Origin of the sequence: Vibrio sp. M250220 (assembly GCF_036533795.1) — a bacterium.
Lineage (GTDB): Bacteria > Pseudomonadota > Gammaproteobacteria > Enterobacterales > Vibrionaceae > Vibrio.
The window spans coordinates 1-45,969 of sequence record NZ_JATABI010000035.1; the positions used below are offsets into that span (position 1 = coordinate 1).

At 45.6% G+C, this 45,969-nt stretch carries 39 protein-coding genes, 4 pseudogenes and 2 riboswitches; of the genes and pseudogenes, 21 read left to right on the forward strand and 22 right to left on the reverse strand.

Going from position 1 to position 45,969, the window contains the following annotated elements; genetic code table 11:
* Positions 1-837, forward strand: an 837-nt coding sequence (locus QTN94_RS12780; protein ID WP_331427842.1) for a DUF3187 family protein, incomplete at its 5' end; no start/stop codon positions are given.
* Positions 838-842: 5 nt separating this feature from the next.
* Here QTN94_RS12780 and QTN94_RS12785 read toward each other — a convergent pair.
* Positions 843-1,310: pseudogene (locus QTN94_RS12785) on the reverse strand (sporulation protein); the annotation flags it as partial.
* Positions 1,311-1,411: 101 nt separating this feature from the next.
* Here QTN94_RS12785 and hutC point away from each other — a divergent pair.
* From hutC to hutH, 5 genes are all read left to right on the forward strand, one after another.
* Complete coding sequence (hutC, locus tag QTN94_RS12790) at positions 1,412-2,125, forward strand: histidine utilization repressor (protein ID WP_331427843.1); 714 nt, start codon at positions 1,412-1,414, stop codon at positions 2,123-2,125.
* A 155-nt stretch (positions 2,126-2,280) separates the two neighbouring features.
* Positions 2,281-3,447: an imidazolonepropionase gene (gene hutI, locus QTN94_RS12795; RefSeq protein ID WP_331427872.1), complete on the forward strand. Its 1,167-nt coding sequence runs from the start codon at positions 2,281-2,283 to the stop codon at positions 3,445-3,447.
* The gene (gene hutG / locus QTN94_RS12800; protein ID WP_331427844.1) at positions 3,440-4,438 is read left to right on the forward strand and encodes a formimidoylglutamase; all 999 of its coding nucleotides are present in this window, start codon (positions 3,440-3,442) and stop codon (positions 4,436-4,438) included. Before hutI ends, hutG begins: the two co-directional genes overlap by 8 nt.
* Before the next feature lie 90 nt (positions 4,439-4,528).
* A complete protein-coding gene (gene hutU, locus QTN94_RS12805) occupies positions 4,529-6,226 on the forward strand; it encodes a urocanate hydratase (protein WP_331427845.1) in 1,698 nt (565 codons plus the stop codon).
* Between the two features lie 11 nt (positions 6,227-6,237).
* A complete protein-coding gene (gene hutH / locus QTN94_RS12810) occupies positions 6,238-7,773 on the forward strand; it encodes a histidine ammonia-lyase (protein WP_331416987.1) in 1,536 nt (511 codons plus the stop codon).
* Positions 7,774-7,845: 72 nt separating this feature from the next.
* Here hutH and QTN94_RS12815 read toward each other — a convergent pair whose 3' ends face one another.
* Together QTN94_RS12815 and ydiJ are read right to left on the reverse strand one after the other, a co-directional pair.
* Positions 7,846-8,307: a methyltransferase family protein gene (locus QTN94_RS12815; RefSeq protein ID WP_331427846.1), complete on the reverse strand. Its 462-nt coding sequence runs from the start codon at positions 8,305-8,307 to the stop codon at positions 7,846-7,848.
* A gap of 68 nt (positions 8,308-8,375) precedes the next feature.
* Positions 8,376-11,408 (reverse strand): D-2-hydroxyglutarate dehydrogenase YdiJ, encoded by a 3,033-nt coding sequence (gene ydiJ / locus QTN94_RS12820; protein WP_331427847.1) that lies wholly within the window; start codon positions 11,406-11,408, stop codon positions 8,376-8,378.
* Positions 11,409-11,613: 205 nt separating this feature from the next.
* Between ydiJ and QTN94_RS12825 the strand changes: the two genes are divergently transcribed.
* From QTN94_RS12825 to QTN94_RS12845, 5 genes are all read left to right on the forward strand, one after another.
* On the forward strand, positions 11,614-12,300 hold the full coding sequence (locus QTN94_RS12825; RefSeq protein ID WP_331427848.1) for a DUF3334 family protein: 687 nt from the start codon (positions 11,614-11,616) through the stop codon (positions 12,298-12,300).
* Between the two features lie 155 nt (positions 12,301-12,455).
* Positions 12,456-13,139 carry a DUF2786 domain-containing protein gene (locus QTN94_RS12830; RefSeq protein ID WP_331427849.1) on the forward strand — a complete coding sequence of 228 codons (684 nt, stop codon included), beginning with the start codon at positions 12,456-12,458 and terminating at the stop codon, positions 13,137-13,139.
* 145 nt (positions 13,140-13,284) lie between these two features.
* Positions 13,285-13,953, forward strand: coding sequence for an OmpA family protein (locus QTN94_RS12835; RefSeq protein WP_331427850.1), 669 nt, complete (start codon positions 13,285-13,287; stop codon positions 13,951-13,953).
* Between the two features lie 154 nt (positions 13,954-14,107).
* A complete protein-coding gene (locus tag QTN94_RS12840) occupies positions 14,108-15,133 on the forward strand; it encodes a tetratricopeptide repeat protein (protein WP_331416982.1) in 1,026 nt (341 codons plus the stop codon).
* Between the two features lie 170 nt (positions 15,134-15,303).
* Positions 15,304-15,489, forward strand: a complete 186-nt coding sequence (locus QTN94_RS12845) for a hypothetical protein (protein ID WP_269376873.1) — start codon at positions 15,304-15,306, stop codon at positions 15,487-15,489.
* A gap of 81 nt (positions 15,490-15,570) precedes the next feature.
* On the opposite strand, the gene maiA is transcribed toward QTN94_RS12845, so the two are convergent.
* The 4 genes from maiA to hppD are packed head-to-tail and all read right to left on the reverse strand — an operon-like array spanning position 15,571 to position 19,435.
* Positions 15,571-16,218: a maleylacetoacetate isomerase gene (maiA, locus tag QTN94_RS12850; protein ID WP_331427851.1), complete on the reverse strand. Its 648-nt coding sequence runs from the start codon at positions 16,216-16,218 to the stop codon at positions 15,571-15,573.
* Positions 16,211-17,224: a fumarylacetoacetate hydrolase family protein gene (locus QTN94_RS12855; RefSeq protein ID WP_331427852.1), complete on the reverse strand. Its 1,014-nt coding sequence runs from the start codon at positions 17,222-17,224 to the stop codon at positions 16,211-16,213. Before QTN94_RS12855 ends, maiA begins: the two co-directional genes overlap by 8 nt.
* 11 nt (positions 17,225-17,235) lie before the next feature.
* Positions 17,236-18,369 (reverse strand): homogentisate 1,2-dioxygenase, encoded by a 1,134-nt coding sequence (locus QTN94_RS12860; protein ID WP_331427853.1) that lies wholly within the window; start codon positions 18,367-18,369, stop codon positions 17,236-17,238.
* Positions 18,362-19,435, reverse strand: coding sequence for a 4-hydroxyphenylpyruvate dioxygenase (gene hppD, locus QTN94_RS12865; protein ID WP_331427854.1), 1,074 nt, complete (start codon positions 19,433-19,435; stop codon positions 18,362-18,364). The genes QTN94_RS12860 and hppD overlap by 8 nt, the downstream gene beginning before the upstream one ends.
* Before the next feature lie 441 nt (positions 19,436-19,876).
* Between hppD and QTN94_RS12870 the strand changes: the two genes are divergently transcribed.
* Positions 19,877-20,983: a M20/M25/M40 family metallo-hydrolase gene (locus QTN94_RS12870; protein WP_331416976.1), complete on the forward strand. Its 1,107-nt coding sequence runs from the start codon at positions 19,877-19,879 to the stop codon at positions 20,981-20,983.
* A gap of 29 nt (positions 20,984-21,012) precedes the next feature.
* On the opposite strand, the gene QTN94_RS12875 is transcribed toward QTN94_RS12870, so the two are convergent.
* The 3 genes from QTN94_RS12875 to QTN94_RS12885 all read right to left on the reverse strand — a co-directional run bounded on the left by QTN94_RS12875 (position 21,013) and on the right by QTN94_RS12885 (position 23,864).
* Positions 21,013-22,803 (reverse strand): putative bifunctional diguanylate cyclase/phosphodiesterase, encoded by a 1,791-nt coding sequence (locus QTN94_RS12875; RefSeq protein WP_331427855.1) that lies wholly within the window; start codon positions 22,801-22,803, stop codon positions 21,013-21,015.
* Positions 22,804-22,954: 151 nt separating this feature from the next.
* The gene (locus QTN94_RS12880) at positions 22,955-23,689 is read right to left on the reverse strand and encodes a chromosome partitioning protein ParA (protein WP_331427856.1); all 735 of its coding nucleotides are present in this window, start codon (positions 23,687-23,689) and stop codon (positions 22,955-22,957) included.
* Positions 23,690-23,705: 16 nt separating this feature from the next.
* Entirely contained in the window at positions 23,706-23,864 is a 159-nt protein-coding gene (locus QTN94_RS12885) for a hypothetical protein (protein WP_171052208.1), read from the reverse strand.
* A gap of 243 nt (positions 23,865-24,107) precedes the next feature.
* Between QTN94_RS12885 and QTN94_RS12890 the strand changes: the two genes are divergently transcribed.
* From QTN94_RS12890 to QTN94_RS12905, 4 genes are all read left to right on the forward strand, one after another.
* Positions 24,108-24,446, forward strand: coding sequence for a 50S ribosome-binding protein YggL (locus tag QTN94_RS12890; protein ID WP_269376940.1), 339 nt, complete (start codon positions 24,108-24,110; stop codon positions 24,444-24,446).
* 317 nt (positions 24,447-24,763) lie between these two features.
* Positions 24,764-24,877, forward strand: a riboswitch (glycine riboswitch).
* Between the two features lie 2 nt (positions 24,878-24,879).
* A riboswitch (glycine riboswitch) is annotated at positions 24,880-24,963 on the forward strand.
* Between the two features lie 114 nt (positions 24,964-25,077).
* On the forward strand, positions 25,078-26,451 hold the full coding sequence (locus QTN94_RS12895) for an alanine/glycine:cation symporter family protein (protein ID WP_331427857.1): 1,374 nt from the start codon (positions 25,078-25,080) through the stop codon (positions 26,449-26,451).
* A gap of 382 nt (positions 26,452-26,833) precedes the next feature.
* Positions 26,834-26,977, forward strand: coding sequence for a hypothetical protein (locus tag QTN94_RS12900; protein WP_331427858.1), 144 nt, complete (start codon positions 26,834-26,836; stop codon positions 26,975-26,977).
* A gap of 13 nt (positions 26,978-26,990) precedes the next feature.
* Entirely contained in the window at positions 26,991-27,695 is a 705-nt protein-coding gene (locus QTN94_RS12905; protein ID WP_331427859.1) for an HD-GYP domain-containing protein, read from the forward strand.
* Here the strand turns inward: QTN94_RS12905 and QTN94_RS12910 are convergent.
* Positions 27,657-28,295, reverse strand: a complete 639-nt coding sequence (locus QTN94_RS12910; RefSeq protein ID WP_331427860.1) for a LysE family translocator — start codon at positions 28,293-28,295, stop codon at positions 27,657-27,659. The two genes, QTN94_RS12905 and QTN94_RS12910, sit on opposite strands and share 39 nt — an antisense overlap.
* A 164-nt stretch (positions 28,296-28,459) precedes the next feature.
* Here QTN94_RS12910 and QTN94_RS12915 point away from each other — a divergent pair, with 164 nt between their 5' ends.
* Positions 28,460-29,941, forward strand: coding sequence for a carboxypeptidase M32 (locus QTN94_RS12915; RefSeq protein WP_331416966.1), 1,482 nt, complete (start codon positions 28,460-28,462; stop codon positions 29,939-29,941).
* A 108-nt stretch (positions 29,942-30,049) separates the two neighbouring features.
* Here the strand turns inward: QTN94_RS12915 and QTN94_RS12920 are convergent, their stop codons facing one another.
* Genes QTN94_RS12920 through QTN94_RS12935 form a run of 4 tightly spaced genes read right to left on the reverse strand, consistent with a single transcriptional unit; the run spans position 30,050 to position 33,645 of the window.
* Complete coding sequence (locus QTN94_RS12920; protein WP_331427861.1) at positions 30,050-30,724, reverse strand: DUF6933 domain-containing protein; 675 nt, start codon at positions 30,722-30,724, stop codon at positions 30,050-30,052.
* 2 nt (positions 30,725-30,726) lie between these two features.
* Positions 30,727-31,260, reverse strand: a complete 534-nt coding sequence (locus tag QTN94_RS12925; RefSeq protein ID WP_331427862.1) for a hypothetical protein — start codon at positions 31,258-31,260, stop codon at positions 30,727-30,729.
* A 52-nt stretch (positions 31,261-31,312) separates the two neighbouring features.
* Positions 31,313-31,645, reverse strand: coding sequence for a hypothetical protein (locus QTN94_RS12930; RefSeq protein ID WP_331427863.1), 333 nt, complete (start codon positions 31,643-31,645; stop codon positions 31,313-31,315).
* Between the two features lie 38 nt (positions 31,646-31,683).
* Positions 31,684-33,645, reverse strand: coding sequence for a TOTE conflict system archaeo-eukaryotic primase domain-containing protein (locus tag QTN94_RS12935; RefSeq protein ID WP_331427864.1), 1,962 nt, complete (start codon positions 33,643-33,645; stop codon positions 31,684-31,686).
* A gap of 188 nt (positions 33,646-33,833) precedes the next feature.
* On the opposite strand from QTN94_RS12935, the pseudogene QTN94_RS12940 reads away from it, so the two are divergent.
* A pseudogene (locus tag QTN94_RS12940) lies at positions 33,834-34,103 on the forward strand (carboxypeptidase M32); the annotation flags it as partial.
* Positions 34,104-34,479: 376 nt separating this feature from the next.
* Here the strand turns inward: QTN94_RS12940 and QTN94_RS12945 are convergent.
* The 3 genes from QTN94_RS12945 to QTN94_RS12955 all read right to left on the reverse strand — a co-directional run bounded on the left by QTN94_RS12945 (position 34,480) and on the right by QTN94_RS12955 (position 36,044).
* Positions 34,480-34,710, reverse strand: a complete 231-nt coding sequence (locus tag QTN94_RS12945) for a VF530 family DNA-binding protein (protein WP_138970388.1) — start codon at positions 34,708-34,710, stop codon at positions 34,480-34,482.
* 50 nt (positions 34,711-34,760) lie between these two features.
* Positions 34,761-35,000, reverse strand: a complete 240-nt coding sequence (locus tag QTN94_RS12950; RefSeq protein WP_331427865.1) for a DUF1289 domain-containing protein — start codon at positions 34,998-35,000, stop codon at positions 34,761-34,763.
* Between the two features lie 96 nt (positions 35,001-35,096).
* Positions 35,097-36,044, reverse strand: coding sequence for a D-2-hydroxyacid dehydrogenase family protein (locus QTN94_RS12955; RefSeq protein ID WP_331427866.1), 948 nt, complete (start codon positions 36,042-36,044; stop codon positions 35,097-35,099).
* 193 nt (positions 36,045-36,237) lie between these two features.
* Here QTN94_RS12955 and rarD point away from each other — a divergent pair, with 193 nt between their 5' ends.
* A complete protein-coding gene (rarD, locus tag QTN94_RS12960) occupies positions 36,238-37,167 on the forward strand; it encodes an EamA family transporter RarD (protein ID WP_331427867.1) in 930 nt (309 codons plus the stop codon).
* Between the two features lie 89 nt (positions 37,168-37,256).
* On the opposite strand, the gene QTN94_RS12965 is transcribed toward rarD, so the two are convergent.
* Positions 37,257-40,046 (reverse strand): glycoside hydrolase family 3 protein, encoded by a 2,790-nt coding sequence (locus QTN94_RS12965; RefSeq protein WP_331427868.1) that lies wholly within the window; start codon positions 40,044-40,046, stop codon positions 37,257-37,259.
* A gap of 141 nt (positions 40,047-40,187) precedes the next feature.
* Here QTN94_RS12965 and QTN94_RS12970 point away from each other — a divergent pair, with 141 nt between their 5' ends.
* Positions 40,188-41,069: a helix-turn-helix domain-containing protein gene (locus QTN94_RS12970; protein ID WP_331427869.1), complete on the forward strand. Its 882-nt coding sequence runs from the start codon at positions 40,188-40,190 to the stop codon at positions 41,067-41,069.
* Between the two features lie 133 nt (positions 41,070-41,202).
* On the opposite strand, the gene QTN94_RS12975 is transcribed toward QTN94_RS12970, so the two are convergent.
* Together QTN94_RS12975 and QTN94_RS12980 are read right to left on the reverse strand one after the other, a co-directional pair.
* A complete protein-coding gene (locus QTN94_RS12975) occupies positions 41,203-42,531 on the reverse strand; it encodes a carbohydrate porin (protein WP_331418409.1) in 1,329 nt (442 codons plus the stop codon).
* Positions 42,532-42,844: 313 nt separating this feature from the next.
* Positions 42,845-44,431 (reverse strand): annotated as a pseudogene (locus tag QTN94_RS12980) (family 16 glycosylhydrolase).
* Between the two features lie 380 nt (positions 44,432-44,811).
* Here QTN94_RS12980 and QTN94_RS12985 point away from each other — a divergent pair.
* Positions 44,812-45,807: a LacI family DNA-binding transcriptional regulator gene (locus QTN94_RS12985; protein WP_331427870.1), complete on the forward strand. Its 996-nt coding sequence runs from the start codon at positions 44,812-44,814 to the stop codon at positions 45,805-45,807.
* 78 nt (positions 45,808-45,885) lie between these two features.
* On the opposite strand, the pseudogene QTN94_RS12990 reads toward QTN94_RS12985, so the two are convergent.
* Positions 45,886-45,969 (reverse strand): annotated as a pseudogene (locus tag QTN94_RS12990) (IS200/IS605 family transposase); the annotation flags it as partial.

Below are 45,969 nucleotides of genomic sequence, written 5' to 3' on the forward strand. Positions count from 1 at the left end.
CAGTTACGCTCTGGTTTCTCACTGCAAGACGATCAAAGCGAGATCTACACTTCCGGTACCATTTCCAGTATTTGGGCCGTTACCGCAAGCTACGAGCTCGATTACTATCAAAATCAACTCGCGTTTGGTGCTAAATGGCAACTCGATCCTCTCTGGCAACTCGACCTACATTACCGATGGAATTATGCTGGGAACAATCACCTTGACGGCCTAACCATCGCTTTTCATGACTGGTTTTCACTGGAACAGAACGGTAGAGAAGAGGTCAATAACAATCGCTTTGTTATCAACATGCCTGAGTATGGTATCGAACTGGAAGATTTTCGCGGCGAAACCCTCAGTCATGCAATCACTGGTTATTTGCAGTATCAGGTGTTTACCCAAGAGCATCACGGTTTATCGGTGGGAGTATCGCTTTATTACAACGATACCAAACACGGTATTTTTAGCTCTTCAGAGTTCGAACAAGCGATACAGGCCAACTACGGCTACCGAAGAGATAAACACGCTTTAGACACCACGTTAGCATTCACATTTCGCAATACGCCGACTGTCTTTGCACAATTGCCCTATCGCAGTACCACTTGGTCAATGGGCGGCAGTTATCAGTATCAGATGTTTGAACACCATGCTTTTATCGGCCAAATTAATGTCCATCAAGGGATCACTACAGACAATGGCGAGTTTTCAAAACCTTCAACCGAATTTACTATCGGCTATCGTTATACGCTAAAAAACACCGCAGTAGAGATCACTGCGGTAGAAAATATGTTTAACGCTGACAATAGCACTGACATCGCGTTTGGCGTTGCCTTCCGATATCGTTTCGGCGGGTAGGCCCGTTAGACGGCGAGAATACGGTTCACCGCCGCGGCAATTTCGTCATCAGAAGCTTGGCGCTGGAGAGAAAATGAGAGATATTGATCACCACGGACACTCAAAGAGCGATCCACTTCCGCTAAGCAATGCACTGTTGCACCTTCTAATACAAACGAAAGCTCAATCTCTTTGCTACTTATAAAGCCACTGTTACGAAACTCAATTTCCTGATAACAGCCCGATTTTGAGCTAAAGTTACCGCCACGTAACAAGCCTTTTTCTACGTCTGCTTTTACCATTGCAAAACCCGCCTGCTCGATTGCAGAAAGGATCTTTGCCACCACAGGTAAAGGTCTGACTTCGACAAAATCCCTATCTTTTGGATCGATGGCAAAATCAATATCCAACGTGGTTTCTAGCCAAACGTGGCACTGATTTTTTAATGCATTGAGCGCCGTGATTGGCGTTTCTTCACTAACGGTGTAAGAAAACGTACGCTCGAATTCAATTCATTGGCTTAAATTGGGGCGATACTTGCAATCTTGGCACAAATGTATAACCATTTGTATAGTCAATTATAAAGTTAAATATTATGAGTAATTCTCCCCTTTATCTCCAGATCAAACGGTATATTGTCGAGCAAATTGATCAAGGTTATTGGCCTGTCGGCCATCGTATTACCACCGAGCTTGAACTGACGAAACAGTTTGACGTCAGTCGTATGACGGTAAATAAAGCGATACGAGACCTTGTATCAGAAGGACGTTTAGTCAGACGCCCTCGCCTCGGTACGTTTGTTTGTGCCCCAGACGACAAAGCGGAATCACCATTACTCGATATTCGTAACATCGCTAAAGAAGTTGAACAGCGTGGTAGAGCATACAGCAGTAAAGTGGTTAAACAACTGGCATTAACCGCCGATGATGTGGTCGCCATGAAACTAGGTGTCATGTTAGGTAGTGACGTTTTCTACAGTGAAATCATTCACTTTGAAGATAAATCCCCCATACAACTCGAGTTGCGCTGGGTGAACGCAAGTTATGCTCCCAACTATTTAGAACAAGACTTTACGCAGATCACGCCCAACCAATATTTATCAGAAAACTGTCCTCTCAGCGCAATAGAGCATACGGTTGAAGCTATCGTTGCTGACGAAAGCGTGCGTGCGGCGCTTCGCCTTGCGATTAATGAGCCTTGTCTGCTGCTTAACCGCAGAACATGGAGCCAAGAAAAGCTCGTCAGCACTGCATTACTCTATCATCCTGGCACGAGATACAAATTAAGCTCTAAAGTTCTCCTTCCTTAGAGCATTTCATACTTTTTGACTGATCACATTTTTGCAACATTGCACTTGATCATTTAGCAAACTTGAATCAGTATTTGTATATACATTTGATTATGAGTATTACTATGAAGTCCTCTGTTGATGAAATCATCTTAACCAACGCTAGAGTAGTCACTATGACTCAGGGGAGCCGTGGCTATGCCATTTCGCCTCTGAGCAATATTCATATCAAACAAGGTCAAATCCTATCGTTAAGCGAATCGGCTATCTCTTCTGAGATCAATACATTTGATTGTGAAGGGAAACTGGTCACGCCGGGATTTATCGACTGTCACACTCATCTTGTTTTTGCCGGTAGCCGTGCAGACGAGTTCGAACAGCGTCTCAAAGGCGTTCCATACCAAGAAATCGCTCAACAAGGTGGCGGTATTCTGTCTACTGTGCGTGCAACCCGCGCAGCCAGTGTTGATCAACTGACGGAACTGGCATTGCCTCGTTTAGACGGGCTGATTGCTAGCGGCGTGACGTCTGTCGAAGTGAAGTCAGGCTATGGATTGACGATAGAAGATGAAATCAAAATGTTGCGTGCTGCGCGTGCTCTCGAAGCTCACCGAAAAATTCGTGTTACGACCACATTACTTGCCGCACATGCCTTGCCGCCTGAATTTAGTGGACGTGCGGACGACTATATCGAGTTCGTCTGCCAAGAGATCATTCCTCAAGTAGCCGAAGAAAAGTTGGCGACGAGTGTAGACGTATTTTGTGAGTCCATTGGGTTCAACCTAAAGCAGACTGAACGCGTGTTTGTCACAGCCATTGAGCATGGCCTAAAAATCAAAGGCCATACCGAACAGCTATCCAATCTTGGCGGTACAGAGTTAACTGCCAAGTATGGCGGCCTGTCTGCTGATCACATTGAATTTCTCGACTCGAAAGGTGTCGCCGCACTGGCACAATCAAACACGGTCGCAACCTTACTGCCGGGTGCTTTTTACTTCCTAAAAGAGACCCAACTACCGCCTATCGAGCTCCTTCGTCAACATAACGTGCCGATGGCGATTGCCACGGATTTGAATCCAGGTACGTCACCTTTTGCAGATTTGACTATGATGATGAATATGGGCTGTACACTATTTGGCCTAACACCAGAAGAAACCTTGCGTGGCGTCACTGCGAATGCTGCTCAAGCGCTGGGCTACGGTGAAAGCAGAGGTCAAGTTGTCCCAGGTTTTGATGCGGATTTGGCGATCTGGGATGTTGAACATCCTGCCGAGTTTAGCTATTTCCAAGGCGCTCCGAGATTGGCCGCGCGTCTTGTTGCCGGAGAGTTAGATCATGTCTAATCATGTCGTTACCAACCAAGATTTTCATTGGCAAGGCCGCCACGATGCGGAAGATGGCGCACTCGGTAAGCGTGTTCATCATGTGATTAAACAGCTCAGAGTTGATGAGCTCGAGCCGTATCACAATGCTGTAAGCTTGTTAGGCTTTTGTAGTGATGCTGGCGTCGCTCGCAACAAAGGGCGTATTGGCGCACGTAAAGCTCCAGATCTCATTCGTCGAGCCCTAGCAAATATGGCGTGGCACAAACAGAGTGCCTTAATCGACTTAGGCAATGTCATTTGTGATGACGACTTACTCGAGCAAAGTCAGGCTCAATGTGCTGACATCATTGCCACGGCTTTAAAATCAACGCCTGTGATCACTTTAGGCGGGGGGCACGAAGTCGCTTGGGCTTCATTTCAGGGGCTGGCGAAGTACTTTGAATTTCTAAACCCAGCCAAACCACCAAAAATCGGCATCATCAACTTCGACGCTCACTTTGATCTTCGCGCTTTCGAGAGTGAACACGCGGAAGTTAAGCCGAGTTCAGGAACCCCGTTTAATCAAATCCAGCGCTACTGTGCGACTCACGATTGGCCGTTTCATTACGCATGTTTAGGTGTTAGCCGCGCGAGCAACACCGAAGCACTATTTAATCGAGCAGATGAGTTGGATGTGTGGTACGTCGAGGATAAAGACCTCGCTCATTTAAACCACGTCTATCACCTAACTCAGTTACAGCATTTTATCGATAAGTGTGACTACATCTACCTGACCATAGATCTGGACGTCTTCCCTGCGGCGACGGCCCCTGGAGTGAGTGCGCCAGCAGCGCGTGGAGTCAGTATCGATATTCTCGCGCCATTTATTGAACGAATTCTGCATTACAAGCAAAAACTGGTCATAGCGGATATTGCCGAATACAACCCAACTTATGATGTCGACAGCCAGACAGCACGTCTAGCGGCTCGACTCTGCTGGGACATAGCAAACGCTTTTTCCGAAAAATAATAATCCATCAGGCAGAGGCTAGTGTTAACGGTGCATAAGCGCCCTAGCCCCCTTTTTGCCTGAACAACGTGAACCACAAGGAGTCTTACCATGACGGAACGCCAAGTAGAAGATAAGCGTCTCGATACGAATAGAACCATTCGCGCGCCACACGGCACGACATTGAGAGCAAAATCTTGGCTAACAGAAGCCCCGCTTCGCATGCTGATGAACAACTTAGATCCAGACGTTGCCGAGCATCCGCATTCTTTAGTCGTGTATGGTGGTATCGGTCGCGCTGCGCGCAACTGGGAGTGTTACGATAAAATCGTTGAAGTGCTAGAGCGCCTAGAAGAAGACCAAACTCTTGTCGTTCAGTCAGGCAAACCTGTCGGCGTGTTCCCGACTCATAAAAATGCACCGCGCGTGTTAATCGCAAACTCAAACTTAGTGCCTCATTGGGCGAACTGGGAGCATTTTAACGAGCTAGATAAACAAGGTCTGATGATGTACGGTCAGATGACCGCTGGCAGTTGGATCTACATCGGTTCACAAGGTATTGTTCAAGGTACTTATGAGACTTTTGTCGCCGTTGCGAAAAAGCACTTTGACGGTAACGCAAACGGTCGCTGGGTTCTGACTGGTGGTCTTGGCGGTATGGGTGGTGCTCAACCTCTAGCTGCGACTATGGCAGGTTTCTCAATGATTGCCGTGGAATGTGACGAGTCACGTATCGACTACCGTCTGCGTACTGGTTACGTTGATAAAAAGGCAACAAGTCTGGATGAAGCGCTTGCTATCATCTATGAGTCGGATACCCCTGTATCAGTCGGTCTACTAGGCAACGCTGCCGACATCTTCCCTGAGTTGGTTGAACGTAACATCACACCAGATGTTGTTACTGACCAAACCTCTGCTCACGATCCGTTGAATGGCTACTTGCCGATTGGTTGGTCTATGGAACATGCTGCTGTAATGCGTCTAAAAGATGAAGCCGCCGTGGTCAACGCAGCCAAAGAATCAATGGCGATTCAAGTTAAAGCGATGTTGACGCTTCAAGAACGCGGCGCCGCAACACTCGACTACGGCAACAATATCCGCCAAATGGCATTGGAAAAAGGTGTAGAGAATGCCTTTGATTTCCCTGGTTTCGTACCGGCATATATTCGCCCTCTATTCTGTGAAGGTATTGGTCCTTTCCGTTGGGCAGCGCTTTCTGGTGATCCAGACGATATCTACAAAACAGATCAAAAAGTAAAAGAGTTGATCCCAGATAATCCTCATCTTCACAACTGGCTCGATATGGCGAGAGAGCGTATTCAGTTCCAAGGTCTCCCGGCACGAATTTGTTGGGTAGGTCTGAAAGATCGTGAGCGTCTAGGTCAAGCATTCAATGAAATGGTTAAGAATGGCGAACTTAAAGCCCCTATCGTCATTGGCCGCGACCATCTAGACTCTGGTTCAGTAGCGAGTCCGAACCGTGAAACAGAAGGCATGATGGACGGTTCAGACGCGGTGTCGGATTGGCCACTGCTTAACGCTCTGCTAAACACTGCTGGGGGAGCCACTTGGGTTTCACTTCATCACGGTGGTGGGGTTGGTATGGGCTTCTCTCAACACTCAGGCATGGTGATCTGTTGTGACGGCAGTCAGGACGCATCAGAGCGTATCGCACGCGTATTGCACAACGACCCTGCAACGGGCGTAATGCGCCATGCAGACGCGGGTTACGAGATTGCAAAACAATGTGCCGCCGATCAAGGGCTTGATTTGCCAATGCTTAACGAAGAACTAAAGAAGCTTAAATAAGGATGATGAAGATGTTGAATCTAACGCTTAAGCCGGGACAACTTAGCCTACCAGTGCTACGTAAAATCAGCCGTTCACCAATCAACCTGACTCTTGACCCAGAGGCAATCCCTGCCATAGACGAGAGTACCAAAGTGGTAGAACAGGTGATTGCGGAAGATCGCACTGTTTACGGTATCAATACAGGTTTTGGCCTACTGGCGAACACACGCATCGCACCAGAGGATCTGGAAACACTACAAAAAAGTATCGTGCTTTCACATGCCGCTGGCATCGGTGAGTTTATGTCTGACGAAACCGTTCGTTTGATGATGGTTCTTAAGATCAACAGCCTTTCACGTGGCTACTCGGGTATCCGCCTTAAAGTCATCCAGGCGCTAATTGACTTGGTCAACTCTCAAGTCTATCCATGTGTACCGCAAAAAGGCTCGGTTGGTGCTTCTGGTGACCTTGCTCCCCTTGCGCACATGAGCACCGTCTTGTTAGGTGAAGGGCAAGCTCGTCACAACGGCAAGATCATCTCTGGTATCGAAGCATTGAAAATTGCAGGTCTAGAGCCGATTACTCTTGCACCGAAAGAAGGTCTTGCCCTGCTCAACGGCACTCAGGCATCAACAGCCTTTGCTCTTGAAGGCCTGTTTGCGGCAGAAGACCTTTTCGCCTCAGCCACTGTGTGTGGGGCTATGTCTGTTGAAGCGGCACTCGGAAGTCGTCGTCCATTTGATCCACGAATCCACCGCGTACGTGGTCATCGTGGCCAGATGGACGCCGCAACGGCATACCGCCATCTGCTTGACAACACGAGTGAGATAGGTGAATCGCATACTTGCTGCGAAAAGGTACAAGATCCCTACTCATTACGTTGTCAGCCACAAGTTATGGGCGCATGTTTACAGCAGATCCGTAATTCAGCAGATATTCTTCAGACTGAGGCGAACTCTGTATCGGATAACCCGTTGGTATTCGCAGATGACGGTGACATTATTTCGGGTGGTAACTTCCACGCAGAACCTGTCGCGATGGCAGCCGATAACCTCGCTCTAGCGATTGCAGAGATCGGCAGCCTATCTGAGCGTCGCATGGCGCTGCTCATCGACAGCGCTTTGAGTAAACTGCCACCATTCCTTGTTGACAATGGCGGGGTTAACTCTGGTTTTATGATTGCTCAAGTAACTTCTGCGGCGCTTGCAAGCGAAAACAAAACCTTGGCTCACCCAGCTTCAGTAGACAGTTTGCCGACATCAGCCAACCAAGAAGACCATGTTTCTATGGCGACATTTGCTGGTCGTCGCCTACGTGATATGGCCGAAAATACACGTGGCATCTTAGCGGTTGAATACTTATCAGCTGCGCAAGGATTAGACTTCCGCGCACCAAACAAGTCATCAGCGAGAATTGAGGAGGCGAAACAGATCCTACGTGAGAAAGTTAGCTTCTACGATAAAGATCGCTACTTCGCTCCAGATATTGAAGCGGCAAACTCACTGCTTATGATGGCGGTTCACAATCACCTAATGCCAGAAGCGATTCTACCAAGTATTGCTTAAGGACTAAGGGTTAAAAACAAAGCCCCTACTTGTATAAGTAGGGGCTTTATCGTTTTTAGGGCTAACAAACCTTTATATCCAACGCCTTACTCGTTGCTTGTAGTCCAGATACTGTGAACCAAACAGTGCTTCTAGCGCTCTCTCTTCGGGCAAGATTTGAAAGCGATTCATGTACACAATAAAGCCGAAGCTAAACACAATCGCTAGCAGATTTTGTTGCCAATATGCATAACCAAACAGCAGTACAAACAACCCTAAGTACATTGGGTTACGCGTGTAAGAATAAATACCAGAGTCCACAACCGTCGATGCATCGTCGACCTTTATCGGGCTTACGGTTGTCTGAGCACGGCGAAACTCGTAAATTCCCGCTAAACCAACAAACCCAGCCACGAAAAAGCAGAGAGCAAACAGCAAGCCACCGAGGGGAAGGTTTACCTGAAAAGTGAGAAATTCATGACTCAACTGGTTACTCGCGACAATAAACAGTACAAACAGCGCGACAGGTGGAATTTTACGTTCCAATTTGTCCATGGAATCTCCCTAGAGATAAGATCGTATAGAATAAAAATAGCTCAGCGTTTGACGCTGAGCTATTCGATTTAAACAATCTGCAACAGAGCTTGCAAAGGATGCTGCGTTTTGACCTGTTCAAATCGCTTAACCTGACTGCGGCATGAGTAACCCGTGATCAGACAGCGATCTTTTGGCAAATCCTGCAAACGGGGTTTCCAACTTAAGCCATAGATATCTTTCGACATTTGCAGCTTGTCGACCTCATGGCCGAACGTACCAGCCATACCACAACATCCAACCGCCACAGTGTTTAACTTGGCGCCGAAGTGAGCAAAAATAGCTCCCCACTCTTTTTCAGCGTTAGGCATTTTTGTTTTTTCAGTACAATGAGCAAACAGATACCACGGTTGCTCTTCACTCGCCGGACGTTGTTCAAATTCAACCAGTTTTGGTTCTAACCATTCGTGAACCGTCAGTACTTGGAAATCACCTCGCTGATCACCCAACACCTCCTGATATTCATCTCGATAGCAAAGAACTAACGCCGGATCGACACCCACGAGTGGTACGCCAACATCCGCCACTTGCTGAAGAAACGCTGCGGTGTTCGAAGCACTCTGCGCGAAACGTTTAAGGAAACCTTTAACGTGCTGTGCTTTACCATTTGGTTTAAACGGCAATAGCACTGGTGTCTTGCCAAGTTTCGCGACCAATGAAGCAAAATCTTCGACCACTTGCGCGTCGTAATAACTGGTAAATGGGTCTTGAACGATAACAACGTGGTTTGCTTTATCCTCTTTGGACATCGCGGCAAGTTGTTGAAGGTCAAAAGCTTTGAGTGCCGATGTGCGCTGAGCCAGAGTAGGAACAGACAAGAGCGGCGAATCAACATAGCCGACTGATTTAGCGGTTAAGTCTTGAACCCACTGCTGTTTCAGCGCGCCATTGACCAGCTTTGGCGCTTTAGCCAAAACGGGCAACATGGTTTCGATGTTCGCAACTAGGTAATCCTTCACTGGACGCTGGTAACGAGAGTAGTAAATATTTAGGAAGCGTGAGCGGAAGCTAGGTACATCAACCTTGATTGGGCATTGACTGGCACACGCTTTACACGCGAGACATCCATTCATCGCTTCATAAACTTCATGAGAGAAATCATACTCATGACGCTTATTGAGAGTGTTGCGCACCCTTTCAATCATCGTCTTGATGGTTGAGTTATCTTCTAGGGTCTGCTTTTCGAGATCAAGAATATCAACCCCTTGCTCTGTTAGCTGTCGCAACCACTCTCGCACCATTCCCGCACGACCTTTAGGTGAATAGCGACGATCCGCGGTTACTTTCATAGAAGGACACATCGGCGATGAGGTATCGTAATTGAAGCATAACCCGTTCCCGTTACATTCCATCGCTTGTTTGAAGCTATCTCGTACCTCTACGTCGATCTGGCGATCGAAGTAACCACGCTTAACATCCGTCACCTTAACCAGCTCTTCATTGCTGTCAATCGGAGTACAGATTTTGCCCGGGTTCATCTTATTGTGTGGGTCACAAGCCGCTTTGACACGGCGCAGCTCAGCAAACAATTCTTCACCGAAGAATTCTGGTCCGTATTCAGAGCGATAACCTTTACCGTGCTCACCCCACATCAAACCACCATACTTAGCCACCAGCTTGACGACTTCGTCAGAGACTTGATGCATCAATGCTTCTTGCTTCGGATCGCACAAATCCAGCGCTGGTCGAACGTGCAACACACCAGCGTCAACGTGACCAAACATGCCGTAATTCAGAGACTTGGCATCGAGCAATTCGCGAAACTCACCGATAAAGTCCGCAAGATTTTCTGGTGGCACACAGGTATCTTCAGCAAAGGCGACTGGTTTTGCTCTTCCTTTCGCCGCACCAAGTAGGCCAACCGCTTTTTTACGCATGTTGTAGATACGACCAATACTCGCCACATCATCACACACTTGATAGCCAATAATGCCCGCTTCTTCATTCGCAAGCATGTCATCGAGTCGTTGACATAAGGCCTTCACCTGTTGCTCAACTTCCTCAACATCTTGCCCTGCGAACTCAACCATGTTGATGCCCTGCATGTCTTTGCCAGGAACATCCGTCAATAGATCACTAACGGTATGCCAAACAATATCTTGTTTAGCCAGATTAAGAACTCGCGAGTCAACCGTCTCGACCGAAAGCGCCTTGGCTTCGACCATCAACGGCGCGTTACGTAACGCGGAATCAAAACTGCTATACTTGATGTTGACTAGAGTGCGCGCTTTAGGAATTGGCGTTAAATTCAGCTTCGCTTCAGTGATGAAGGCTAATGAACCTTCTGCGCCACATAACACTCGTGTAAAGTTGAATTGATCCGTCTCGGTATCTAATGCATTTTTCAGGTCATAACCTGTTAGAAAACGGTTGAGTGGTGGAAACTTCTCTTCGATCTGTTGGCGTTTTTCACGACAAATTCGCTCCGTCGTGTTGTAAGCATCAAAGGCATACTCACCTTCTGTAGGCATGCCATGTGACAGATCCGACTCCAAACATGAACCGTCTGCAAATACGGCTTGCACAGACAACACATGATCAGACGTTTTGCCGTATTTAAGAGAACCCTGACCTGAAGCGTCGGTGTTAATCATACCACCTAGTGTGGCTCGGTTACTGGTTGATAAGTCTGGAGAGAAAAAGTATCCATAAGGGCGTACAGCATCATTCAGTTGGTCTTTAACAACACCTGTTTGTACGCGAACCCAGCCTTCCGCTTCGTTAATCTCCAGTACCTTATTCATATGGCGAGACAAATCCACCACAATCCCCTTCGTCAAGGATTGACCATTGGTGCCTGTACCACCACCACGCGGAGAAAAGGTGACTCGTTCATATTGAGACTGAATGGCTAACTTACCAATTAACGCAACGTCTTGAGTTGTTTTAGGATGAACAACTGCCTGAGGTAACTGCTGATAAACACTGTTATCGGTAGATACGGCTAATCGACTTGAATACTGACTTTCAATATCGCCACTAAAACCATTCGCTTTGAGTTGTTCGAGAAAGGTGAGTACGATCGGATCCACATCCGATTGAGAATCTAATCTTGGTAACATTTGCTTCCTGCCCCCTACGACGCCGATCCTATCAGCACTGGGTTCGCTAAAGTGTAAAAAACTATTATTTGAATCAGGTCACTTTACAACATTTAAAAGGGTGATCAAAACAGAAATGCAATGTCAGAATGGAAGTTATCGCATTTTTTTCCCACACTTATAAATAATCAATCCAATTTAAAGTGTTTCTATGAGCGAATCATCCATGAAAAAAAATAAAATCGTCACCACCGAAGACATTCTATTAAAGTTATGTCAGTCCGTTTCAGGTGTTCTAACTTCTGCAACGAGCTCAAATGTTACCTACTCTGCAATGGTGCAGAAAATTACCAAGACCAGCCTTAAACCTGACTTTGGCTGTTTTGTACTGTTTGACGGAGGGTTCTCAGGGTTAGTCGTGATTAACTTCACTGCAAAAGCGGCACTCGAAGTCTACACAAACTATATGCGAAACATGGGAATGCCCGACGAAGAACTTGCTGTGCTGCATACCTCAGATGAAGTGGCAGATGTTCTGGGTGAATTGATGAACCAACTGGTTGGTCACTTTACCAACCAAGTACGCAAAGACCTGCAAACACACATTACTCAAAACCAGCCAAAGATGCTCTCTTTAAACAAGCAAGTGAATTTGTCTGTCGATACCAATCTTGATCGCCCACAAGCACGCCGTGTTACCTTCTCAACTGAGCAGGGCAACATTTTTTACTTAGAGCTAGCAATGGACAAAACTGAGTTCATTCAGCTTGAGGAATTTGAAGCAGCTGAGGACGATTGCCCGGATACAATTCTGGAGCAGACTCAACAGAAGATGAAAGCAAGCAAAGAGACTAAAAGCTCAGCGGGTGAAGAAAGCAACGCTAACGACCTGCTTGATGAGTTAGGCATCTAACCTCGCCAACTCAATTACCAGCCAGGCATCGCCACCCTGATACGGTGGCGACTTTTTCACACCGACTCATTATATAACTACAACGTATTTCCGTTTTTGAGCGGAAAACGTTAAAATGTCCGACTTTGCTAAATATGTGAGACATACAGCGGTCGATGGATAAACAAAAAGCCCTCAAAAAAATTGCCAAATGTTTAGAGCTTGGTAACTCTGCCAACGTCAACGAAGCAGCCAATGCGATCAAAATGGCTCATCGTCTAATGCTCAAATATGGCCTCGATAAGGACGATATCGAGTTTATCAAAATGGGCAAAACACAATCGACCCACTTACTTCCAACCAGTGTCACTTCAAACTTGTTACGCATCATTCGTGGCATCAACACTAAGTTTGGTGTCGAAGCAGTACTACTTAATCATAAAGGCCTCAAACGTGTAGAGTTTATCGGTGAAGCGGACCGCGCTATCTTTGCTGCCTTCGCATTTGATATTATTTATCGAGAGATGAACGAACAAACTGGCCGCTTCCGTAATGGTTTTGCAGGAACAGGGACACCCGCCAGTAAAGTCACTCGCCGAGTTAACTCATTCTTATCAGGCTGGGTAGAAGGCGCTCTGGAAAAGCTGCCTATCATCAGTCCAGATGAAGAATCAGCGAAGAAGATCGACGACTACATCGACAAAGAGTTTAAAAACATCGATCGCGAAACGTTTAAGCAGCAATTAAGAGAGGCGATGAAGAACTTGACTGAAGATTATGAAGTTGGTCTGAAGAAAGGTCGCACCGTTTCTGTAAACCGCCCTATCGATGGTGCACAAGCGCCCAAAATGCTCAGATAGTGCAATCTTCGTTCAGCTACCGTTAATCTTTGGTCAAATAAGCTAGATAAAATTGACATAATAAAGGCCATCAGGTTTATTCACTGTCATCCAAAAACCGGACATGGGTCTGGCTTAAAATATAATGATACACGGAGATGTTATCGTGAAAAAAATCACACTTGCTCTAGCAGTAGCAATCGCACTTTCTGGCTGTCAGGCAACGCAACGCCAAAATGCCACTACCGGTGAATCAGAGACTAACTCTGCGACCAAAGGGGCATTGATTGGTGCCATCGCAGGCGCAGCAGTTGGTCTAGCGACCGGCGATGATGCAAAAGAACGTCGTAAACATGCGCTCATTGGCGCTGCGGGTGGTGCAGCAGTGGGTGGTGGTGTGGGCTACTACTTCGACCAGCAAGAAGCCGCACTACGCAAACAGCTTCTCAATTCTGGTGTTCAAGTTGAACGTGTTGGTGAGAACCAACTTCTGCTTCGCCTTGAAAACGGCATTGGCTTCCAGTCGAGCTCTTACCAACTAGACCCAAGCATCCACAACACGCTACGCGGCGTTGCACAAATTCTTGTTGAATACCCAGATACAAGCTTAGTAATTGACGGCCATACAGACAGCACCGGTAGTGACACCACAAACCAAGTTCTATCTGAACGTCGCGCTGAATCTGTTCGCTCTTACCTAGTATCTCAAGGTGTTGCTGCAGGTCGTGCAGTCGCACGTGGTAATGGTGAGCGCTACCCTCTGTGTTCAAATAGCACCGCGGAAGGCCGAGCTTGTAACCGCCGTGTAGAAATCCAGATCCTACCTCTTAAGTAATCTGCCTTTCTCAACGTGACCATTTCTATTGGCTTCTCCGGAAGCCAATTTTATATCCATCACCTCAAATATGTTCAATTGTTATCAATTTTTACTGAGTAATTGATATACTTAGCAAATACTGCCTGCTTGCCAATCATGTCCAGAGGTTAATTTGCGCATCCTTCCCCTTCTACTGCTAGCGTTGTCCGCCTTTAGCTATGCCCAAACGGTAGAAGAGCTGATCAAAAGTGCCCAAAACAACAATGTCCACGCTCAGCTTGAGCTGGCTGAGATGTATAGCCAAGGCAATGGTATCGAACGCTCAGACTCAGAGGCATTTTATTGGTATCAGCAAGCGGCCGAAAGTGGCAACTCATCTGCGGCGATTTATCTAGGGCGTGCTTACCTAAACGGTGTTGGAACGAACCCCGATGTTGAAAAAGCGATTTTTTGGTTGAACAAAGCCGCGTTTGAGGGAGATCCCCAAGCGCCTCGTCTTCTCGGTGAGCTATACGAAAACTTGCAGCAGCCACCCAATAATTTGGACCTTGCTGAGATCTGGTATCTCGAAGCCGCGAAGAACGATCCCAACGCAGAAAACGCCTATGCTCGTATTCTAGAAGAGCAATTTAATGCCCGAAGAGCGAAACAAGTGGCCGCTATTGATCAGCTTGAAGTGGCATTTGATCACCAAGAAATCGAATTGAGTCCAACAGCAAAGTCTGTATCGCAAAGCCAACAAGCGGCAAACAGTCTGGTATATGCTCTATCCGCATTGCTATTGGTGAGTCTCACTCTTGTCGGCTGGCTATTGCGAAAGAACCAAACGCTCCGAAAGGCCGCCAATACCACCGAGTCAGACACGCAACAACAGCAGCTCAAACTTGAACGAGAACTCAAGCGCAAGGAAGATATTCTCAAGCAGCAAAAACGACAAATGGAAGTCATGTATCGCCATATCAAAAAACAGCAAGAAAATACCAAGCCGGTAGTCACAGAGAGTCACAGTGAGAAGCCCCTAACGCTAGCGTGTGCCCTTTTTGGCTTTAACCCAAGCAAGATACCCGCCGAAAAAGAGATCAAGTTAAGATACAAGCAACTGTGTAAAATCTACCACCCAGATCTCAAAGGCAGTGAAGAAGAAATGAAGCGTTTGAATCAAGCGTTGAAAATAATTCTTTCAAGTGTTAATAAATAGTTACATTTCAATTTTAAAATATTTCACTTACCTTTTCAGCGTTTAAAACACAAGGCTGCGCAATCGATCTCCTTCCCAATACACGTAACAAATGCTTAACCAAACCGCGTAGTTTGTGTCATACTCCACGGCGAAAATAGCACCTAAAAAAATTAAGGTGGGGAGAGTATATGTTTACTATTGAAGGCGTGTGCGACTGGTGTAAGAAACCAAACATGCTAACCAAACATGATTACGTCGACGGAAAATGTCACCATTCATGTAAAGAGTGCAATGACCTAGCGACTCTTGATGTTCGTCAGTTTAACATTGAAGAGTTACAGCATAGAGAGCGACAACTTAGCGCTCTACGCTAGTCAGCATTGTGTCTCCAGCGATGTAAATAAGCCACCGAATGACGGTGGCTTTTGTATTTTTAGTCTCTCAGTAACTGGCGGCTAATCTGCATCCGATTGTGACTCAGGAGCGGCTTGTTCAAACGCCGCAAGCTTATTAAGTGACGCCGTCACTTGAGTAATGTTCGGATACGCGGAGAGATCAACCTTAAACCGCTTGGCATTGTAAACCTGTGGAACGAGACAGACATCAACCAAGCTAACATCGTCTCCGACACAGTAGCGCCCTCGTGTCAGTTTTAGCCTCTGCTCTAGAGCATCAAACCCTTTCATTATCCAATGGGCATACCATGATGATTTCTCTTCGTCCGTGACGTTGAGTGTTTGAGAAAGATACTGTAAAACGCGCAAGTTATTGAGCGGATGAACATCAATCGCAATATCATGAGCCATTGCCTTAACCTGATAACGTAATGCTCGGTCCGTTGGCGTCAACAACACTTCCGGATAGTTCTCATCGAGATAGTCGATAATCGCTAAGGACTGATTAAGCCGCATCTCACCATCAATAAAAACGGGTACCAATTGATTGGGGTTGAGACGCTTAAAATCGGTCGAGTGCTGTTCTCCACCATTTTTAATCAAATGAATGGATCGCTGCTGATAGTCGAGCCCCTTAAGATTGAGGGCAATTCGGACTCGATAGGCCGCAGATGAGCGCCAGTAACCATATAAAATACGATCACCCATACTTAACCACTTGTTGGTCAATTGCACCAAAAATCGAGTGCCCATCGTTATCAAGCATTTCTATTTTGATCCGGTCACCAAACTGCATGAACCCAGTAGAAGGTGAACCATCACGAATCGTCTCTATCATTCGCACTTCTGCAATGCACGAGTAACCCACGCCACCTTCGGCAATGGCGGTACCATGTTCTGTTCCCTGTTTGTTTGACACCGTCCCCGAACCGATAATCGCACCGGCAGACAGTGGACGACTCATAGCAGCATGCGCAATGAGCTGTGGAAACTCAAATGTCATATCCACACCGGCGTTAGGGCATCCAAACGGCTCATTGTTGTAAAAACTTAATAGTGGCAGATTGACCTTGCCACCATCCCAGTCACTGCCCAATTCATCAGGTGTGACCGCAACCGGAGAAAAAACAGACGAAGGTTTAGATTGGAAGAAACCAAATCCTTTTGCTAACTCGTTTGGAATCAAACCGCGTAACGAAACATCATTGACGAGCATGACAAGTTTGATTGACTGAGCAGCCTCTTCAACACTGACTCCCATTGGTACATCACCGGTGATAACGGCAACCTCACCTTCAAAATCGATGCCCCATGCTTCATCAACGACCGTAATATCATCACACGGGCCAATAAAGGCATCCGACCCACCCTGATACATTAGAGGATCGGTCCAGAAACTTGGCGGCATTTCCGCGCCACGCGCCTTACGCACCAATTCAACATGATTGACATAGGCTGAGCCATCTGCCCACTGGTAGGCTCTTGGTAACGGTGATTCGCACTGCAGAGTCGAGAAAACCATTTCGTTGGTCAATTCGCCGTTATTCAATGCGATGTACATTTCATTTAACTGTGGCTCAACACGCTGCCAGTCATCCAGTGCTTGCTGCATTGTCTGTGCGATTTCTGGCACCGCGACACAATGAGTGAGTGATTTGTTCACAACAACCAATAAGCCATCTCGGCTGCCATTTTTTAGGCTTGCTAACTTCATTCTATTTGCCCTTATTTTTGTTCTTTCCAGCTATCGATATACTGCTCATTTTCAACCTGACGTGCGTGCTCACTAATTTCGAGTGCATGACGGGTATCGATCATCACTGCCACTTCATCGGTGAATTTCTTCTTATACTCCTGCCCTGCTTTAAAGGCCTTGGGATGTGGGCCGTGAGCAAATCCAGCGGGATGAAAGGTCACCATTCCCGCCTCAATGTTGTCGCGACTAAAGAAATCCCCTGCGTGGTAGAACAGCACTTCATCGTAATCATCATTGTTGTGGTAAAACGGCACCTTTAACGCCCCAGGATCACTTTCAATAGGCCTTGGCACAAATGTGCAAATAACAAATCCTTGCCCCACAAATGTCGTATGCGCTGACGGCGGCAAATGATAACGGTGCGACATAAGTGGCCTGATATCACGCCAGTTAACTCGTACCACAGAAAGGTCACCATGCCAGCCAATCGCATCTAGTGGATTAAACGGATAAGTGACGATGCTCACCTGCTCATGACGTTTAATGTAAACTTGTGTCGACTGTTCTGAATACTGATCTTTAAATGCCTGATCAATTTTCGGAACGTCGAGCACTGCTGGGTCAAAAACAGCGTGATTACCAACCATGCCTTTTTCCGGCAAGGTATAAGCGGCATCCGTGTTTTCAATCATCAAGATGAACATCGGCTCATGGGGTTCAAGCCGCCAAGTGGTCGAGCGAGGGATCATCACGTAATCCCCTTCAACCACCTCAAGGTGTCCATAGTCACAAAACAGATCGGCTTTGCCCTGATGAATGAATAAGAGTTCATCGCCGTCTGCGTTGCGTGCTAGGTGTTCCATCGCACTATCGAGCTTCCAGATACGAACTTTACAGTTAGCGTTATGCAGAAGGTAAGGTACCGACCATGGAGAGTTCTGAATCGAGGCTTCCACTTGGTTGAAATTGAACGCACGAGGTTTTAGCTCACCCTGCCAATCACTCCAACCTGTAGGGGCATGCTGGTGATGGAAGTGAGCGGCAGGGCCAAAGAAACCACTGCGCCCCGCTTCGCGTTCATAAATCGCTTGTTCCGGGAAGTCAGCGTGTGCCTGCTTGGAGCACACTCCCTCCCGATGCGGGAATGTTATCCATTTATGCATCGTTTAGTACTCCACGACGAATTTGATCTTCTTCAATCGATTCAAACAAGGCTTTGAAGTTACCTTCGCCAAAGCCCTCATTACCTTTACGCTGAATAATTTCAAAGAACACCGGACCAATAACCGTCTGGGTAAATATTTGAAGTAAAATACCATCCTTCATTGGCGCACCATCGATAAGGATCCGCAGATCACGTAACTTATCGACGTCTTCACTGTGACCTTCCACACGTCCATCGATCTTTTCATAGTAGGTGTCAGGTGTCGGCATAAACTCCATGCCACGGTCACGAAGTGTCTGTACCGTTTGATAGATGTTATCCGTCGTTAGGGCGATATGTTGAATACCTTCACCGTTGTATTCACGGATAAACTCTTCTATTTGTGATTTGTCGTCAGAAGATTCATTGATTGGAATACGGATCTTGCCACAAGGCGCGGTCATCGCACGGCTGACAAGGCCAGTCAGTTTGCCTTCAATATCGAAGTAGCGGATTTCTCTGAAGTTACCGATACGCTCGTAAAATCCAGACCACAGATCCATATTGCCTTGCTTAACATTATGGGTTAAGTGGTCAATCTCGTACAAGCCGACATCCATCTTTTCTAAACGTTGTTTGGCATCGTCATAAAAGCGGAAATCGACTTCGTAAATACTGCCATCTTGGTAGCGATCAACAAAGTAAAGCAGACTCTCACCGATACCATAGATCGCTGGAATACTGAGTTCCATTGGACCTATCTCAGTGATGTACTCTTTCGCACCATTGTCTAGTGCTTGTCTCATCGCAACCGAAGAATCTTTCACTCGGAAGGCCATGCCACAAACTGAAGGACCATGTACCTTAGCAAATGCATGAGCCTGACTGTGTGGCTGAGCATTTACGATAAAGTTCACGTCACCTTGACGGTAGAGCCAAGCCTCTTTAGAACGGTGTTTTGCGACTTCTGCAAACCCAAGTGAGTTAAACAACTGCTTTAGGTCTTGAATACCCTTCTCATCTGCCGCTGTGTATTCGACAAACTCAAAACCATCAGTGCCTAATGGGTTGTACGCTTCGTTCATTTGATGTCCCTCGTGTATTAGTAACGACCATGTATCTATCAATAACTTGGCTTATCACGAGCAAAAAATGAATCTTTACGCGCAATTTCAAGGTTACGAAAATGTAATCAAAAACTGTAAACGGCGAATTTAAAAACCAATTTTAACGATTAAAAACAAAAACTTAAAACAAAACCGCACAGTAACATTTATTTTACATTTCAAGCATCAACGGCCGTGAATGAGGAATTTTTCAACTTTGCCTACATCGAGTTCTGAACCTAAGAGTGCGTGCCATTAGTGTTTGATAAAACGAGTAAATAATCACCTGAACATGTATAAGCCCAACAGATACCTGACGATAAAAAGCCTGTCAGAGTCACCGATAGATTGACGTAGCGCAGTTTGCGACTCGGCTGAGCAAGATATGGTAATCCCCTCTGTTCCTAACGAGGTATAACAATGACTCAAATTAATCGTGAACGTCTGGTCGAACACTTTATTCAACTTGTCAAAATTGACAGTGAATCTCGCAACGAAAAGCAAATTGCTGAAACGCTAGCAGAGCAGCTCGGGGAGCTTGGCTTTACCGTACATAAGTTAGCTGTCCCACAAGATGTCTCCAATGGCTTTAACGTCTACGCTCGCTTGGAAGGTGAACTTGCCGACAGCATCGTACTGAGTTGTCACATGGATACCGTAACCCCAGGAATTGGTATTGAGCCTATCATCGAAAATGGCATTATCCGCTCTAAGGGGAATACCATCCTTGGCGGTGATGACAAGTCGGGTATCGCAGCTATCATGGAAGCAGTCCGTTGTATTCAAGCGGCTAACCAAGCTCACAAGACCATCGAGATAGCTTTCACTGTTCATGAAGAAGGCGGACTATTTGGTTCTCAGCACTTTGACATGTCTTACATCCAGTCAGACAAAGCGATCGTACTCGATACAGGAGGGCCGATTGGCAGCATAGTCAATGCCGCTCCAGGTCAGCAAAAAATCGTCGCCAACTTTATCGGTCGTCCTGCGCACGCCGGTTTGGCGCCAGAAGAAGGCATTAGCGCTATTCAAGTCGCAGCAGATGCTATCACTCAAATGAAGCTACTGCGCATCGATCACGAAACAACGGCTAATATCGGGATTGTACAAGGCGGTAATGCGACCAACATCGTTATGCCTTCTTTAAAAGTGGTCGCAGAAGCGCGCTCACTAAATGATGAAAAACTCTCCCAGCAAGTATCGCATATGATTGAGACGTTTCAGGCAGCGGCCGATAAGTATGGTGCTCAAGTAGAGATTGATTCAACCCGCGCATACAACGCATTTGTCATTGCTGATAACCACCCTCATATCGAAGCAGTTAAAGCATCATTTGAGGCGATTGGTGCTAAGCCTTACACCAAAGGAACTGGGGGTGGTAGTGATGCAAATAACTTCAATGCGAAAGGATTAACCACCGTAAATATCTCAACAGGTATGGCAAAAGTACATACCACAGAAGAGTTTATCGCCGTTGACGATATGGTCAAAGTAAGTGAGTTTGTTCAACACTACCTTACACACTAACCGTAAAAAAAGCCGCGACCACGGCTTTTTTATTCTCTGGTTAATTTGACCAGCCGCGCTTCGCGTACCTCTTGTTTCATCATCGAACCGAACTCTTCAAAGGACAGTGGCTGAGAAAACAAGTAACCTTGGTATTGATCGCATCCTTCTTGACGTAAAACATCAAGCTGCTCCTGATACTCAACCCCTTCAGCCACCAGCTTAATGCCTAAACTATGTCCCATCTGAATGATGGTTCGAACAAGCACTCGGTCTGAGTGGCTAACGGCACAATCATCGACGAAACATTTATCTATCTTGATCACATCCGTCGGTAACTGTTTGAGATATTTAAGGCTAGAGTATTCGACACCAAAATCATCAATCGCAACCGAAACGCCAATGGCTCTCAACTGACGACAGATATCGGTAATGTTTTCAGGGTCACTCATTAAGGTCGACTCTGTAATCTCCATCTGCAATAGATGCGATGGCAGTTGTGTCTCTTTTAATGCGTGGCATACCACTTCGAACAGATCAGCATGAGCAAACTGAACCGTTGAGACATTGACAGCAATACAGATGGATAGCCCCTGATCATGGTAACGTTTTGCTTGACGGCATGCTTCCATGATTATCCACTGGCCGACAGGCACGATCTGAATCGTTTTTTCCGCAATAGGGATAAATTCACCTGGGGAAATAGGCCCAAGCTGAGGATGGTTCCAGCGCAACAACGCTTCAGCACCAACAATGCGTGCGGTTTCAATTTCCACTTTGGGCTGGTACATCAACAAAAATTGATCGCTTAATAACGCCGACTTAATCTCCGTTTCAATCTGATGCTGCCTAATTGTCTCGCCAAGTAGTTCATCATCAAACCAGCACACCGCTCCCGCTCCTTCTGAGCGTGCTTTATACAATGCAAAATCTGCGTTTTTTTCCCATACTTCGGTGCTGCCAAGTGCATCTCCCGCCATCGCAACGCCAATACAGTAAGACAACCGATGAGATGTATTGTCGACATTGAACATCACTCTTTGATGGCGGCTCAGTTTATCAACCAGATCATTGAGCTTTTCTACAATGTCCTGTTGCTCCACAACAACGAGAAATTCGTCACCACCAAAACGGTAAACCTTACCATCATCTCCGACCAAGTCTTTCATATGCCTGGCAAACGCGACGAGAAGATCATCTCCATGGCGATAACCAAGCCTGTCATTGACATTTTTAAACCCTTCTAACCCAATGTGGATCAGCCCAAATTTCTTGGCGTTACTCTCATTTATTCGGCTTATGTCCTCCCGATACGCATTGATATTCGGCAGTTTTGTGAGGTAATCGGTTTGACTTTCTATTTTAAAGACAAGGGCTTGCTGCTTGGTCTTCATATATGAATAGGTCATCAATGTTGCGAACACACTACTCGCTGTCATTTCAATCGACACATCGATAAAGGCATCAAACTCAGTGAGTGACAGTTGATATAGGTAGCCATTGATCAACGCTGCACAAACAGCAATCGGCCATAACGTTCCGGGGAATAACACCACATAGCATAAAGGAAGCGCAAAGAGGCACACCTTGATCTCATCAAGACCGAAGTGCTGCACTAAACCTCCGGCAATAAATATCGCTACACCAGCAAACGCACAAAGGTGCTTGAATGCAAGTACTTGCGTGTATAACGCAAAGAGAAGTAATGCAGGAAATAGGTAAAACGGCATCTCCCACGGATGTGGATCAGATAAAAGTGCACGGGACATGACGCCCACTGCAGCAATATAGGCGATATAGCTTATAACCTGCACGCTTTCATTGAGTTTAAACAGCCGCATCCTGAGCCTTCATTTCCCAAGCAATTACTTTAAACGTAGCGCATTTTCTGAAAATCGCTTTACTCGTTACCAAATCAGTGCCTCTATCCTGAGACAGATAATAAAAACGCCTCTAAGATAGAGGCGCTTTTAGGGCGAAGGCGGAAACAGACTAAAGACCGAGCTCTTGCGATAAGGCCTTCATTTGTTTTAAATCCATCTGATGAACACGAATCATTTGTTCAACTTGACTCAACCTTGATTGTGCTTCGTCTTGCTTATCACACGCATCTGATTTGGCGTCCCAAGAGGTGCCTTCCAAATAGACATCACACTGTTTTTTCAATTCAACGATTTTGGGCGCAAGTTCTTCACGTTCTTTCTCTAGGGCTTCTAGCTCCTGAGAGACTTTCAGTTCCTGCTGGAACAACTCACGTGAACGCTCAAACATTGTTGCCTGCATATCGGCCTGTCGGTTGAGCTGAGTATTCTGGCTATTCACCGTGGTTATTTGCTGTTTTTGCTGCGCAATCTGCTCTTTCAAGGTCGTATTTTCGGTTTGTAGTTCGTTGACCTGAGAGTGAAGCGCATCCAAAGCCAGCTTATGCTCTTGTTGCTGAGCATTCATCGCCAATTGCAGCTTCTCTTCAACCTCATCATCAACCTTGGCAACTCTCTGCTCTACTTGAATGGCCATTTGTTGTTTGTCAGCCACTAACGTTTGATATTGTTGTTCAAGAGATTGGTAAGTCGATTCCCACTTTTGTGCCGTGAGTGTCGAACCCACCAAACCACCTAACGCAAGGCCCAGCGCACCAGCGATGACAATATAGAGGCGAGCACGCTTGTCTCTCTCCTCAATCACAACAACGTCATCATTCTCTTGTATATCGTTTTGTTCGTTCACTTATTGCTCCTAAAGCCTAGCGAATTAGTTCTGTAACCATGATTGTTGCGGTATAGATAATAAAGCTGGAAACCAACGTTATTACGACGTACTTCTGCAACTTCTCGCTCGTACGATAGCGGATCAGTACAAACGCGATGACAATCAAAAACGCGATGGCAAGTAACCTTGTCATAACCTCTCCTTGGGCAGATCCTATACTGATTACTTTATACCATTTTTTGTGCCTAAATAGTCAGAGTCAGGTTGTTTTCGCCACCCACAGTATTAAATAAATTATTTCAATTGGTTACTTTAAATACGTTGTGACCAAATCTGGATGAAAAGGCGTCACTTTTATTTGTATATCAGCATTTTATTTGGTGTGTCACTTAGAATGAGGTATAAAGAACCGTAATAAAACCATGGGACCAAAATGATGAAACCATACAAACTAGACAATAAAAAGCGCCGTATTCAAAAGAAACTTTTCCTAGGCGAGTTTGCAATGAAAGGTTTTGAACTGAGTTGCGAAACAAACATCAATGATTTTGATCGATACGATGCATTTGTTGATGACTTCATCGACTACATCGATGGACTAGGTCTGTGCTTTGGTGGTGGCGGCTTAGAACTCTTCGAAGGTTTCCTATGCTGTAACCAACGCTATGCTGATGCGACTGAAGAACATCAAGCTCAAGTTTTAGCATGGTTAGAAGCACGTGAAGAAGTGAAAGCGGTGAAAGTGAGTGAACTCGTAGACGCAAACTACTTCTAATCTCGATTATAGCGCCTTAAACGGCGCTATTTTTTTATTGGTCTTATCTCACTTCCATTCCTAGATTGTACTGCGCTAAGCAGCGTGTCACGTAACTTATCTTTAACAAGGCAGAAATAAAGTCATATTGACACCATTAAGCAAGAGTCAATATGACACAATAAATTCATTAAAACCCACACTTATCTCGATAATAAAATCGATCAAAAACATGCAATTCTGTTATTGAATTACATCAAAATAATGATAAAGTTCACACGTCGACAGCGAACAGTGCTATCGACCAACTTTTGCTCTTAAATTGAGCAATTGTTCCGATGAAGACTGCAGGAGAGCGGTTATTTACCAAATGTTAACATTTGCATAAAATAACCTACCGAAGAAGTAAATCTTTCAGGTGCTATTTAGGTAGCGAGGACTGTAGTTGGAGGAACCTCTGGAGAGAACCGTTAAATCGGTCGCCGAAGGAGCAAGCTTTACGCAAGTAAAGTGAAACTCTCAGGCAAAAGGACAGAGGAGTGGAAAGATCTAACCTACTACACCGCTTTTCTGCCTGTAGTTAATCAGAGATCCCTGATCTCTGTGCTTTCCCTCTTCTCCTTAAATAAGCATTATCACTTAAGGGGAAATCATGGATAACCTGCAATCTTTACTAAAAACAATCGACAATTTTGTCTGGGGCCCACCGCTTTTAATCTTGCTGGTTGGTACTGGGATATACTTCACTTTTCGCCTCGGCTTACTGCAGTTTCGACACCTTCCAACCGCTTTGAAACTCGTTTTTAGCAAAGATGACTCTGGCAAACAGGGCGACGTCTCTAGTTTTGCTGCTTTGTGTACAGCTCTTTCGGCAACAATCGGCACTGGTAATATCGTCGGTGTCGCGACAGCAATCAAACTTGGCGGGCCTGGTGCGCTATTTTGGATGTGGCTTGCGGCTCTGTTTGGTATGGCAACCAAGTACGCAGAATGTTTACTCGCCGTAAAATACCGCCAAACAGACGACAAGGGACAGATGATTGGTGGCCCGATGTACTACTTACAGTACGGCGTTGGTTCCAAAACTCTGGCCGTTTTGTTCGCGGTATTTGCACTGGGTGTTGCCTGTTTTGGTATTGGCACCTTCCCACAAGTCAATGCCATTCTTGACGCAAGTGAATTATCGTTTGGCGTTTCACGCGAAATATCAGCGAGCCTACTGACTTTATTAGTAGCATTTGTGACGATCGGCGGCATCAAATCTATCGCTAGCGTCGCGGGTAAAGTCGTCCCTGCGATGGCACTTTTCTACGTTGTTGCCTGTTTAAGTGTGATTTTCACCAATGCAGATAAATTGCTTGATGCGATCGAACTAGTGCTCGTTTCTGCCTTTACTTCAACGGCTGCAACGGGAGGCTTCCTAGGCGCAAGTATCATGCTGGCAATTCAATCTGGAATCGCTCGTGGTGTGTTCTCTAATGAGTCCGGCCTTGGTAGTGCACCCATGGCAGCAGCGGCAGCAAGAACTGACTCTTGTGTCAAGCAAGGTCTTATTTCAATGACAGGCACCTTCTTCGACACAATCATCATCTGTACGATGACAGGTCTGGCGTTGATTCTTACGGGAGCATGGCAAAGTGACTTCGCTGGTGCGGCGATGACAACACACGCTTTTGCCGTCGGCCTGAACTCACAAACTTTTGGCCCAATGCTGGTTTCTATTGGCTTGATGTTCTTCGCTTTCACGACCATTTTAGGCTGGAACTACTACGGAGAGCGCTGTGTCGTATACCTCTTTGGTACCAAAGCAGTATGGCCATACAAGATTGTTTTCGTCTGTTTAGTGGCGTCAGGTGCATTCTTGCAACTCGACATGATCTGGATAATCGCAGACATCGTCAACGGCCTGATGGCGATTCCGAATTTGATCGGACTGATCGCGCTGCGTCAGGTTGTGATTGAAGAGACCAAACGTTACTTTGACTCCGCAATCAACCTCGTTCAAAAGCCTCAACACGTCGTTTAACCTTTTGTACATCGGGCAAGCCGCCAATCGGCTTGCCCTTTTTATCATCGCTCACTGAATTCCACTGTCGTCACTGCTAAATTGACAAGAAAGATTGGCAGCCCCCTAAACTTTCGCCTGATGTTCTATGCTTTTACTCTTGAAGCCTCCCTACCTCATTTCTCCTATGATTTATGTCAATTCACCCTATTCTGGATTGACATCCGAGAGCTCTATCGAACTGAGAGAGTTCAATCTTCGTCAATATCTGGACGAGATCCTTGTCTCTATGCAGTGCCCGCTAACTCAACTTGTATTTGATTTCTTTCTTTCCTATACCCATAAGAGGAACCGTCCTAGTTAACAGACGCCACATACGTTTAAAATTAGCAAGGAAGCTGATATGCCACTAGAGCTGTTCAGGGAAATGGATGAACCCACACTACCTGCTTGGAAAGTCTTGATTGTTGACGATGAGGCTGATATTCATCAAGTGACCGTATTGGTGCTAAAACGTTTTAAACCTAATAACAGACCAATCGAATAATCAATATAAAATCTTGGCTCAAATTGGTGATAAAAAAGAAGAATTAGACTCTACCAGCTCAGGAGCAGTGAGCCTACTCTATCTAAAAGGCGCCAGAAAAATCACCAAACTGGAAAGTCAGTTGCTCACTCTTTTTTCTTACAGCGTCAGCCTCGCGTTCGAGAATCTCTCTCTTAGTCAGGAGATCATTGATACGCAAGGAGAACTCATTTACCGCCTTGGTGATGTGGTTGAGTCGCGCTCGCAAGAAGCAGGAAATCATGTAAGGAGGATGTCGGAGCTCAGTTATGAATTGTGCCTATTACTCGGTTATTCAGAAGAAAAAGCCAACGTATTACGCCAAGCCGCGCCAATGCACGACATCGGAAAAATTGCCATCCCAGATTCTGTTTTACTCAAACCAGGAAAGCTCGATAGCGAAGAATGGCAAGTGATGAAAACTCACTCAGCAATCGGTCACAACATACTTGCTGGATCTAAAAGGAAGATTCTTCAAACTGCTGCGACTATAGCCCATCAACACCACGAAAAAGTCGACGGGAGTGGATATCCTCAAGGGTTAAAAGGCGATGAAATTAGCATAGAGGCAAGGATCATTGCTGTTGCAGATGTCTTTGACGCATTAACCCATGAACGCTGTTACAAGCCGGCCTGGCCGATAGAAGACGTTATCACAGAACTAAAGCGTTGTATCCTCAACAATCAGTTTTGCCCCTAATAGGATAAGCACAGCCCCCGTCGTACCTTCCATCCACTTCATAAAACGAGGACTTTTTAACAACGTTTTTGCACTGGTTAATGCCCCAGCTAAGCCACATTGCCAGCACATGGCGATGATAAAGTGGATGCTTGCCATGAATAGTGATTGCAGCAATGGTGAGCCTTGTGGGTCGATAAACTGGGGTAAAAAAGCCAGATAAAAAACCGCCGTTTTCGGGTTAAGGACATTGGACAAAAAGCCTTCACGCAGTGAACGACGAATGCAGAGGGAGTGATCCTTACCCTCTTTAAACTCCATACCCTGCTGTTTACCCAGAACCGTCTTTAAACTACTGATCCCCAACCATATTAAATATGCTGCACCCAACATTTTAATGAAGCCGAACAACTCCGCGGATTGAGCTAATAACGCAGAGATCCCAACCGCTGAAAATAACGCGTGTACAAACAAACCACTACAGATACCAACGCTGGTTATCGAGCCATCCACAAATCCCGCGCGCGAGGTATTGCGGATAACCAGAGCAGTATCCAAACCCGGTGTGAGTGTTAATATGGTGATAGCGATGACAAACGCTTCAAAGTTTTCAATAAACACAGGATCCATCCTCCTAACTATTTGTCTTCAAACTACCTATTTCCGTCCTAATTTGCCAGAGAATAGTATTGATCTCTAAAACATCTGACATGATCACTGCTTGGTATCACTGTTAATGGTTGGTAAACTGACGTTCTATTTCCAAGGTCAAGGAAGGCATTTCAATGAGTGCATTCAATAAGTTAGTCCAACATTCTAAAAAGATTTCTCATTTTAACCACTTAGCCGCTATCTGCGGCTGGGATCAGGCAGCAATGATGCCTAGTGGGGGTAACCAAGCACGTTCTGAAGCCATGGCGGAGCTGTCAGTTCATATTCATGGCCTGCATACTCAACCACAGCTCGAAGAGTGGTTCTCTGAAGCGGAAAATGAAGCATTAGATGCACAGCAATCCGCTACCTTACGTGAACTTAAACGTCAGTGGCAGCAAGCCAACGTCTTGCCGGAGGCCTTGGTTCAAGCGAAGTCATTAGCTGGTTCAAAGTGTGAACATGCTTGGCGTAGCCAAAGAGGTGAAAACGATTGGAATGGTTTTGAGAAAAACTGGGCAGAAGTCGTAAAACTGTCTCAAGAAGAGGCTCAAATCCGCGCCGAGGCGAACGGTCTTTCTCCTTACGATGCGATGCTAGATATCTACGAACCAGGCACCAGTTCCGCCTCTCTCGACCAATTATTTAGTGATGTCAAAACATGGCTACCTGATCTAATCAACCAAGTCATCGATAAACAGGCAACGGAGCAGTTCATCCAGCCGCACGGACGCTTTGACCCCCATCAGCAGAAAGCGTTGGGGTTAGAAGTGATGTCACTACTGCAATTTGACTTCAACCATGGTCGACTTGATGAAAGTGTTCATCCATTCTGTGGTGGTGTTCCAAGCGACGTACGCATTACGACTCGATATGACCAAAGTGAATTTGTTCAATCACTGATGGGAATTGTTCATGAAACTGGCCATGCTCGATATGAACAAGGCTTGCCAAAAGCGCTTGCTGGTTTACCTTCAGGTGAAGCGCGTTCAATGGGTATTCATGAATCTCAATCTCTGTTCTTTGAAATGCAGGTTGGACGAAGCGAACCCTTTATCGCCCATTTGTCGAAATTGGCCGCTAAAAACTTCCTTGGCCATGATGCCTCGCTATTCACTCAGGAGAACTTCCATAAGCTTTACACGCGAGTGAAAAAGGACTTTATCCGTGTTGATGCTGACGAACTGACCTACCCTGCTCACGTAATTCTTCGATATGAAATTGAACGTGACCTAATCAACGGCAATATCCAACATACCGATGTGCCTGAGCTATGGAATCAGAAGATGCAGCAGTATCTTGGTCTCTCAACAGAGAACAATTATAAGAACGGTTGTATGCAGGACATTCACTGGACAGATGGCGCCTTTGGTTACTTCCCATCCTACACACTGGGAGCCATGTACGCAGCGCAGTTTATGGCATCAATGAAGCATACTGTAGATGTAGACAAAGCTATTAGAGATGGTGATTTATCACCAATATTCAAATGGTTACATGACAACATCTGGAGTAAAGGTAGCTTACTTACGACCAATGAACTGGTCAGTTCCGCTACTGGTGAGACGTTAAATCCTGAACACTTTAAAGCGCACTTAAAAAGTCGTTACCTCTAATTTGGTTACTGACATGTACTCTGTTTTTCCACTGAGTACATGTCAGCTTTTTAAAGCAAACTATTCGAGTTCTATAGACGACTGGCATGTAGGGTATCTACCCCGTTATCAATGGACTACTATTTCACCATCACACGATTCAAAAATCGCATCTAGATTAAAATTTGCCAGCCAAAAAGAGAAAAAACGTTCATGAGCAAAGAAATAGTTTTTTTCACCCTTGCAAGTTCTCGGTATACCTGAAGCAGTTACACTGAAATAAACGCAATCGAGAGGTTTGGTAATCGCTCCTTCTTTAGCGCACACAGCCTCAAGGTGCCACTTCACCTCTTTTAGATGAGCTTGCACACTTCTATCACCTCTTTGATGAAACCAACTGGTCTGGCACTGCATGTCGTAGCCTTGGATGTAATCGCTGCCCCGCTCAACTGTCATCTGATGCGTATCAGCCCAATAACGGAAATTCGCCTTCAACTGGTTTTCAAACGCATCTAAAAAACCCATCTCATTTCCTTTGGCTTCTGCTGGAAATATCACGCAATAACGTGAAGCATAATCCATTACCAGCATATACTTGTTCTTTTTAATTGAGATGCAATCCACCACCCATTGCCACTGAAATCCATCATTGATTCTAGGATCGACATCATCGGGAAAAACAGGAAAAAGGACGGACTCCTCAATAGTTCTGTGAGGAGCTGGTTCCAGACCAGATGACTTTTTTCCATTAATGACGACAGAAAAGTGCTCCGCCGCCGCTTTTGTGCAATTAAAAACCAACATAACTAATCTCTGTAAGCCAATAATAGTGTTTGCTTCGATTCCCCCGCTTCGGAGGTCAAAACAGGAAATAGCATTGAGTACGGTACTGTCCAGGCAGTATTGCCTACCAATACTACAGCCCTTTTGGGGTTTAGCTTAGATACCTGGCCAATATGTTCTTGATTGTCTTTGCTATTGATAAAGCCTACTGTTTCACCAATCGCTAACTCAGCTTTTGAAAGCCCCACAGCTTTATTGGACACCAAGGTTGTTTCAACATGGTCAAGGTTAAGAAAGTAAAAAGGAAGAGACCATTGCTGCCCAGTGTCTTGCTCACGGACAGATACTCGGCTACGTCCGACTTTTAACACTGTACACAGCAACGCTTTATTACGCTCAGTGCAAAAATATTCAACTGCCATCCCGACCTGAATTTTTCTTTTTAGAGCATTGGTTCTCTCTGGGTCTTCAAGCACTTTTTCTATGGCTGATTTTAATCGAAAAAGCTCAAAGTCTGTGGCCGATTCCAGCTCTTCAAATATGTGTTGGGTGTTCATACTCTGCTTATACTTATCATTTCTATGGTCGCATACTAGCACTAAACGGATTTTACTCAGTAAACAATTTCTGTTGCATATTAAACGCACTTTCATCAAAACCTAATGCCTTGTATCCACGACTGCGTTTGGAGTACATTCTTGCCAACATAGGAATTTTCATATCAACATAATCAATAACACGAATTTCCGTTTTACCGTCATACTCCCGCTGTATCCTCCCGACATACTGAACAAGCGCTCCTTTCCAGGATACAGGTAAAGCCAGGACTAAGGTATCAAGTCGGGGTAAGTCAAAGCCTTCTCCGATAAACCGACCTGTCGCAACCAACACCTGGGTCGTTACCAGCTTTTCATTAACCGCGTCGCGATCCTTCTTTTTCATTGCCCCAACTAACACCTCATTCTGAATTTTCCTCTGGGTTAGTCTCGGCGCTCTGTAAGCACAATAGGAACACGCTCTTGTTTCACTTCTGCTTCAATGTCACTGGTGATTAGCTGATTTCTCATTTCATGCTCGATCAACCACCTATACACATCAGCGATATGTGGCCGAGGATCTTGAGTTGCCAGTTGAAGCGGTGGTTCAAAATGAACCTCCTTCTTTTGAAGGGTCTGAGTAAACTTGACCGAACTGGACGAAGTAATAGTATGCCTTACCCTCCCCGCCTGCATGAAAATAATCGGCTGGTGACCGTCTCTACGTTCCAGTGTCGCACTAATACCGAGTACGTATTTTGCGTGAACCTCGCCCAATAGTTTTTCATACTGCGGTGCAGACAGGTGATGGCACTCGTCGCTGATGATCTGGCCGTATTCATGAACAATAGGATTAACTGTATTGTCGCCGCGATTAAGTAAACTCTGATAGGTTGCTATATCAACAACCTTCGTCGGCTTTTTCTTTGAGCCTGTAATCACACCTATCTCTACACCTGTCGTAAAAGCCTTCAGCCTTTCTTCCCATTGCTCTACGAGTTGCTGATTGTGAACAAGGATTAAGGTGTTGACCTTTCTTTTACATACTAGGCCTATTGCCGTTACAGTCTTTCCAAATGCTGTAGGCGCATGCAAAACACCGATATCAAACTTAGAAACAGCATCCACCGCTTTCTTTTGCTCCTTCCTTAACTTACCCCTGAATTGGATGCTGCTAAGTCGGGTTCCTGATCTTCTTTTATCATCAAAGAGTAAGCTAACACCAGACTGTTCGAGCAACTCACAAGCATCATCTATGCAGCCTCTTGGTAGAGCAAGGTACCCACTATCGATTTCTGACAGCGATATATACCTGGATATTCCGTTCGTCGATAGCCGTAGTCCCTGAGCCTTGAAAAACTTAGGATTTGAAAACGATGCCAGCTTTTTCAACCTGGCAACCAGACCATTTGGCAATGTTTTGATAGGAAGATAGATTCTGTTCGCCAAGGTTATTTCAATACTGTCTGGACACCCCGATATCACCGAAGAAGTAGCGGGTAAGTTTCGCTCCCACGGAGGCAATGTGGAGTCCGATGTATCACTATCAGAAGACTGATTAGAATCATAAGACGTTACGAGCTTTGCTAAAGCATCAACGGCTAACTTTTTTGTTGAAGCCAGTATCTGCCATTGATCTTGATAAGATAAAAACTCCCCATCAATAAACTCAGAGTTACCTTCTGCTCTTGCACCTTTTTGAAGCGGCAGAGCTATCAAATTACCTATTCCAGCTACAGGCAACACATCTTGATTAGGAAATAGACGGTCGTATGACTCAAAGGACAATCCACCATGGATTTGCATCGCTTGATCAAGAAGCATAAAACCAAGTTTTCTAGCTCTGGCGGCGCCCACTTTAGTTTCAAAGAAAATCCATACATGAGCACCGTTTCCTGAACGAGAGCGTTCATGCAGAAAGTCTATCTCATTCCGTTGGCAGGCCTCAGCATAGGCTAGCGAAGCCTCTTTCCAGTCTTTTTTATCGAAGTCGATAGCAAGGAACCAGCAGTTACTATCAGCATCCATTGGGTAGATACCAACGATAGATTTCCCTGACAAATGATCATATATGGCTTTCTCATCAAGAGGCTTGAACGATTGGTTCGGGCATTCAAGACATTTAACTTTGGGCTTGTTGCAAAGCCCTTGCTGCCATTCATTATTACAAGCAAGGGAGTAACCAGAACGCCCTTGCTTGTTTTGCCAGCGAATCGCATAGCAACTGGAGTTTCCGCGAAAATAGCGTTGAAATAGCTCAACCTTCAGCTCGGGTGCCATGGTATTGCAAAAGTCTGAAGACTCGATACGCTTCGAGGCTATTAGCTGTCGTCTTTTGCTCTCAAGCAGTGCTAGCTCTGATTTAAGTGCCGATATCTTCTGATCTATAGCACTAAGTTCATCCATGATGTTACTACCTACCCCCCTGACAAATTCATGGTAAAAAACGCCGCTTCTTGCGCTACCATGTGAATATAACAATAGGATAACACATAAATTCCTATTGCCCTGCCTGGCGGGAATCTTCATATTTCGACTGTCAATTGCCACCACTTACTTCCAAGTAATCAAAGCCTTATCGTGCAGGTGACATTTTGCACTGGACAGATGGCGCATTCGGTTACTTCCCAAGCTACACACTAGGAGCGATGTATGCCGCACAGTTTATGGCCGCAATGCAGAAAACGGTTGATGTGGACGCTGCAATTCGAAGCGGTAATCTAACTCCAATCTTCACGTGGCTATCAGACAACATTTGGAGTAAGGGAAGCTTGTTGACGACTGACGAGCTAGTGAGACAAGCAACAGGTGAAACACTCAATGCTACACACTTTAAAAACCATCTTAAAAACCGCTACTTATAAATAAAAGTTGGTTACGTTAGCAACTCGATTAACACCAAAGAAAAAGCAGCCGATGGCTGCTTTTTTACTTTCGCTTAGAACAGAGTGTAAACCTCCCCTAAACTAGTGGCATACCACTTTAGAGTTCTTCGGCTTAGACTGAGCATAGAAGGAGAACTCGTGATGAAAAAATCACGTTACTCAGAAATACAAATCGTCAAAATCTTAAAAGAAGTGTAAGTTGGTCGCAAGGTCAAACAACCGTTTAGTGGCAATCGAAATTATGGCAGAGTACACATTCTTCCAGACGAATAAACTCGCCTTTTGTGGTTGGTATAACAGCCTTAGTAGTATAAGCATAAGAGAGGCTACTAGCCCCTCTTATGTCAACCACAGACTAATCCTCTGACTGACAAAATGTCGCTATGTACAGGGCTTCAACTTTTTCTCGAGCCCACGGTGTGCGGCGTAAAAATTTCAGAGATGATTTTATCGATGGGTTATTGTAGAAACAGTTGATCTGAATTTCTGCGTCAAGTCCTTCCCAGCCGTAATACTCTTGCAGGCGGGTAAGAAGTTGCTCTAACGTAATACCATGTAATGGATTGTTCGGCTGTTGCTGACTCATTGAATAGTGTTCCGACGATATCGAGGTGTAAAACGAGAGTCTAGCAAATATCAGTTATCTTTATTACGTTTTTCACTCCACAGCGCACGTCCTCGTCTTTTACTTTTGCGGGTTTGGCAACGAATCAAAATCGCTTGTTTCTCCTCGTTAGACGCAGCTGACCAATTTAGGATCTCGTCTAGAGTTCGAAAACAACCTAAACAGATCTCTTCCTCATCAAGGCAACAGTGGCGAATACATGGACAAGCGATTGTCGATAAGCCACTGTTACTTTCATTATCTCGGTTCATTTCACACCCCACTGTCTAGATTCTAGACCGAGATGAAAGTGGGTGCCTTACCCTAACCGCAATACTACCCTTGAGATCCGGCTACAGTGTATGACACTACCTTCCGTTTTGCTGTAAATAGCTCACGATGTTCTCAAACGCGATTCGGAAATAGAGCTCATAGCTGTTTTGTTCGACGTAACCGAGGTGGGGTGTGGCGATCACATTGGGTAAACTAAGCAAAGGCTCACTCTCTTGGTTTGCCGGCTCAACATCAAACACATCTAGCGCCGCCCTCTTGGTGGGAACCCTAACTAGCTCTTGGAATAGAGCAGACTTCTCTATCAACTCCGCTCGGCTCGTATTCACCAGTAAAGAATTTGATTTCATCCGTGCAAGATCATCGGCTGTAACACAGGCTCTAGTGGCATCATTCAGTCTCAAATGCAACGAGACAATATCGGCTTGTGTAAAGAAATCCTGCTTAGAAGATGATGCACTAAAACCATGCTCAACTGCCAACTTGCGTGAAGCTTCACTACCCCACACCATCACTTGCATACCGAATGCTTCAGCATAGCGTGCTATCCTCTGACCGATGTTTCCGTATCCCCAGATACCTAGGGTTAAGCCACTTAACGTGCGACCTAAACCAAGGTCTCCAGAGCTTTGCCATTGACCAGTTTTTAGGTTGTTGGAGTAAATAGGAATATAACGACTCGCAGCCATAAGAAGCGCCCAGCACAATTCAGACGGAGCGATAGGCGAACCACGCCCCTCTAGGACTTTGACACCATATTTTTCACATAGTCCGACATCAATATGATTGCTCACTTTCCCAGTTTGACTAATCACGCTGAGATTGGGCAATTTCGCCAGTAAGGACTCGCTGATAACCGTTCGCTCCCGAATTAACACTAACACCTGAGTGTCTGCTAGCTTGACCGCCAGTTCATCTTCGGAGTAACTCTGACTAAAAACAGTTACATCATGCTCAGTAAGGAGCTTAAAACACTCTAAGCTTTTGACCACATCCTGATAGTCATCCAAAACGGTAATATTCAATTTACACTCCTTGTTCAATGAGTACTCAACATATCACTGCGATATCATCACTGCCATGATTCGTTTGACTATCTATATCTACCCTGCGAAAAATAACACCTTCTATTTTCTCATAAGGTGCTGTTTTTACTTGCCACTTTAAAGTAATACAGCCAAAGTAGCGGCAGATAGTTCAACAGCAAATTTCAGCGTCATGTTTAATAAATACCATCATTTGGCTTCCGAGCAAACCAAAGGCGTTTCAGCGTCCGTCTTATCCTCTTTGCTGTTTGCAACCATCCCTGCTTATGTCCAACTGCAACCAGAAATGGCTACGAGTTTAATCTCTGGAGGAGAGAGCCACTGGCTAGCGGTTCAGCGAATCATTTGGAGCACGCTGTTGTTTGCACTATTGCTGTTATTTACCAAGCGATTGCCACTGCTTATCTCGGCATTAAAAGCACGAAACATGTGGTTAAATTACTTGTTATCCGCTGTTTTAGTGGCACCTCAATATTGGCTATTTGTCTGGGCTCCAGCAAATGGCGAAACGCTTAACCTCGCTCTCGGCTACTTTACACTGCCGATAGTCATGGTGTTGATTGGGCGGTTTGTCTATAAAGAGAGCCTCACACGTCTGCAAAAAGTCGCCTGTTTATTTGCTCTATTTGGCACTATCTGGGCATATGCTCTCTCTTCTGGCGTGTCGTGGGTAGTTATGGTTGTCGCTCTTGGATACCCGCTTTACTTTATCAATCGAAAATCTATTCAGCTTCCCGCAGATATCGGTCTGGCGGTAGACCACATCATCTTGTTTCCGTTTGCCATGCTAGCGATGTTCTATCTCTATCCAGCACAGTACATCACTGAATTGCCAACCACGACACATCTCTACTACTTCGGTTTAGCGGCGGTTTCTGTAACACCGATGCTGCTCTACCTCTATGCCTACACTAAGCTTCCAGTGTCTCTTTTTGGCCTGCTTGGCTATGTTGAACCAACCTTTATCTTTATCGTAGGTTTATTGATTGGCAGCACCATAACCCTGCAAGAAGTTCCCACTTACTTGTTTATTATGTGCGCCTTAATCGCCTTGATTACGGACAGTCACAAACGGTTGAAAAATATTCGGATAAAACGGTAATAGTGTAGAACGCATCTATTGCGTATTCACAACACCATCACCCGCAACGCGATCAAAAGTTCGCCAAGCTATGAATCCTATCTAACCACTCACTCAATTGCAGACGATTGCCGCGTGATATAGAAAGTCTCGATTTTCGCGCCGGCCTTTACAAAATCCACCGACAGGGTATAGAAACCTTTCTCCAACTGAACTTTAAGACCATCAACCGACACGAGCTGGCCTTGTGTACCATGGATTGAAAAACTCATACTGAACTGATCATTTATCGCAAGGCTACAGGAAGATTGAGCCGTAGAATCCCGTTCATAACTCATAACAGCTTGGCACTGGTATACCCCCTCCGTTTTCACCTCAATATCAAACGATACGTTGACTGAGGTATTAAGCGTGATTGCACCGTCAGTCATATAAACCCGATCAGTGCCCGTTATCTTTCGAGCAATAAACGGCTTTATTGGCTGATACGCCTGCAAGGGTCTCGCCATCGCTGGCGTATCCAAGATAAAACGACAGATATTCATCGCGCTGCGTTGCAGTTCCGCCAGTGTCAACCTTCCTGACTCGATGGCTTCCAAGGTGTCATCCTGCATTGCGTTGTTTTCAGCGCCATCATTCTCGACCACCATATAAAGGTCGTTCTGCGCCTTAAGCATATGTGAAGTGAAGGTTTTAGCTTCAACACCACCAGAAATCGGATCGTTCATCTTAGCCCACCAGTCTGTCATCACAATACCGCAGAAACCCCATTCGTTTCTTAATAGTGTGGTGTTCAGATCGTAATTGGACGCCGCCCAGTGACCGTTGACCGGATTATATGAGGTCATGATCGTGCTTGCCTTACCCTGCTTAACCGCCATTTCAAACGGTTTAACGTGCACTTCACGTATTGCTCGTTGCGATATGATGCTGTCCACATCTACCCTTGCGGTTTCTTGATCGTTGGCAGCATAGTGTTTTATGGTTCCTGATACACCAGCCCGGCTCAAACCTCGAGTTTGAGCCGATGCGATCATTCCAGTCAAATACGGGTCTTCAGAGAAATACTCGAAGTTACGCCCATTTAGTGGATGACGATGAATATTGATGCCTGGACCAAGTAGCGTATCAATATGATTTGCGCTTAACTCTTGACCAATCAGGTAAAACAGTTGTTCATTTAGTTCGTTGTTCCAAGTACATCCCAACAAAGTACCAATCGGTACCTGAGTCGCTTTATGACCACTATCCATACGAATACCAGAAGGTCCATCCGCTGCTGCGGCAATAGGTATACCAAGATGAAACAGGCTGGCCGAAACACCACCAAACGCAGCAGCGGTTCCTGGTGTCACCTTAGGACTGCACATACCTTCGCCACGTACCATAGTCGCCATTTGCTCCACCGTCATCTGAGCAACAAATGCCTCCAGACTTGCCTGTCCAGATTTGACATCAGCTAACTTCACGCCAACATCGCCGGTGTATTTAAGTTCATCCGGCATATTGGTTGAGATTCGGGCTGCCATATCGACTGTACGTTGTGGAACAGATTCAAAGCCGAGCTGAAAACAGCCCCGCTCGTCCGGACTTGTTGGCTTCATTCGCTCAAATGGCAATATCGGCGCACAAGCTTCCTGTAAGCGTTCAGTGACAAATAGTTCCTCCAGAGAAAAACACGCGTCTAGTGGTTTAGCTTGACGAACGCTACCACCAAGATAAAAGTTGTACTCCCCTGCTTCGAGTAGGTAACAGTTTCTGTTGCCAGTGACACCACTATCGTCATAACTGGCCAGTTGAGAGAGAGGAAGGCTAATCGTCATTAGTTGAGATTGTTTGGCTGCCAGTTTACGAGTTTTAGCAAACGCAACCAGTGTTCGTCTTGGCTTACCTAATAAGCCTTGTGGAGCCTCTACATAGAGCTGAACAACCTCTTTACCCGCATGAACTGGCCCCGTATTAGTTACTTCAATCTCGAACAGTAGCTGAGTCTCTGAACCTTGTCCTTCAACACGATATCCAACCAACACTTGCGTGAAGTCACTGTAGGACAGACCAGCACCGAATTCGAACTGTACTTTCTCAGGTGCGAACGTTTCGAAGTAGCGATAACCAACATAGATGTCTTCCTGGTAAACGTTACGCGTTCGATCACCGAAGTTACGTGTCGATGGATAGTCCTCAATACGGTAGGCGATGGTATCGCTCAGTCGACCACTTGGTGATTCAGCACCCGACAGTACATCGGCCAGTGCATCGCCTGCTTCCATACCAGCCGTCCAGCTATACATCACCGCTCTGATGGACTGACACCCTTGAATCGTCTCCAGCCATGACATATCGATGATGTTGGTCACGTTCATCACCACAATCACGCACTCAAAATGACGACAGACGAAAGTGAGCATTTGCTGTTCGAGCTCGGTTAAACGGTAACTGCCTGCTAAGTCTTGATTGTCCTGGTCTTCACCCGCAGTACGACCAATAAAGACAATCGCTTTGTTCGATTGTTGCGCCGCCGTTCGCACCAGCTCATCATTGAGTGGCATTTCCTGTTGGAACCAAGGTTCAGCGGCCCAGCCACCACCACCATCGTCAAATGGATGGTCTGCAACCCAGTTACGATAAAGCTGCGCTAATTCTTGGTTGTATGAGATCGCCGGATTGGAGGCGATCCCATCCAACGCACTGATCGCATACGGAACATTCACAGCCCCACCTGAACCTGTTCCACTGCGATACGTATTGATTTGGCAACGACCAAACAGGGAGACCGTGTCCTGCGCCATCAGCGGCAAAGCTTGCTGTTCATTTTTGAGTAATACGATACCTTCGGTTGCAGCCTGACGGCTAACCGGAACCAAATTCATTTGAGCTTGTGCTATTTGACTGTTTTGCATAATCAACCACATGTTAAGTTTGGGATGTCACTTTTGGGTCGCTGCTCTGAACGACCCGCTGTGTTTCTGATAACAAAAATAGTATGCTGATTGAATTCGCTAATCTCCCAATATAGCGACACAAAAAAGGAAAATAGCGACATGACTACTCGATATCGTCTACGCTCACATCAGCGTCATCAACACCTGAATTTCGCTTTTGTCGATGGAGACCACCAAACCGACTTCGCACTTCACAAACACGACTTTTCAGAGCTGTTTCTGGTTTTAGAAGGGAGTGGTAAACACTTGGTTGCTGACTTCGAATATCCGTTAAGTGTTGGAGATGTGTTTGTCATTAATGGTGAAACTGAGCATGGCTTTAAAGACGTTAGCGGACTAAAACTGATCAATCTGATGTTTGACGCTTCAGCCCCCTTCTTTGAACAACCCTCTATGCGCGTTCTTGCTGGCTACCAAACACTATTTAAAATAGAACCTTTAGCGAGACAGACCTCAGAATACAGTGCCAAGTTGACTCTCAATCAATCTCAACTCACCACCGTTGCACAAATGTTGGAGTCGATACGATCTGAATACCAAGTCGCGCCACCGGGTTTTGAAGTAATGATCAGTAGCTTAATGCAGCAACTGATTATTACCTTGGCAAGAATTTACGCTCAGCAGCAACAAGACACACCAAAAACAACGTTAGCGCTGAGTCGGGCTATGGTGTTTATCGAACAAAACTATACCCGCAGCGAGCTCACTCCGGAGCAGATCGCGCAAGCGGCTTTTATTAGCCAGCGTCAGTTAGAAAGGTTGTTTAAACACTATTTAGACACTTCGCCCAATCACTATGTCCGCCAACTCCAGTTAAGTTACGCACATAACCTGATTGTTGAAGAGAAACTTCACTCTGTGCAAAAAATATCCGAATCGTGCGGGTTCAGTGATAGCAACTATTTTTCGAAATGCTATAAACAGCGTTTCCTGATCACGCCAAGAGAAGATATAAAAAAAGCCGCTACGATGAGCGGCTAAAGCGATACTTAGGAGCAAGTCGCGTAGCTGAATACAGAGTGTCCCCAAAGAGCCACCACTAAAAGGATATAATGAAAAAGGAAGGCATCAACACTTGGCAGTTAGATGCCTTCAATATGGACAGTTTAGGCAATTACCACCACATATCCGCTTGAATACCAACGATAAAATCACCATCTTTGCCATTACCGTTACGATCTTCACCGTCTAGGTAAGAGGCAAGCAAGCGGATTTCTGGACTTGGACCAAAGCCAGAATGCACAACCATCGTAGGAGCAACGGTTAGCTTGTAGTCATAAGAGTCCGCTTTGACGCCATTTCGCTCTTCGTAATTGAACATGTAGCCCGCTTCTGTCGCAATAAAGAAGTTTTCTGAAATTGGGAACGTTGGACGAACCATGGCAGACACCCAACCATCCTTAGCGCCGTTATCAAAGTCATTGTATTGAGTTTGAATAGAGTGGAATACGCTGACTCCGTTCTCAAAGAAGTATCCACCCCAAGCGAGAGCGCGTACTGACATATCGTCTTCATCAACCGCTTTCAAGCATGATGTCCCACAAGCTGTACCTGTTGTTAACCAACTTTGGTAATCGCTACCAGGCTTGTATGTATTGTAAGTGGTTAGCGTACCACCTAATAGGTTACCAGAACCCAAGCCCTTACCTGCCTGTGCAATGTACTTGGTAAAGCCTTTGTCTGATAGGCCAAACACTGAGTCAGTATGAACGATAGCGGTCATCTCAAAACCGTTATCCGCAAACGCTTCTAGACCAGCACCGTTGCCTAAGTCGACCATATTGTCTGGCATAAACTTCGCCAGTGCATGCAACTCGACGCTGCCAAAATTGACACCTGCGTGAAGCGCATGCATCACGTTATTGCTATCACCCCAGAAACTCGTATCGCCTGCGTTATCACTTGCGATATAAGCGAAGTCCCATTTGTTGCCTCCAAGCTCAACACCTTCAATACCAACACCCGTACCGGACATATCTGTGTAGAAGAAGTCGGTCATAAAGATGTAATTGTCTTTACCGTAAAAACGCTTACCACCCCAAACAACCCCTGTTTCCGATACCCCTTCGAACTCAACGAAGGTTTCTGCCATACCAATTTCGCTGTTTGTCGCGTCTGCGTTAGCACCTAGCTGGTTGGTAGCGTACTGAGCGTTGTCCGCTGCGGCACGGGTTTTGATGCGAATTTTCTGGCCTGCATCATTTTCAAAGTTTTTTTGTAGCGCAAGCTCAAAGTGGTTGTCTGATTCAACACCTAAGCGGCCTAGGCGCTCTTTCGATGCAGGAAACTTAGCTCGTTTAAAATCATCGTTTTGACTATATAAAGCGCCTGCTCGAAAGTAGCCGTGAAATTCGAACCCTTCAGACTTCTCGGCAAATGCAGGAAGTGAAGTAACACCAGTCGTTGCAATCACGCAAGCAAGGGTTAGCTTTGACAGTTTCATAGTAACTCCATGTTATTATGCGCTAAAGAAAGCGCTTTCTTTATTGTGATATAAAAAATCCAAAAATAAGCAGCATTCAAAAGCGTAGGGTCATCAATTAAGCTAAAAGAGCTCTTATTGACACTGGGTTGCCAATCATATTTGGATTGAAGACAGAGTACTCACCAAGCACCCATACAAAAAGTTAATCAGATCACAAAGAAAACGCTTTCTTTAAATATCGATCACAGAATCTATTGATGGAACGATGGAAATAAGATACCGCGCATAAAAGCGCGGTATAGGTCACATTTGAGTGGCGATTGGATAATAATTATCTGGTCATACGGATATTATCCAGAGAAAACACCATCTCACCAGTTGGCTCAAACACCAGTAAGTTGTTAATATTACTCGGGTCTGCACTCCCCGATTCATAACGATTACCGCCAGCAATGATGTCAGCGATTGCTATTGATACGGTCTGCCACTGTGACGTTTCAGTCACAGGAACAGTAATATCACTGGTCGCAGGCCAGCCACTGTCCATCTTGACGACGAGCTCCGTCCCATTGCCAATCTCTTCAACCTTGATATCAAAACTCAATACACCGCTCGCTAACCAGCCAGAAAGGTCAGTTTTAGGCGAGCGAAAATAGATATTACCGCCGCCATTTTGCTTACTGATAGTCAACACTTTGCCCCGGCCTTGTTGCTCTACTTCCTGATGCTCAACAATGTCTGTCGGATCATAACTGCCATAGGCTAAGCTGTTGTGCAGCGCATCAGAGAAGATATCGATCTCTGAACCATCGGCATAGCTGTCACCTTCAATTAGGATTGCGGGCGGCTGGTTACCCTTTACCAGAGTGGCCTGCTCGGACGTTGCGCTACAACCTTTACCTTTCCAACGGTCGGCCGAGCAGCGGTATACTTTGACGTAATCCACTAACATCGTCTGAGGAAAAATATCCGGGTTGATACCCTTTTCGTTTGCATTAGCTGCCCAAGCTCCACCAACGGCAAGGTTTAGCAATAGGTGGAACTTTTCATTGAATGGTGCAAGGCTATCAGCATCGACCAGTTGTCCCTCTTGCTCATACTGGGAATACCAGCCTTGGTGAGTCTGACTCGCATAGTGAATATTATCAACATACCAACGTATTTCTCCCTCTTGCCACTCAATCGCATAGGTATGAAAGTCATCGGCAGGGTTAACGCCATCAGGCAGAGTGACTCCAATGCCGCTATGCACATTATCAGGCCAGGCTTTACCATAATGTAAGGTGCCATGAATTCGGCTTTCTTGCTCACTACTGCTAGTGCCCGGTGCATCAGACTGAGTTTTCAAATTGACCGCTTCAACAATGTCTATCTCTCCCGAAGCCGCCCAAGTACCATATTTGCTTTCGGTTGGTAACATCCATATCGCAGGCCACGTTCCCTATCCTGATGGAAGCTTGGCGCGTATTTCAAATCGGCCATACTTTTGATCTCGCTTACCCTTAGCTCTCAGGCGTGCAGAAGTGTAAGGCAAAGTTTTATTCGCGCCGCCTTCAAGACCATCAGGGTTGTCCGGCCCAGTAAATGACTCTTTTCTCGCGACGATATGAAGTAATCCATCTTTCACAAACGCGTTTTCTGGTCGGTCGGTATAGCACTGCTGTTCATTGTTGCCCCCTCCCCAACAGTTTTGTTCTAAGGTCCAAAAGCGTGGGTTAATCCGTTCTCCTTCAAACTCATCCTGCCAAGCAAGCTGCCATTTATCGCTCGGTACGATTGGCTGCTGTTTCAGTTCGACTGGCTCTTTAGCCGTAACAAAAGCGGAATTTTGGCTCTGCTCATTACTCGAACATCCAGCAATTATTGCTCCGGCTAAGGCGGAAAAAATCAACCGAGATCCCAATGTGTAGTTCAACATAGTCGTCCTTGTTTTAACGATGGCAGGCTAAGCCTCACGGTGTATGACCTAACCTTATTTATCAGGAGTATTAGAAAGGCGTTGCGGTAAATTCGAGTGACATTGACCAGCAGAACATCCGTCAATCCAAGTTGTTCAACGAGGATTAAGATGAGATTTGACCAGGCTAATACTCAACAATGTGATGATATTGCCAACCAAACACCCCTACAGTATGAGACCTCAATCAAAAAAGAAAGCGCTTTCTTTGGTTTGTAATCACATTTATGCGTTAAAATGGAGATAAATGTAGAGTCCGGTTTCGAAAGCGAGTAAATAGTAAAACAACAACACGCTCGCTAGGTGCTCTACCTTCACCCGTTCTAAAATGAGTTAATGCCTTGATTACTATTAAAGAAGTCGCTGAGTTGGCAAAGGTATCGCAAGCTACTGTTTCTCGCGCAATTAACAATCATCCAACTGTAAAAGAAGCAAACCGGCAAAAGGTCTATGCTGCGATTGAACAACTTGGCTACAAACCGAATGCGTTTGCTCAAGCACTTGCTTCAAGCCGCTCAAACAGTATCGGAATGTTGGTCGGATCGTTAGATGGCCCGTTTTACGGACCTTTAATGCATCATACTGAAGATACGATTCGCCAGAACAACAACCATCTCATCGTGACTAGTGGCCAGGAATCCCATAGCAAAGAGAAAGACTCAATCGACTTTCTTCGTTCGAAACGTGTGGATGGGTTTATTCTCCATTCGGATAAACTCTCCGATGATGAGCTGATCGATGTGGTCAAAGAGACACCAGCGACCATCATACTCAACCGTTACATTCCCGATATTGCCAATCACTGTATTTATATTGATAACGAATATGGTGGTTATCTAGCAACCAAGCACTTACTAGAGCACGGACATAAAAATATCGCCTGTATTACTGGTCAGTTGAGTAAAGGCGATAGTCGCAACCGCCTGCAAGGCTATCGTTTAGCCCTTGCGGAAGCTGACATTCAGTACAACCCATCCTATGTGATTGAAGGTCGCTTTGACCATGACGGCAACCATGAACGAGCTCGCCGGTTGCTGGATCGCGCCCCTGAGATAACCGCAATATTTTGTCAGAACGATAATATTGCGTTGGCGGTCTACGATGTGGCAGTCGAAAGGGATATTGTGATCGGTAAAGATCTCTCCGTCGTCGGCTTTGACAACGACTACCACAGCGCTCACATCAGGCCACGCTTAACCACTGTTAACTTTCCAGTCGAAGAGATGGGAGTTGAGGCTGCAAAAGGGGTACTGGCTATCGTTCAAGATCAAAAAGTCGACATCAAGCAACAACTCCAACCTGAACTGATTATTCGAGACTCGGTAGGTACGCTCTAAACTGCCGTTATAGCAAAGTAAATTACCACCTTCTAAAGAAGGTGGCTTTGTGTGAGCCCCCTAAAAGGGGGCCTTTGTTTAATCCAACGCCAACTGGTGCTGCTCTACTCGCTCTTGCTTCTCTTGATGTCTTACATATCGGCGTATGATTTCTTCATTGAT

Excerpts from the sequence above, each read along its gene's own strand:
- hutC (WP_331427843.1), top strand. The coding sequence starts at position 1,412 with ATGAGTAATTCTCCCCTTTATCTCCAGATCAAACGGTATATTGTCGAG.
- hutI (WP_331427872.1), top strand. The coding sequence starts at position 2,281 with ATGACTCAGGGGAGCCGTGGCTATGCCATTTCGCCTCTGAGCAATATT.
- hutG (WP_331427844.1), top strand. The coding sequence starts at position 3,440 with ATGTCTAATCATGTCGTTACCAACCAAGATTTTCATTGGCAAGGCCGC.
- hutU (WP_331427845.1), top strand. The coding sequence starts at position 4,529 with ATGACGGAACGCCAAGTAGAAGATAAGCGTCTCGATACGAATAGAACC.
- hutH (WP_331416987.1), top strand. The coding sequence starts at position 6,238 with ATGTTGAATCTAACGCTTAAGCCGGGACAACTTAGCCTACCAGTGCTA.
- QTN94_RS12815 (WP_331427846.1), bottom strand. The coding sequence starts at position 8,307 with ATGGACAAATTGGAACGTAAAATTCCACCTGTCGCGCTGTTTGTACTG.
- ydiJ (WP_331427847.1), bottom strand. The coding sequence starts at position 11,408 with ATGTTACCAAGATTAGATTCTCAATCGGATGTGGATCCGATCGTACTC.
- QTN94_RS12825 (WP_331427848.1), top strand. The coding sequence starts at position 11,614 with ATGAAAAAAAATAAAATCGTCACCACCGAAGACATTCTATTAAAGTTA.
- QTN94_RS12830 (WP_331427849.1), top strand. The coding sequence starts at position 12,456 with ATGGATAAACAAAAAGCCCTCAAAAAAATTGCCAAATGTTTAGAGCTT.
- QTN94_RS12845 (WP_269376873.1), top strand. The coding sequence starts at position 15,304 with ATGTTTACTATTGAAGGCGTGTGCGACTGGTGTAAGAAACCAAACATG.
- maiA (WP_331427851.1), bottom strand. The coding sequence starts at position 16,218 with ATGGGTGATCGTATTTTATATGGTTACTGGCGCTCATCTGCGGCCTAT.
- QTN94_RS12855 (WP_331427852.1), bottom strand. The coding sequence starts at position 17,224 with ATGAAGTTAGCAAGCCTAAAAAATGGCAGCCGAGATGGCTTATTGGTT.
- QTN94_RS12860 (WP_331427853.1), bottom strand. The coding sequence starts at position 18,369 with ATGCATAAATGGATAACATTCCCGCATCGGGAGGGAGTGTGCTCCAAG.
- hppD (WP_331427854.1), bottom strand. The coding sequence starts at position 19,435 with ATGAACGAAGCGTACAACCCATTAGGCACTGATGGTTTTGAGTTTGTC.
- QTN94_RS12870 (WP_331416976.1), top strand. The coding sequence starts at position 19,877 with ATGACTCAAATTAATCGTGAACGTCTGGTCGAACACTTTATTCAACTT.
- QTN94_RS12875 (WP_331427855.1), bottom strand. The coding sequence starts at position 22,803 with ATGCGGCTGTTTAAACTCAATGAAAGCGTGCAGGTTATAAGCTATATC.
- QTN94_RS12885 (WP_171052208.1), bottom strand. The coding sequence starts at position 23,864 with ATGACAAGGTTACTTGCCATCGCGTTTTTGATTGTCATCGCGTTTGTA.
- QTN94_RS12890 (WP_269376940.1), top strand. The coding sequence starts at position 24,108 with ATGAAACCATACAAACTAGACAATAAAAAGCGCCGTATTCAAAAGAAA.
- QTN94_RS12895 (WP_331427857.1), top strand. The coding sequence starts at position 25,078 with ATGGATAACCTGCAATCTTTACTAAAAACAATCGACAATTTTGTCTGG.
- QTN94_RS12900 (WP_331427858.1), top strand. The coding sequence starts at position 26,834 with ATGCCACTAGAGCTGTTCAGGGAAATGGATGAACCCACACTACCTGCT.
- QTN94_RS12915 (WP_331416966.1), top strand. The coding sequence starts at position 28,460 with ATGAGTGCATTCAATAAGTTAGTCCAACATTCTAAAAAGATTTCTCAT.
- QTN94_RS12920 (WP_331427861.1), bottom strand. The coding sequence starts at position 30,724 with ATGTTGGTTTTTAATTGCACAAAAGCGGCGGCGGAGCACTTTTCTGTC.
- QTN94_RS12925 (WP_331427862.1), bottom strand. The coding sequence starts at position 31,260 with ATGAACACCCAACACATATTTGAAGAGCTGGAATCGGCCACAGACTTT.
- QTN94_RS12930 (WP_331427863.1), bottom strand. The coding sequence starts at position 31,645 with ATGAAAAAGAAGGATCGCGACGCGGTTAATGAAAAGCTGGTAACGACC.
- QTN94_RS12935 (WP_331427864.1), bottom strand. The coding sequence starts at position 33,645 with ATGGATGAACTTAGTGCTATAGATCAGAAGATATCGGCACTTAAATCA.
- QTN94_RS12945 (WP_138970388.1), bottom strand. The coding sequence starts at position 34,710 with ATGAGTCAGCAACAGCCGAACAATCCATTACATGGTATTACGTTAGAG.
- QTN94_RS12950 (WP_331427865.1), bottom strand. The coding sequence starts at position 35,000 with ATGAACCGAGATAATGAAAGTAACAGTGGCTTATCGACAATCGCTTGT.
- rarD (WP_331427867.1), top strand. The coding sequence starts at position 36,238 with ATGTTTAATAAATACCATCATTTGGCTTCCGAGCAAACCAAAGGCGTT.
- QTN94_RS12965 (WP_331427868.1), bottom strand. The coding sequence starts at position 40,046 with ATGCAAAACAGTCAAATAGCACAAGCTCAAATGAATTTGGTTCCGGTT.
- QTN94_RS12970 (WP_331427869.1), top strand. The coding sequence starts at position 40,188 with ATGACTACTCGATATCGTCTACGCTCACATCAGCGTCATCAACACCTG.
- QTN94_RS12975 (WP_331418409.1), bottom strand. The coding sequence starts at position 42,531 with ATGAAACTGTCAAAGCTAACCCTTGCTTGCGTGATTGCAACGACTGGT.